The sequence below is a fragment of the Desulfospira joergensenii DSM 10085 genome, from assembly GCF_000420085.1.
In the GTDB taxonomy this organism is placed as follows: domain Bacteria; phylum Desulfobacterota; class Desulfobacteria; order Desulfobacterales; family Desulfobacteraceae; genus Desulfospira; species Desulfospira joergensenii.
Genome location: NZ_ATUG01000002.1, coordinates 457880 through 515550 on the forward strand (window position 1 = coordinate 457880; position 57671 = coordinate 515550).

Consider the following 57671-nt stretch of genomic DNA (forward strand, 5'->3'; position numbering starts at 1 on the left):
GGCAGGAAGATGATCTCGCCGCTCTGTCTGAAAACCGTGGAAGGCGACCCTGAAAATCCCTTTAACGGGCATCGGGCCTTTTTCCTGTCCCGGCTGACCCTGGCCCAGGACCGGCCCATCCTGGTGGAGGACATCTTTCTGGATGCCGAGCTTTTTTTAGGCCTGGATAAAATCGATCTCAGGGACAAATCCCTGTCCCGGGTGGTGATGGACCATTATTACCTCAAACCTGAAAACGGGGTCCAGACCTTTAAGGTGGAGGCCCTGTCCGGAACCCGGGCCAAGCTTCTGGGCCTGACCCGAAAAGATCCGGTCCTGGTGGTCAAGCGGGAGATCAATTTCCCGGATGCGCCGGGGGCGGTTTATTCGGTCCTTTTCTGCCGGACCGATACCTTTGCCTTTTCCCAGACCATTCCCGGGGAGGTGTCCTGATGGGACAAGCCCCTGGTCTGCAAGATCAATCCTTTTTTCCTTTAACAGGAGAGTATAGATGAAAAACCGAGGATATTACGGCGATTTTGGCGGGGCATTTCTGCCTGAAATCCTGGTCGCCACCTTTGACCAGCTGGAACAGGCCTTTGAAACGGCCAAGAAAGATCCGTTTTTCTGGGAGAGTTATACCCGTCTCATGGCCTCCTATTCGGGCCGGCCCACCCCCTTGACCTTTGCCGAAAACCTGACCTCCCACTTCAAGGGGGCTCGGATCTATATCAAACGGGAAGATTTGAACCACACCGGGGCCCACAAGGCCAACAACGTCATGGGCCAGGGCCTGCTGGTAAAGAAGATGGGAAAAAAACGGGTCATCGCAGAAACCGGGGCCGGCCAGCACGGGGTGGCCACGGCCACCATGGCCGCCAAATTCGGATTTGACTGCACCATCTACATGGGGGAAAAGGACGTGATGCGCCAGCGGCCCAATGTGTTCTGGATGGAGCAGCTGGGCGCCGAGGTGGTTCCCGTGGTAGACGGAACCAGGATATTAAAGGACGCCATCAACGAGGCCTTCCGGGACTGGGTCACCAATATGGACTCCACCCACTATGTCTTTGGCACGGCCTGCGGCCCCCATCCCTACCCCGAGATGGTGACCTGGTTCCAGTCCATTTTGGGAAAAGAGGCCAGGAATCAGATCATGGAAGTCGAGGGGAAGCTGCCCAAACGGGTCTATGCCTGTGTCGGGGGCGGGTCCAATGCCATGGGCCTGTTCTCGGGGTTCCTGGACGACCCCGTGGAGCTGGTGGGGGTGGAAGCCGGTGGAAAGGGCCTGTCGTCCGGGCTCCACGCCTCAAGACTCTGCTCGGAAGATGCCAGCCCGGGAATCGCCCAGGGGTATAAGACCTATTTCCTCCAGGATGGGGACGGACAGATGAAGGAGACCCATTCCATATCTGCGGGGCTGGACTATGTGGGGGTTTCCCCCATCCTCTCCCGGATGTACGACCAGGGAAAGGCCCGGTTTGAGTCGGCCACGGACATTGAAGTGGTGGAGGCCCTGAAGCTGACCATGGTCAGGGAAGGTATTATCCCGGCCCTGGAATCGGCCCACGCCTTTGCCCAGGCGTTCAAGGAAGCGCCGCAATTGTCGGAACAGGACATCATCATCATCAACCAGTCCGGCCGCGGGGACAAGGATATCTTCACGGTGGCCGATGCATTTGACGATCCCAAATGGAAAGAATTCATCATTAAAAAGGCAGGAGAATACTCCCATGCTTGAAGCCTATATCCGAGAAAAACAAAAGACCAAAGAGATCCTTTTGATGACCCACATTGTCATGGGGTATCCATCCTTTGAAGACTCCTATACCATTGTGAAGGAGATGGTGGAGGCCGGCGTGGACCTAATGGAACTCCAGATTCCCTTTTCCGAGCCCATGGCCGACGGGCCGGTCATCCTCCGGGCCAACCAGGTCGCCATTGAAAAGGGCTCCACAGTTAAAAAATGCCTTGAATTCGCCCAAAAGGTGGCCCGGGATTTCCCCATTCCCTTTTTGTTCATGAGCTATGCCAATATCCTTTACCGGGACGGGTTTGACTCCTTTGCCGGGAAAATGGCCGATATCAACCTCAAGGGGGCCATCGTGCCGGACCTGCCCCCGGAAGAGAGCAGGGAGTATCTCCGGGCCATGAAAGCCCACAGCCTGAGCCCCATTTATATCTTCTCCCCTGAGACCAGTGATGAGAGAATGACCTATATCGATTCGGTCTCTTCCGGATTCATTTACTGCCTGGCCAGAAAAGGGGTAACCGGAAAAGAGACCCAGTTTTCCGATGATCTGGCCGCCTATCTCGGGCGGTGCCGCAAGGCCACCTCCTTGCCCCTGGCCGTGGGCTTCGGGGTCAAGGATAAGGCGGACATCCAATACCTTACGGGCAAGACCGACATCGCCGTGATCGGCTCCCAGACCATCCGGATCGTGGAGCAGAAAGGAGCCGGGGCCACCGGGGAGTTTATCCGGAGCCTGTTATAATCCTTTGTCCCAGGTTCTTTTGCTTTTACCGATCTTTTTGTGCACGTTCTGCCAGGTGTCGGTTTTTAAAAAGGACTCTTCGTACCGGTCCGTCATCTCGGCAAACATGTCATAGGGCAGGGTAAATGAGATCTCGTCTGTCTTGAAGAACTTTCGGGCAGACGGGTCCCATCCCCCGAGAACAGCCTTTTGCCGGCCCTGGGCCAGGTAGTGCATGGGCCAGGCCACCAGGCCGCCGCAGGCCGCGCTCCAGGGGGAGGCCACCACTTCCGGATCATTGGTCACAAAGGTGGCCAGCTGGTGAAGGCCGCACAGGGCCTCGGGCCGGGAGAAAAAACTGATCAGGACCGGGGTTTCGTCTTCCCTGAAAAGGCTTAGGGGCTTGAACACGCAATAGCTTTTGGGGGCCGGTTCCGGATCCACCTGCTCAAATATCTGCCGCAGATGATCCGGAGAATCACAGTAGAACTCCCCCTTCATCCGGCCCGGGATGCCCGTGGACACGTAATGGATAATGGTCTCGGCCTGGGGCTTGTTAAACCCCATCCAGAAGGCGCCCCCGGGACATCCGAAATGGCTGGCCGAGAACCAGGCCAGGCTCTTCTTTTTCCGGGCCAGCCAGATCTTGCCCATGACGCATGAAAATTGGGAAAATATCTCGGCCCAGTCCACCCCATCGGCCTTTTCCTTTTCCCGGGTGGGCAGATCCGCCGGATCCGGAGTATACCCCTGATCCGGCTGTTCATCGGTGAAAAACATGCCCATGGGCTCTTCATCCATTCCCAGGATCTCCAGCAGTCCGGGCAGGGTTGCGAGGATGTCTTTGTCCATAAAATCCTCCTTATTCAAATATTTTTTCGTCCGCTGCACCGGCCTCTGCCGCATCCGATTCCATATCCCGGATCTGGCCGGTTTTTTTATTTTTCCAGTACTCCTTATACCATTCATTGGCAATGATCATGGACATGACCTCGTTGGTCCCGGTCCAGATGGATGCAAGACGCAGATCCCTGAAGATCCGTTCCACCGGGTAGATATTGGTGTAGCCGATGCCGCCCATGACCTGCATGGTATTGTGAACCGCCTTCTGGCAGGATTCCGTGACAAATTTCTTGGACTGGGATACCAGGCGGCGGATCTGTTTGTCATCGATCTTTTCATCCACAGCCCGGGCCGTGGTATAAATCATGGCCCGGGAGGCATCCAAAAGGGTGACCGCCTCGGCCACCTGGAAGGAGACCCCCTGGAAAGCGGCCACGGGCCGGCCGAAGGCCTTTCTCTTTGAGGTATATCCCGTGGCCACATCCACGGCAGGCACGGCCGCACCAATGGTCATGGCTGCAGTGCCCAGGCGTTCCGGGATCATCATGGTATTAAAGACATCCACCCCCCGGTTGAGTGTTCCCAGAAGATTCTCCCTGGGAACCTTTACGTCCCTGAACACCATCCGGGCCGCTCCACCGCCCCGGCAGCCCATGAGGCCGTAGAGATACTCGGTTTTTACCCCTTGGGTCCGGTCCACGATAAAACAGGAGATCCCGTCCCGGGGATCGGCATCCGGATCGGTCCGGGCATAGACCAGGAAGAAATCCGCGCCTTCTCCTCCGACGATGAACCGCTTCTGGCCGTTGAGGATAAAATGATCTCCCTTGTCCCGGGCCAGGGTCGAGGTGCCAAAGAAGTCAGACCCGCCCCGGGGCTCGGTCAGGCATTCCGCTGCAAAGATCTCTCCTTTAAGCAGGGGTTTTACGTACTTCTCCTTCTGGGCGTCATTGCCGTGGAGGATGATGGCGTCGCAGACCAGTTCCGCCCCCACCCCGAAGGTGCAGGCAAAGATATACCCCAGGACCCCGATCTCCTCCATGACCATGCAGGTGGAGACCCAGTCCAGATTCCTTCCCCCCCATTTTTCAGGATACCGGCATCCCATGAGGTTTCGTTTGCCCGCCTCCTGGAGAAACTCCTTTGGAAACCGGATCTTGTCCTCATCCATGTCCAGGATCATCTTTCTTGGAATGGAATTGACAAAATCCCGGGCCTCCTGGCGTAATTTTTTTTGTTCTTCGTTCAGCAGAAAATCAAACATGTGAAAATCCTTATTTATTCTTATCTGTTATGCCCCATTATAGTGATCTTTGGAAATAAAAAACAGAAAAATTCGCTTGATAATAAACGAATGAACATTTAATATACTCCCATGAGAATCAAAGATGATAATAAGAAAAAGGCCCTGTTTAAGGCAACCATTAAACTGGTCAATGAAATTGGTTTTTCCGCCGCTTCCGTATCCAAGATCGCAAAAGAGGCCGAGGTCTCCCCGGCCACCCTGTACACCTATTACAAAAACAAGGAAGATCTGCTGGTCTCCACCTATCTGGAGATCAAACAGGACATGAGCCGTGCCGCTCTTGAAGGTTTTGACGATTCCCTTCCCCTCCGGGACATCCTGGAAAAAACCTGGCTGAAGCTTTTCCGGTTCATTTCAGACCATCCGGACTATTACCGGTTCAGTGAACAGTTTGCCAGCTCTCCCTTTTCAGAACGGGTGGATCAGGAAAAAGTGGAGTATTATTTCGTTCCACTGATTCGGGCCCTGGAAAAGGGGATAAGACAGAAGATCATCAAAGATGTGGACCGTCATTTTTTAGGAGCCTTTATGTTTCATCCCATCTCATACCTGGCCAACCATAGGGTATGCAGAGGATTTGATCTGGACGATCACGATCTGGAAACTGCATTTTCCATGGCCTGGGATGCCGTTAAATTTTAAAAATTGTTTATAAACGAATGTTCATTTATAAACAATCATTCAATGGAAAAATTAAATGAAACAGAGATGATATTCCCGGCCCGGAATGCCGGAGGAACTAAAATGGGAGAGATAGAAGACAGATTTAAAATGCTCATGATTACCGATACAGGGACAGATACCGGTGCATTGATAACCGAAACCTTTATGCAAAACGGGTGGACCGTTGTGGCGACCATGGAATCCCAAGAAGGCCGGGAGTCTTCAAGCCGGCCCTCACGAAACCGGTAAACATCATTGATGTCAGCGCCCGGGACGAGCTCAGGGCATCCATTCTAATCGGGATCCATCAATCGGTCAATGCCGTGATCCTCTCCAAAAGAGAGGATCTTTGACTGAAATAAAGAATAAAATAAATTGGGGGCCGGGAAATTTTTTCAATTGTTCATATGGGGTTTGGGGATTATATCTTTAGGAGGTATTTTGTGTTTTAACTGCTCTTCACAGGGGAAGCTTACGGATGAAAAATTCTTGTCAAGGATGGTGAGATCCCCTGGGTTCGATCCTGTTAAAAATGAATTCATCAATTCCCGGCCTGGTATCTCAGAACAACTTATGGAAAACACGAGGAACTTTGGATTGATCCGGGACTGGTTTGCAAAAGGGGGATATCGGAGACCTGAAACCCGCCTGTCCGAGGTGATTCCGGATATGACCTGCTTCATGGAACCTTCCGGCCATGCCAGGGTCATCTGGTTCGGCCACTCAACTCTCCTGTTGAGGATGTCCAAAAAAAACATCCTGATCGATCCCATGTTTTCCAACGCAGCATCCCCGGTGGGATTCATGGTCAAACGGTTTCAAAAGCCGGTCCTGCCCCTGTCCGGCCTGCCCGGCATCGACCATATTCTGATCTCCCACGATCATTATGACCATCTGGATAAGGACTCCATCAAATTTTTCAGGGATCAAAAAACCCAATTCACGGTTCCCCTGGGCCTGGGTTCCCATCTGGTGAGGTGGGGCATTGCTCCGGGGAGAATCACCGAACTGGACTGGTGGGAAAGCGTCTCAAAAGGAGAGATTGAATTCATCGCCGCGCCGGCCCGGCATTTTTCCGGCAGAAGCCTCACCCGGAGAAATAAGACCCTCTGGGCCTCCTGGATCATCCGGGACAGATCACAGAGCCTCTATTTTTCCGGGGATTCCGGGTATGACACTCATTTTACTGAAATCGGGGAAAAATACGGCCCCTTTGACTTGGCCTTCATGGAAAACGGCCAGTACAATGTGCACTGGAAACAGGTCCATATGATGCCCCGGGAAACCGCCCAGGCCTGCGTGGATGTAAAGGCCAAAAGACTTTTCCCCATTCACTGGGGAATGTTTGTGCTGTCCATGCATGCCTGGTATGAACCGGCCGAAGAAATTACCAGGGAAGCTGAACTCAGGGAGATTGATCTGATAACCCCGAAGCTGGGTGAGCCGGTCACCATTGATAATACGCTTAAAACGGATTCCTGGTGGCAGGGATTGAAGTGATCCGGTCGGGCCGGACGCAGCCCGCACCTGGATTCACGGCGGCACAGTCGCCGTGAATGCGAAGGCGATCAGAACCCTTTTGTGCCCGATTCCGGCGTCGGGTTAGGGTGTTCACAATAAACTGAAAGGTTCCTCTCCTGAGATCTCTGGTCATGAGCAAAGGCAATTGAAAAAAGAATCAATTCAGGGAGTAAGGCAGATCGTCTCAAAGTCCATGTGCGGTTTCAGGGTTTTTGTTCCGCCGCCTTCGGAAACAATCCTCTCCACGGCAGAGGCATCTCTGACCCGGACGCCGGCAATATGGGTCACCGGTGTGTCCGAGAAAACCTCGGGCCGCATAAAGGAAGATGGACCCAGAATCACGGCAGACCGGATATTCCCAAGACCGGAGAGAAGTTCATCCATGGTGTTGGCGACCAGGGATGTCGCTGTGATCAGGGCAACATCACAGACGGCAAGCAGGGAAGGTCCTTGATCAGGAGGCAGGGTGCCGGGTTTGTCACGGTTCAGTTCCAGGATATCCAGGCGGCATCCAATCCGCTTAAGCCGGGGAATCAGGGGGCCGAAAAACCCGGCCATGACCACATGCTCGGTCGGCTGAATATCGATAAGTTCAAGAATTTCATTGGAAACGGTTTTTGGACGGGGCGCCCCCGAAGCAAGGGCATTGGCCGTGGCAAGGCCGATTGTCCGGGAAAGTGGATCATCGGCAGCATCCAGGTAATTGAGAAGCTCTTTTGCCGGTCTTCCGGCAAGCGTTCCGGCTTTCGTCTGATGGCAGCACCCTTTGGAGAGTCGGTGACCTGTCCATGCAATCCCCGTGTGGCCGTTATCCAGCCTCACACTGGTATACACAAGCCCGATGCGCACATCCGCCGCAAAGAGACCTTTTGAAACCGGGGTCATCAAGTCGATTATCTTATGCTGAATAGGTTTATTCATGGATGGTCCTTGAAGTGGTTTTTATAAACTAACGGCCAACCGAGCGGTTTGAAAGCCTCTGGGCCGGCAGTTCAGCTTAACTGGATATTATCTTTTTTTTATCATTGTTTTCTCAGATAAGGTTGAATTCAGGGCCGCCGAGCAAACAAGAGACTCGCCTCTTGCGGTCTGCTGCAACGACGCGTTATGTCAAGAATTGCCTTTACATAAGATGTTTTTCATAAGTGTGGTAAATACCTATACGGGCTGAAATAAAAACAATATTACACAATACGATAAAAGCATAAAGAAGCCTAGACGGATTTGCCTCAAGGATGTAAATTAATCCTGAAATTAGATTTCCCAGTATCAGCCAAATCCAAAATCTTGAGCGCAAAGGAAAGGGGCCATAAAATTTATTCAATTTACTGGAAACCTTATTCGGGTTCATAAAACAAGCGGAATGATAAGGTCCTAAAATTTTAGAAGAAATGAGCAGATCTTTTTTATATTCGATTGGTTTTCCGCATTCGGTACAATAAATTTTTTTTATACTTCGCATGAGTTTTTAAAAAGCTTTAAATTGACTTGTGATTTTGGGCATAACATAGATGATGTATTTGCGGAAGTTTCCATTTTTTAATCTTTATCCCAGAAGCCATATGCAAAACCCATTGAAAAGTCAAGGGATTCTGCTGATATTGATTATATGTAAGGAGAGTGTGCGCCTATATTTCAAGAGGCGGGATTCCTGGATTGTTCAGCATGCAAAAGCAGGCAGGGTATTTATCAACCGGCCGGGGCAGACTACGGCTCCGCAGAGTGAAGAATTCTAAGAGCCTCTAAATTCCATTGCGCTGGAGGGGAAAAACTCACTTCGTTCAAACAATTTCCCCTCTTAACCGCTTCATTCCATTAAGAGGCTCTACAGAATCCCACTCCATGTCTCCGCCGCAGCCCGCCCCGGCCTCCCCGGCGAATAATCGTTTTTATATCATTTGAATCCCAATGAGGCGGTTTTTCTCGACCGGGTTTGTTATGGAATTTTCACCTGTTGAAGGAAAGGCCGAATTTTTGCAATAAGCTGGTCAGGCTGTTCTTCAATCACCAGATGCCCTGCATCTGGGATGGGGTGGAATAACGAGCCTGGGATCATTTCGTGCAAGGTTTCACCTTTATCGATCGGTATCCAGGGGTCTTCACGTCCCCAAAGTATCAAAACAGGCCTGTGAATCTGATTATACAGGGGTTGCACTTCGTCCGTGTAGCTTGAGTTTGCCTGGGCAATTTGTCGGTAAAAAGCCTCTTTCCCGCCGGGCTCTGTCCAGGGAAGGAGAATCCTATCAAGGGTCTTGTCTTCTATCGGCGCAAAGGCCGCTGTTTTCACGTAGGCGCGAACGATTGCCTCATGAATATAATCCGGAACGCCTGCAAAGGCGGCTTCATGCTCATTAACATGTTGAAAAAAGGGTGAACCCCAGGGGGAAATGGCAACCGGGTCAATGAGAACAATTCTATCAAAATTGCGATTATTGATAAGGTGGGTCCGGAGAACCGTTGTTCCCCCGAAATCGTGTCCAATAATGGCGGGGCTTTCCAGCCCCCAGTGATCTATAAGCTGATCCAGCACCTGGTTTTGAACGGCCAGGGATACATCCCCAGGAGATTTATCCGACTGACCGTAGCCAATGAGATCATAATAATAAACAGAAAAGTCTTTTGATAACGATTTTTTAAGATGGCGTAAGTTGAATGAAGACCAGGGTGTGCCGTGGACAAGAATCACCGGAGGGCCTTCTCCTGATACTCCGTATCTTACAATACGTCCTTCGAAATCGTAGGACTCGGGTAATTTCCATTCGGTCATTAAATCCTCCTGTTCCCGGATCAGCAATTGTACAGGCCCGGATATCATTCATATACCATAGGATCAGATTTTGAATTGTCACTTTTTCACATTTTTAGACCGGACCCTTTTTTCTCTATTCTATTCTTTTAATTCCAGGCATTTTTCCTGAATATGATCCGGAAGAAGGCAACCTTTCCTTTTGATCCGGTCAAGATGAACCCCCAGCAATTCCGAAGTCGCTACTTCTTTTTCCGTTTCCGCATTGTACATGATATGCAGAAAACGGATGGTTTTCTCTGTGGTCTCCAATATCCTGGATCGGATCAGAAGCAGTTCCCCGGCAAGGACTTCTGATTTATACTTTGTTGTCTGTTCTATGGCGGCCATTCCCCTGTTTTTTTCCCGGATGTAGGTGCTTGTGATCCCGATGGCTGAGAACAGGTGCCATGTGGCTTCGTCAAATTTTGCCGTATACCACTGAACATTCATATGATCCATATGGTCTAATTGGTTTGGATATACAACGCCTCTATAGGTTTCAATCATGGGCGGCTCCCGGATTTATCCCCAGCAGGTTGATGGGCGGCCATTGATATGATCCCAAATCTCTCAGACAGCCCCTTTGAACGATATCCTTTTAAAATACTAAGGTTATCCAGTCAAAGCCATATCAGCATTAAAAAACATTGTAAAGCCGTTGACCGCCCTATTTATTTCACGGGGGTATTTTCCGGGTTGCCCGTCTGGAAGAGGGGGGCTGGGTTAGATCCTGTTTTTATAAAAAGAGCAGAACCGGGTAACGCCCTCCTGGATATCATCAAGGCTGGTGCAGAATGAAAACCGGATGAATTTATCTGAATCTTTGCCAAAGGTCAGGCCCGGAGCGACAGCCACTTTCTTTTCCCGGAGCAGTGCCTTGGCAAATTCATAGGATTCGAGACCGGATTCGGCCACATTGACCAGCAGGTAAAATGCCCCCCTGGGCCTGGAAAATTCAAATCCTTCCCTTGTGAGGATATCCAGCATGAGATCCCGCCGCTGGCCATAAGCCTTTGCCATTTGATCCACACAGTCCTGGGGGCCGTTCAAAGCAGCCTCGGCTGCTTTCTGGGAAATGGCCGATGCGCAGGAAACGTAGGGCTCCAGCAGCTTGTTCATCTGGGAAACGATCTTTTTGGGGGCGCAGTAATACCCCACCCGCCATCCGGTCATGGCATAGGATTTAGACATGCCGAAAATAGAGATCACGTGATCGTCCGGGTCAAATAAAAGAGGGGAGACATGCTCACCGTCAAACACGATCTTGTCATAGACCTCATCGGAAATGATATAGATGTCGTGCTTTTTGGCAAAGGCCACAAGGTCTTGGATGGTCTCCCGGGAATAGACACTTCCGGTGGGGTTGGACGGGGTGTTGATAACAATAACCCGTGTTTTTTTTGTGACCAGGGGCTCAAGATCCTCGACTTTCGGCTCGAAATTGTTTTTCTCCTTCAGGGGATAGATAACCGGAACCCGGTCCGTGGACACCACCTGCATATAGTAGTTGGGCCAGCCCGGATCGGATAAAAGTACCTCATCCCCTGCATTGGTGCATGCCGTGACTGCCTGAACCAGCGCAAATACGGAGCCGGGGCTGATGCCGATCTGCTCCAGGTCAGGATTGAGCCCGTCCCGGACAAGCCGGTTAAGAACGGCCTTTCGCAGGGACTTGAGACCGCTGTTGGCGGTATATTTGGTAAACCCGTCCCGGATGGCTTTGCATCCGGCATCCATAATATGTTCCGGGGTCTGAAAACTGGGCTCCCCCAGTTCCATGTGAATGACATTGTCCATTTCAGCGGCAAGATCCATGATGACACGGATGCCGGAACGGGGCATCCTGTCCAGGGATTGGTTCAATGCTCTCATAAAACGATCCTTCTTATATAAAAAAAATTATTTGGTTAATATTCCAGGCTATCTCTGGTCCCGCCCTTTTGCCCCGAGGGCAAGGGCCTGGATTTCGTCCAGGGAGGCCCTGAGAAAGTCTCCGGGGATGGAATGTTTAAGGGCCGAGGCTGCCGCGGCAAAGGTGATGGTCTCCAGACTGTCCCCTGTCCGATTCAATCCATGGAACAGACCGGCCGTGAGGGCATCCCCCCCGCCGATGCGGTCCACAATGTTCTCGATGTCAAAAATCGGTGACACCCACATGTCGTTCCCGGTGGCCAGGACCGCGGCAATGGCCTGGTGGTCAGCGGAGAAGGTTCTCCGGACCGTGGTTGCGATGCGCTTCACTCCGGGCCAGGTTTGGAAAACTTCATCCACCAGTTGCCGGTAATTTTCAGGGTTTTCTGTGATGTCGGATTCATTGACCCTGCGGGTCAGGCCGAGACAGGACTGGTAGTGGCCTTCATTGGCTATCAGGACATCCACATATTCCATCATCTTTCGGTAGACCTCCACATGGGGGTGTCCGTACTGCCAGAGGGCCGCCCTGAAGTTCAGGTCGCAGGACACGGTCAGTCCCATATGCCTGGCTGTTTTCATGGCCTCCAGGGTGAGTTGCATGGCCGTTTCGGAGATGGCCGGGGTAATGCCGGAGGTGTGAAACCAGTCCCGGTCGGCAAACAATTCCTTCCAGTCAAAGGTGCCGGGTTCGGCCCCGGCCATACAGGAATCGGCACGGTCATAGATCACCCTGGCCGGCCGGTGATTGGATCCGGCCTCCACAAAATAGAGGCCCAGCCTGCCGGGAACCATGGATATCCTTGAGGTATCGACCCCGTGCCTGCGAAGCTCGGAAATTACATTCCTGCCCAGATCATTTTCCGGCAGAACCGTGATAAAGGATGCGTCTTCGCCCAGACAGGAGAGACCCACGGCAACATTGGCCTCTGCCCCTGCCATACTGGTTTCCAGCATGGGGGACTGGAAAAGCCGCTCATGGCCCGGGGACTTGAGTCTCAGCATGATTTCACCGAGCATTGCATATCTTGTCATGGTATCCTCCTTGGGGGCCTTATTTTTCTATCAGTTGAATCCTAAAACCGCCTGGCCTGCCCGCCAGGACCACAGAGGTTTCATCTTTGGATTCTAGTTCAACCAGCTCGGTATCGGCTTGAATGGACTGGTTTTTGAGCCACATGGCCCCGCGCTTGATGTTGTTGCAGGCAATGCGGATTTTGCCAGAAAGATTGCTGTCCCCGTCTTCCAGGGCGCGCAGCGCTGTCAGGCCTGACCGGGGAAGTGTAAACACCCGGGACAGGGTGTCCAGAAGGTCGGCATCCTGATTTTTGCCGCAAACATTAAGTTCCAGCCCGGAAAATTCAAATCCATGGAGCAGGGCCATGGCTTCCCGGGCATTTTGTGTGATCCGGGAAAAATCGCCTTCCCGGATGATCTCATTTTTGGCAATCCAGGTTCCGCCGACGGCCAGTACTTCGCCGCACCGCACGTAGTCGGAGATGTTTTCAGGGGTGATTCCGCCCAGGGGCAGGAACCGGATCCGGTTTTTGAAGGGGGCGGCCATGGACTTGAGGCCGTCGATGCCTCCGCTGAACTGTGCCGGAAAAAATTTGAGTACGGACAGGCCGGCTTCAATGGCCAGTTCGATTCCGGAAGGACTGTCGATTCCGGGGATGATCAGTATGCCAGCATCGAGACAATACCGGACAATCCTGGGATTGTACCCCGGGGACACCATGTATCCTGCACCTGCGTCCCGGGCCTGTTCGACCTGATCCGGGGTAAGCACGGTTCCGGCCCCGACCATCATCTCTGGAAAGGCCTTGCGTACTGCGTGGATGGCATCACATGCGCAGGGAGTGCGCAGGGTGATTTCCATGGCGGCAATACCGCCTTTTCTCAGGGCTTCTGCCACGGGTACAGCATCTTCAAGCCTATCAATTTCTACAACGGGGAAAATTCCTGCAGCCTCAATGGCATTTAAAATATCCTGCATTCAAACTCCTTGTTTTTCATATAAATCAATCATATGCAATCTGTGTCATGAATCTTTTTGTCCGCTCGTGCTTTGGATTTTTAATGAGCTCTTCGGGATGATTCTCTTCCACGATATGGCCTTCGTCCATGAAGATCATCCTGTCGGCGGCATGCCGGGCAAAGTTCATCTCATGGGTCACCACCAGCATGGTCATATTGGACCGGGACAGGTCCTTGAGAATATCAATGACCCCTCCTGTGAGTTCCGGGTCCAGGGCAGATGTGGGCTCATCAAACAGCATAACTTTGGGCTCCATGGCCAGTGCCCTGGCAATGGCGGCCCGCTGCTGCTGCCCGCCGGACAGCCTGCCCGGATAGACATCCACCTTCTCCTCAATCCCCACCTTGGCCAGCAAAGATTTTGCAAGCTCCTTGGACGGCTCCAGATCCATGTGGCGGACCTTGGTCAGGGGAATGGTGATGTTTTCAAGAATGGTGAGATGGGGAAAGAGGTTGAAACTCTGGAAGACCATCCCGATCCTGCGGCGGAGATCAATCATATCCGTTTGCGGGTCCTGGACCTCTGTCCCGTCCACGAAGATCCGGCCGGATTCGATTTTTTCCAGGCCGTTGAGGCAGCGCAGAAGGGTGGATTTTCCCGAACCGCTCGGTCCTGCAAAGACAACGGTTTCTCCGATATTGACATCAAAACTGATTCCCTTGAGTACTTCGAGGGAACCGAACTTCTTATGAAGGTTGTTCACGGAAATAATAGGCATGGTTTTTCCTTGGATTCTACTTGTCCTTTTCAATGATCCGTTGTTCAAGATGGGCCGCAAGCCGGAGGACCGGGTAACATAAAACAATGTAAAATACCGATAATACGGCAAAGGTCACTAAAGGTTCCATGTTGGACTGCATCTGCACCCGGGCCACCCGGGTCAGTTCGATCAGGGCGATGATGGAGACAACCGAGGTGTCTTTGATATGCAGGACCGCCTGCCCGGCCAGGGGAGGCAGGGTCAGCTGCATGGCCTGGGGGACGATCACGTACCGCATCCGCTGCCAGGTGGTCATGGCCAATGCCTTGGAGGCCTCGTGCTGAACCTTTGGTATGGATACCAGGGCCCCGCGGACGATTTCCGAAACATAGGCCCCGGTATGAAGGGTCAGGGCCAGGATGGCCGTGGTCATGGCAGACATCCGCATTCCGAAAAAAGGCATCACGTAAAAGAGAAAAAAGAGGATCATGAGAAAGGGCAGACCGCGCATGCAGTCCACATATATTTTTAGCACCTGGGAGAGAATCAGGGTTTTAAAAAAGCGGATCACCCCAACTAAACTGCCGAAAACAGCAGCGCATGCAAAGCCGGCAAGGGCAAGGGTGATGGTTACGGGCAGTCCTTTTTTCGCCAGCAGCAGGGTCAGGTTTCCCACCATATTGAACATATCCATTTACCACCTCCTCATCTTGTTCTCCATAAAGGAGGAACCGTAGATCAGGGTCAGAATAATCACAAGATAGAGGACCATGGCCGGAAGAAAGGCCTCAAGGGGCCGGAATGTGGTGGCCTGGGTTACGGCGGCGGCCTTGGTCAGATCAATGAGCCCCATGACCGAAACAAGGGCTGAATCTTTGACCAGGTAGGATCCCTGGCCCACCAGGGGCGGGAGGATGTTCCGGAAGGCCTGGGGCAGGATAACGTACCTCATTTTCTGGCCGTAGGACATGGCCAGGGAGTCGGCCGCCTCGTACTGGGTCTGGTGAATGGACTCGATCCCGGCTCTTATGATCTCACCGGCATAGGCTCCGGAGTTCAGGGTCAGGGCAAACACACCCACCAGAAACGCCGGGAGAATGATACCGAATTCCGGCAGCCCGAAGAACAGAAAGTAGATTTGAACCAGAAGGGGTGTGGAGCGGATAAATTCCACATATAGCCCCATGGCCCGTTTCAGCCATGTCCTGTGGGACAACCGGGCCAGGGCCACGGCCACACCCCATATAATGGCACAGCACATGCTGACCACTGAAATCAGGATCGTGTTTTCCAGGCCGATCAGAATATCCGGAAGGTATTCGATCATGATATTGTAATTAAAATTGTAATCCATTTTTTCAGGCCGGATAAAGTTTTATTATTTTTCAGGCGGGTGAGATCACCCGCCCGATATTTTTTCAATCAACGCAAGACAGGATCAGGGGTGCAGGTTCCAGTCGGGTTCCCAGTCCTTGCCCAGCCATTTCTTGTAGATCTCATCGTATTCTCCGGTTCTCATGATGGTGGCAAAGTAGAGGTCAAGCCAGTTTTTCATCCGGTAGGATTCAAAGTCCGGGCGGGCCGCATAGGCGTAGGCATCCGGCTGCATATTGCCTGTAAGGACCTTTGCTCCAGGGATCTTTTTGGCAAATCCCATGACGATGAGTTCATCATTCAAAACAGCATCCACACGGCCGTCTTTCAGGGCCTTGAGCTGGTCTCCGTCGAGTTCATAGGTAACCAGCTTGGCCTTGGGCAGTTTGGCCTTGGCAACGGCGGCTCCTATGGCGCCGGCAATGGCACAGACTTTCACCCCAGGCTTGTTGAGATCTTCCCAGTTGACAAATTGTTTGTCTTTGGCAACGGCAAATGTCCCGGTCATAAGCCAGGGATGGGCAAAGACAACCTTGGTGGCCCGTTCCATTGTGGCAGACATGCGGGCGCCGATAATATCAATCCTGCCGGACAGGAGCGCAGGGATCAATCCGCCCCAGGCCATGTCTGCAACCTCAACCTCGACTCCCATGTATTCGCCCAGCTTGTTCATCAGGTCGATCTCCAGACCTTCGGGTTCCCCCTTGTCATTGCGGTAGGCAAAGGGAGGGGCTGCCAGGGTGGTGCCGATAACAATCTTACCCTCTTTTTTAATCTTTTCAAGAAGATCCTGCCCTGCTCCTGCCGTAACGGCCGTGCAAAGGATCAATGCCATCATCAACGCCATTGTTTTCCATACTTTAAACATCAAATTCTCCTTATCAATTATGGGTTCGTCGGACAAAAGCACCTTGTCCGAAAAATAAAAGCAAAATCGATGAAAATTCATACGATTTTGCTGTGTAATGCCCGTTTTACCTTGTCCAGCCTGGAGAAACCGGTTTTCCCGAGAAGGCGCATGGCCACCCCCACAAACAGAACATCCAGAACGGCAAGCTGCATGAGACGCCCCACCATGGGGGCAAGTCTCAGGGCCACTTCCCTGGAAGAGACGCAAAGGGGAATGTCGCAGTGAGAGGCCAGGGGCGAAGCCTTTTTCCCCAGGATGCCCAGGACTTTTGCACCCGAAGCCCGGGCGATTTCAGCAGATTCAATAATATCTTTTGTGGCGCCTGAGTGGGAAATTACCACCACCACGGCAGACTCATCCAATTGGGTGGCACTCATCACCTGCATGTGGGAATCCGCATAGGCCACGCAGGGAACGCCGAGGCGGAAGAATTTATGATGGGCGTCGTGGGCGACAACCCCGGACCCGCCCATGCCGTAGAATTCCCACCGCTTTGCCCCGGCCAAGATGTTTACGGCTTTGTCCAGAAGAGCCCTGTCCATGCCTCGATCCATATTGCTTACAGCTTCGGATACCGAGCCCATGATATTGGTAAAAATGGTTTCAATGGAATCCGACGGGGTGATATCTTCGAGAATGGCATCCATGACCGGTTTGGATGCGGCCAGCTTCAGTTTGAGTTCGGAAACCCCCTTGAGACCGATTTTTTTACAAAACCGGATCACCGTGGGATCGCTCACCCCGGCCCGCTTTGAGACATCGGTAATGGACGCGTTCATGACAAAATCAGGGCTGGCAAAGACAAGATCGGCCACCTTCTGTTCCGACTTGCGCATACCGTCTCTTTGGATACGAATTTCTTTAAAGATATCCATTTGCTGTGGTTTCCCCCTTTTCAGATGAACAAGAAAAAAATTATTCAAATTTATGTAGAATTACAACATAATATTTTTATTCAGGTCAAGCTTTAAATTAAAAATTTATTAAAAATATTATAACTATCTAAAATAAATAATTTTATAAGAAATAAATATTTTTGTATTTTTTCTACAAAAAGAAAATGTTTTTTGATCTAGGATGGAATTTCAGTCTTGAGTCATAGGAGAGGGAGTTGTTTAAAGATTTTACAAAGAAGAGTTCGGTCTGAAGCAGCTCCGCCTTTGTTTTCATAAATTTTTATGCACTGTTGGGGTTAAATCTGGACCGGAATATAGGCAGGCAGTTTTTTGGCAGGCAAGGATTAATATGAAATTTCCTGTTCCGTTTCCGTGATGCACTCGTCTAAAATGTCAATGGCCCGGCTCATCTCTTCCGGGGTGATGGTCAGTGCCGGCCTTAAGGTGATGATGTTCCCCTCAATGGTCTTAAAGGCAAGCCCCTTTTCCATGGCCTTGTACATGATAATTTCGGCCTCCTCTACGGCCCGTTCTTTGGTAAATGGATCTTTGACAAGATCAATGCCCATGTGAAGGCCCAGGCCGGCAATGTTTCCGATCAAATCATGCTTTTCCTTTAATTCTTCCAGGCGTTCCAGGGCAAGCTTTCCGATTCTTGCGGCATTATCAGCCAGATTTTGATCCTCTATGCACCTGATTTCAGCCAGGGCCGCGGCCGCGCACAGGCTGTTCTTTTCATGGGTGTAATGGCCGACGGACAGGTGGGAGAGCCGGTCATAATCGGACCGGGTAATCATTCCTGCAAAGGGAAGAAGCCCCCCGCCCAGGGATTTTCCCAGCACCAGAATATCCGGGGTGATGAAGTGCTCGCAGGCAAACATTTTACCGGTTCTGCCGAAGCCTTCGATGATTTCATCAAAGATGAGCAGGGCCCCGTACTGGCGGCAGAGTTCCCTGATCTCTTCCCAATAGGCCCGGGAGGGGACCACCGGGGTGGCGGATATGGGCTCGCCGATGACGGCGGCGATCCCGGGCTGCCTTTCGAATATGGTTTTTACCTGGTTCAGGCAGGCTTCATCCACCGGGTCCGGGGAATCAAATCCCCAGGGGTTGCGGTAATAATTGGGGAATTCAACATGCATGGCCCCGGGCATCATCGGGCCCATACCGGTTTTGAACAGGGCTTCCCCTCCGATGCTGGCTGCGGCAAATCCGGCACCGTGGAATGAATCCCAGAAAGAGATGGTTTTAAAGTTCCCGGTGATCTGTTTGGCCAGGGTGAGGGCCATTTCAACGGCCTCTGAACCGCCCGGGCAGAACAGGGATTTCTCAAGGCCGTCCGGGGTGATGTGTGCCAGTTTTTGGGCCAGGTCCACGGCAGGTTTATTGGTATACCGCCGGGGGCAGAAGCTTAAACCCCGGTCAAGCTGGTCCTTGACCGCTTGGACGATTTTGGGATGGTTAAATCCGGCGTTGTGGACCCCGTTGCCGTGCATGTCCATGTAGCGCCTGCCGTCCATGTCCTCGATATAGATTCCCGAGGCCCCGGCCAGGACATTCAGGACCGGAGTGGACAGGTTCTGGTGCAAAAAGTATTGTTTGTCCCTCTCAAAGACATCCCTGGCCCTGTCCGAGAGGTTCCGGGCCCAGTATCTTTCCCGGTTTTTTGTGGTGTTAACGTCGCCCTGCTCCATATCGAACCGAGTGGGCGGGCCCTGGGTTCCGGCTGTCATGGTCTGGTTCTCCACAAATTGGGGTTTTGATTGAACGGTTTTTTTCGGTTTATTTCCAATAAACAGAGGACTTTACAGCCTTTACCAGCCTCTCCATGTCCGGCGGGTGGATATCCCCGATGTTTCCGATTCTGAAGGTATCTGTCTGGGTCACCTTGCCCGGATAGATGACAAAGCCCTTGTCTTTGAGGCGGGTATAAAATTCCATAAACTCATACTCCGGATGATCCGGACTCAGGAATGCCGTGATGATGGGCGACTGGAATTCATCCTCCAGCAGGGGAATAAAACCCATTTCCCGCATATGGGTGATGAGATATCGATTGTTGAAAGAATATCTCTGGAACCGCTCGTCCACCCCTCCTTCCTGGTCCAGCTCTTCAAGGGCCTGGGCAAAGGCCCGGACCACATGGGTGGGGGAGGTAAACCTCCATTTTCCCCTGCCAGCCTCCATGGTATGCCATTGGTCATAGAGATCCAGACTCAGGGATCTTGCATTGCCTTCTGTCTGCTCCAGCAGGGATTGCCGGGCAATGACAAAGCCGAATCCGGGCACACCCTGGATGCATTTATTGGCACTGGAAATCAGAAAGTCGATGTTCAGCCCGGCCATATCCATGGGCACGCCGCCAAAGCTGCTCATGGCATCCACAATAAAGACCTTGTTGAACCGGTGGACAATTTCGGAGATTGTATCAACGGGGTTGAGCATGCCGGTGGTGGTTTCGCAGTGGACCACGGCCACATGGCTGATCTTTGGGTCCATTTCCAGCCTTTTTTCAAGCTGCTCCGGATCCGGCGGTTCCAGGTCCCCGCTGTCAAGGAGGGTATAATCGATATTCTGGCGTCGGGCAATCAGAGAGATCCGTCTTCCATAGGCCCCGTTGGCCAGCACCAGGAGTTTCCCGTTTTTAGGGATGGCCGTGGTCAGGCAGGCTTCAACAGAGAAGGTGCCGCTTCCCTGCATGAGAACCGCCGTGTATCCGGGGCCTTTTGCGGCAAGGCGGACCAGGGTGTTTCTGATCTTTTCAACGATCCGGTTATAGTCGGCATCCCAGGTGCACCAGTCCCTGAGCATGGCCGCCTTGACCCCCGGGGTCGTGGTCAGGGGACCCGGGGTTAAAAGGAGATAGGGATTTTCAGGTAAAAAAGCTTGATCCATAAAGGTCCTCGTTTATTCACAGGTTTCGGATAAGGCCAGGGCAAGGATGTAAAAGGCCTTGTCCAGGTCGGTTTCGTCAATGGTCAGGGGAGGGGTCAGGGTGAGGAAATTGCCCTTGGAAACCTTGAAGCTCAACCCCAGATCCAGACAGCGGTACATGATCCTGTCCGCCGCCTCCGGGGCGGGTTCCTTGGTCTTTCGGTCTTTGACAAGCTCGGCACCGAACATCAGGCCCTGGCCCCGGATGTCTCCAATGATCTCATATTGGGATTTAAGGTGTTCAAGACGTTCAATGGCCTGCCTGCCAAGGGTCTTGCTTCGCTCCAAAAGGCCTCGGGTTTCGATAATCCCCAGGGTGGCCAGGGCTGCGGCACAGGCCACGGGATTTTTTTCATGGGTATAGTGGCCCAGGGCCCGGTCCGGGGCCAGGTCCAGGTCTGAACGGGCGATGAGGGCGGAAAAGGGCATGATGCCGCCGCCCAGGCCTTTGCCGATGACCACCATGTCCGGGATGACCCCATAGTTTTCAAAGGCAAACAGGGTCCCGGTTCTTCCCAGGCAGACCGCTGTTTCGTCAAAGATCAGCAGGGTAGAGTGCCGGTCGCAGGATTTCCTGACGGCCTTCCAGAATCCGGGAGGCGGGGGATTGATGCAGGTGCAGCGGACCGGTTCGGCAATGACCGCTGCCACGTCCTGTTCCCGGTCCAGAACATAGTCGATGTACCGGGCGCATTTGAGGCTGCACCGGCTGCAGTCGCCGGAATCTTCAAACAGGCAGCGGTAGGGTTCCGGCGGGGGGACATGTTCGGTCCCCGGCATGAGGGGGCCCATGTTTTTCCTGAACAGGGATTCCCCTCCGATGGAGATGGCGTCCAGGGAGGCCCCGTGAAAGGAATCCCACATGGAAAGGGTCTTGTGGCGGCCGGTGGCCACCCGGGCAAGTTTCAGGGCCATGCCGACGGAGGATGTGGCGCCCGGTGCAAACAGAATCTTTCCAAGATCTCCCGGCGCCAGTTCGGCCAGCTTTTCCGCCAGTTCAACGGCCCTCTCGTTGGTGTAGCGGCGGGTGCAGAAGGAGAGCTCGCCCAATTGTTCAATGATGGCCCGGATCACATGGAGGTTGGCAAAGCCGACCTGGTGGACGCTGTTCCCGTGGAAATCGAGGAATTTTTTCCCCGAGATATCGGTCAGGAAACTGCCCTCGCATCCGCCCAGGACATCAATGCAGGGAGAGGACAGGGATTGGTGCAGGAAAACCCGGGCATCCCTGTCCAGCAGATCCCGGGTTGGGTCGTCCAGGCCCCGGATCCACCCGGCCCGGTTGGACGAGAGGTTGGAATCCCCTTCGGACAGGTCAATTTCGGATAGACCCATGGGTTCTGTGCGGTTCATTTTCTATCCCTTCAGGGGAAGTTCCCCGGATTTGAGTTTTAAATCGATCTCTTCCAGGACCGGAAGGATATCGGCGGTCCTCTCCAGAATATAATGGGCGCCGGCCTGTTTGAACCGGGCCTCGATTTTTACCAGGCGCCGGTTCAGCTCGGCCGGTTCCAGGGCCCGGGTCTCTTCCCGGGTAAGGCCCAGTTCATTTCCGGTCCGGGTGATGCCCACGGTCCACATGCCGGCATTCTGGCCTTCCTCAATATCGGTGAGGGTATCCCCGATTTTAACCATGGCTTCCATGGGATAGGTTTCCAGGCGGATGGCATTGGCATAACACATCCAGGGATAGGGCCGTCCGGCCGGCACATCAGAGGAGCAGACAATGGCGTCCGGGTGATATCCCTTTTCTTTGGCCAGGGGAACCAGGACATCCATCATCTCTTTCACATAACCGGTGCTGGAACCGATTTTAAGGCCCATCTTTCTCATCTCCTCCACCACGGGGACAACCCCGTCAATGGGATCACTGTGATGGGAAAGGGTTTGAACCATCATGACAGCGGTCTGTTCGTAAAGCTCTTCGATATCGGCTTCCTCAGGCCCCTGTCCGTATCTTTTTTTCCAGGCTTCCGCCACCCGGGGCAGACCGCACATGCCCTGGATATGATCTTTCTTGGCAAGCCCCATGAATTTTCTGGCTTCTTCATGGGACACTTCGATATCCTTTTGGGCAAAGACATCCACAAAGACTGCGGCCGGGCCGATGCAGCCGTAGTCGACGGCAGTCCCTGCCCAGTCCAGGACAACAGCCTGAACCGGCCCCGTGTATTTTTTGTTTCGGATAAAAATATCCATGTTCTCTCCTGTTCTGTTTTTAGATTGACGGGTTAGAAAATGATCCCCAATCCAAGGTTTGGATTATTTTTTTGTCCAGGCCAGACTTTTTCCCTTGAGTTTTGCCGTAACCAGGGAAAAGACCAGCCGGACAAGGATATTGGTCAGGACAACAAGCATGGACATGGCGCATGCCGGGGCAATGTCACCTGCATCGTCCATATTGGCAATGGCCACCGAGGCCAGGGGAATATCTGCGGAATAGAGGAAGATCACCGCTGACACCGTTGCCATGGAGTTAACAAAATAGTATATGGCGATTTCAAGGACAGCCGGCAGGCAGGCCGGTACGCTCACCCTGAAAAAGGTTTTGTAAAACGGGACGGCCATGGACTCGGATACCTGTTCAAATTCAATATCCAATTGCTTTAAGGCGGTGGTGGCGCTCAGAAAACTGACCGTATAAAAATGGACGATATTGGAGAGCACCAGGATCCCCATGGTGGCATATAAAAAATTAAAGGGGTTGGGAACCGTGATGCCCAGAATCTCCCATCCCCTGGCATTGAAAAAAAAGATATAGGACAGCCCGATCACAAGACCGGGAAGGGCCAGGGGCAGGATGGAAAGAAAATAGGCGGTCTGGCGGACCGGTTTCATGATCCTGATTTTTTCGATGAGATAGGCCGATGAAAAGGTGATCACCGTGCCGAAAACCGCGGAATAAAAACTCATTCGAATGCTGTTGAAAAAGGCGGCATATCCGCCGCCGCCGGTTCCGGAAAAATGATAGTGCCACAATCCCAGGTCGAGTTTGTAGGGCCAGACCTTGACCAGGGAGGCAAAAAGCGCCGTGGCGTAAAAGGAAAGGATCAAAAAGATCATCCCGGAGCAGAAGGCCAGGGCAAGGGTATCAAAAAGTTTTTTGGGCTCCGGCACCAGGGGAACCGACTTGGCCGCGATCATGGCTGCCTGACGTCCCTGGATCATCCGGTCGGCAATAAAGGCGATCAGGGTGGGAATCAAGAGGACCACGGAAACCACCGCACCCATGACAAAATTCTGTTGGCCGATTACCTGTTTATAGATGTCCGTGGCCAGGATATTAAAATTGCCCCCAACCACCTTGGGGGCCCCGAAATCGGTAAAGGCCAGGATAAAGCAGACAAAGACAGCGCTTAAGAGGCCGTACTTGATGCTGGGCAGGGTGACCGTGAAAAAGATTCTCAGGGATCCCGCTCCCAGGGACCGGGCCGCTTCGTACAATCGGGCGTCGGTGATGCTCAGGGCAATGGTCAGGATGAGCATGGCCTGGGGAAAGGTGTACATCACCTCTGAAATGACAATTCCCACGGGCCCGTACAAGGGGATCTTCAAGCCCGGGATCAGCCCGAAAAACCCCTTTGAGATCAGCCCTTTTCTGCCGAACAGATAGATCAGGGCAATCCCGTTGAGCAGGGTCGGGGCAAACAGGGGCATCATGGCGATTCCCTTGAACAACCCTTTGCCCGGCATACAGGAACGGGTCAGGGCATAGGCAAATCCAAAGCCGAGACTTACCGATATCAGGGTGGTGAAAACAGCCACAAGGATGCTGTTGGAGATGGAATTTGACAGGCTCGGGGATGAAAAGTACTCCATGTAGTTGGCCAGCCCCACAAAGACACCGTCCGCATTGGTCAGACTCTTCATCAGCAGGGTGCCTACGGGCAGGATGACCACCCCGGTCATCCAGAGGCAGACCAGGATCATCAGCACCCGTTTCAGGGTGGTTTCGCCGGTGAGCAGATCCCTCAGTGAAAAGGCAGGACGCCCGGGAAGGGCAAGAGTCTCACCCATGAATTCTCTCCCCCGGGGAGGCCTCATAGACCAGCAGCCGCTCCGGCGGCAGGGAAATAGTTACCGGCATATCCTGCTGTAAGGAAAATCGCCGGATCTGTTCCGTGGGCAGGTCCGCCGTAATCACGGGAATCTTGCCCCCGGTGGACAGGCGGAGGTTCAGCCGGAAAAGAGATCCCCGGTACTCCATGGTTTCAATCCGGCCGGGAAACAGGTTCTGTCCCTGTTTTTCAGAGGAATCGATCATCACATCCTCGGGACGGATGGCCAGGGTGGCCTGATCCCCGTTTAAAAGCCTTGCCGTCCCGTTTTCGTTGGCCACATAAAAGGAACGGCCGCAGATGTCGTACATCCCCGGCTCCATTTTTCTGGCCTTTCCCATGAAGTTCATGGAGCCGATAAAGGAAGCCACAAAAGGGGTGGCCGGCTGTTCGTAGATCTGATGGGGGCTGCCTTTCTGGACCAGTTTTCCTTCATTCATGACCAGGATCCGGTCGGCCATGGTCAAGGCCTCTTCCTGGTCATGGGTGACCATGATGGTTGTCACTCCCAGGTGCTGCTGCAGCCGCCGGATTTCAGATCTCAGCTTGATCCGGACCTTTGCATCCAAGGCGGACAGGGGCTCGTCCAGGAGCAGGAGATCAGGAGACAGGGCCATGGCCCTGGCCAGGGCGACCCGCTGCTGCTGGCCCCCCGAGAGCTGGGCCGGATATTTTTGTCCCATGCCGGCGAGACCCACCAGGTCCATGAGATCCTCAACCTTCTGGGTAATCTCCTGCCGGGAAGCCTGGCCTTTTAATCCATAGGCGATATTCTTGGCGGCATTCAGGTTGGGAAAAAGGGCATAGGACTGGAAGACAATTCCCACGTTCCGTTTGGATACTCCCAGGGAAGATACATCTGTGTTGTTGATAAAGACGTTTCCGGAATCCTGGATCTCAAGACCGGCAACCACCCGGAGAGCCGTTGTCTTTCCACACCCGCTGGGCCCCAGGATGGAGAGGAACTCCCCCTGACGGGCTGAAAATGAAACCGATTTCAAGGCATCCACCTGTCCGAATCGTTTGGATACCTCTTTGAGTTGTAAAAAGATGTTGTTTTCCATGAATCTGCCCCTGAAGCTATCGCGCTCTGTGGTTTGATATGGCCGGATCAAAAAATAGGTTTTGATCCGGCCATATGCTGTTCTATTGATCCGCCTTATTTGGCGTCGCTTTTCCCGTCATACCGGGAGGACCATTCCTTGAGGATCCTCATCCTGTTTTTGGCGGCCCACTGAAAATCATTTTCAATGAGCTGGGCTTCGGGATTCTTGGGAAACCCGTCGGGGATGGGGGCGCCTGTAGCGTAGGCGGTCACCGGGTACACCTTGGCATATTCCTTCATCACCGGTCCGCTGATGGCCCAGTCCAAAAAGGTTTTGGCGGCCGGTTTGATGCTTGATTTTTTGATCAGGCAGTTGGCCTCCACATCCCAGCCGGATCCCTCCTGGGGAAATACGGTCAGGACAGGTTCTCCCTTCTGCTTCTGCATAAATCCGCGATAGGCAAAGGAGATCCCGATGGGAAGCTCGCCGGCCCCGGCAGTCTTACAGGGTTTGGACCCGGAGTGGGTGTATCTGGCAATATTTTCATGGAGTTTATCCAGATATGCCCAGCCCTCTTTTTCCCCTTTCATCTGGAGGATGGCTGAAACGGTGAGAAACCCGGTCCCGGATGATGCGGGATTGGGCATGACCAGGTGACCCTTGTAAACCGGGTTTAAGAGATCGTCAAAATTCCGGGGAATGGGGAGTTTCAGGTCTTCGATTTCATAGGTGTTCACACAAAAACCGGTCATCCAGGCTTTGATCCCAACCCAATGGGGGACCTTATGAAAGTCTTTCATCTTGGGAACCACCCGGTCAATGTCTTTGGGTGCATAGGGTTCCACCATGCCGGCCTGGTCACAGAGCATCAGGCTGGTGGCGGCTGTTCCCCAGACCAGGTCGGCCCTGGGGTTGTCCTTTTCGGCCAGAAGCTTGGCCGTGACAATGCCTGTGGAATCCCGGACGATTTTTACATGGATGTCCGGATGGCTTTTTTCAAATAAAGCCAGGTATCTGGGGATTTCATCATCCTCCAGGGCTGTGTAGACCAGAAGGTCCTCTGCGTGGACGGTGCTGAAAATCAGACACAGGGCCACCGAAAAAAGGGTGGCAAGTTTAATCAGATGTTTCATGTTTTTTCTCCTTTTTGATCTGTTTTAAAATACGATTTTTTTCACTCTCTTTGGCCGCAATTTCCAGGAAGGCGGATACCACCTTCAATTCCCGGTATTCCGGCTGACATACAAAATATTGATTGGCTGTGAATCTAGCCCCTTTTAAGGCAATCTTTGCCAGCCGGTGATCCGGACCGAATTCATCTTCCAGGGCAATCCCGAATCCGATCCCTGCGGCAACCGTCTCTTTCATGGTCTCCCAGTTGTCCAGTTCCAGCACGATATTGGGATTGATCCCCTTTTCATCCAGCTTTTTGTTGAAAATCTGCCGGGTCATGGATTCATTGTGCAGGGCCACCATCTTTACATTGTCCAGACGAGTGATATCGATGTGAGACAGGCCGGCCCAGGCATGGCTTTGGGCGACAAACAGCAGGATCTTCTGCTCACTGAACTTGAGGTTGAAAAGATGGGGATCCGGCTGGGTATCTGTAATTTCGGCTATATCCATCCGGCAGGCTTTGACTTCTTCCTTAAGACGGGCGGAATGGCCGATGCTGGCCTTGACGCTGACCCCCGGGTAGTCTTCAATAAACCTCGGCAGCAATCGTTTGACAAAATAATGGCAGCTCAAGCCTATATGGAGTTTGCCTGAAAAGAGTTCAGCGGTTTCCCTGATCCGGGTATCCATCTCATTGAGCAGGCCCAGGACCTTGCGCCCTGTGGTCACAAGCTCCAACCCCAGTTCGCTGAGCATGATCTTTTTGCCTCTCCTGTAATAGATGTTGATGCCGTAGCGCTTTTGAAGCTCTCTCAATTGAATGGAGACTGCCGGCTGGCTGATCCCCAGCAGAACCGCTGCCTTTGAAAAGTTATTCTCCTTGGCAACCGCATCAAGAACCCTGATCTGGGGTATGGTAATTTGCTCCATTGATTGATTTTCCCGGTCTGTTTTATTGAAGAGGAATTTAAAGAAACCGGGTTAGATTGTGATTAGCCTTGAATTATTGTTTCATTAATAGATTTTATAAAAACCTAGTGCATCCAAATTTTTGATTATACTTAAAAATGAGTGCGGCCAGTTCCCTGTAACTTCATGTTGCAGATGAAAACGCAAATGTAACCCCTAGTGACATTGGCTTGATTCAACGGGAAGTTCAATGAAAGCCTGAAAGACAATCCCTGTTATTTCATGGGGTTATGAACGGGCCGGCTCCGGGGTCATGGCACAGCGTTTGCACTGCATCAAACCGGGAATTCAAAAAAACAGGCAATGGTGGTGATGTATTGAATGTAACGATCTTAAACAAAGGAGAACAAAAATGGTTGAACCAATCCTTATGGCAATCAGTCTTATGTGGTTTCCGGTGGGGCTGCTCCTCCTGGGCAAAGGGGAGCCCAAGGGAACAGGAGCCCTGGTACTCATGGTGGGTACCCTCGTGCTCATCTCGGCCGTTATTCAGGCCGCTGTTTTCAAAGACCCCTACCTTGCCGCGCTGCTCTTTGCCTACGGCCTTTTCTATTGTATCGTAGGCTACTCTCTGTTTGCCGGGCTGCCCAATATGCAGGCCGCGGGCAATGCAAGTTTTACCCTCATACCCATAACCCTTGTCTATATGATCCTCGCATTGACCGGAGGGCCTGTTCTGGAGGGGGGCAAACAGCTCGTCGGCAAGAGTGACTTCCTGGCCCTGGCCTGTGCAGGATACGCGGTTCTCTACATTATGGTCTGGCTGAATGCATATGAAAAACTTTCTTCAAAAACCCTGGGGCTGTCGCTGCTGGTGTGGACGGTCGTGGGGCTCTGGGTTCCCTCTTTCTGGTTATTGACCGCCGGTAAACTGCCCTTTTAGGGAAGAGTATCACCGGCGGTTCGTCCGGTTTTTGTCTTCGCATCAACCTTGTTGGAAGTCTTCAGGAACCGGAGCCGGTGCTCAAAAGCTTTTCAATCCAATTGCATCGGGTGGTTTGGTTCGGCACTCATAGGATGCCGTTTCCTCTCCCTTCAAACCAACACTCCAGCCCACCCGGTGCAAACACCCATTTCTTTACAAAGGGGACCTTCAGATCCCTTGAATTCTTAAAAGAATCTTTTCTTATCTCTCCATTGCACGGCAAATAAAATTTTAAAAAACCGAACTCCTGGTTCAGGACTTGTCTTTTGTTTTTAAGCCGCCCCCTGGCTGAATTTTTACGATTTATAGTAAAATTACGATAATCAGACACTTCGCTGTCTATGCGAGCCCGGCTCTTTTTATTATAACATACTGATATATTGGCTTTTTATTTATATGAATTGGAGTGGTCCAGGTTTTGCTCTTATGGAAGAAGTTGCGTGTGAGCAAGTTGCCTTTATTAATCAATACCGCGGACAGATCGCCTGCCGCCGGTACCAGCATTGCAGAGGAGCATTATTTATATGGAGCCCCAGAAGAAAAACCTGAAAAAATCCGTAATCAACTTATACGGGTTGCCCTCATTCGGATTTCAGCTATTTGTGAACATGGAGATTTTTTTCTTTGCCGCATTTTTGACCGATTATGCAAAAATCCCAGTGGCCATGGCCGGTACAGTGCTCATGGTTACCAGTATCTTTGACATTATCTGGGTGCCCACGGCCGGGGTGATCCTGGAAAAAAGCAGTATGAAATGGGGCAGGTACAGATCCTGGCTCCTCATCGGCCCCCCCCTGGCCGCTTTTTTCTTTACCCTGCAGTTCACCAAGATCAGTGACCCCGTCATGAACGCCATTCTGATTTCCATCGGGTTTATTGTCTCCCACCTGATCTGGAACATCTTCTATGCCGGCCACATTGCCATGAACAACTCCATGACCACGGTTCGGGAAGACCGGATTTCCATGGCCTCCAACCGGGGGATGTTCAATGCCCTGGGCTCCATCGGCTTCTCCATGGTGGGTGCCAAGTCCATCCAGATGCTCGGCGGCGGCAACCAGGCCTTGGGCTGCACCCTTACGGTAATTGCTTCCGGCATTGTCATGGTCCTCTGCTACTGGGCCCTGTTCGCCATCACCAAAGATTATGCCTACCACCCCAAAGCCAACGCCGCTGCTGAATCCAAGGACAAGATGAGCATTGGTGAAATGCTCAAGCAGATCATTGTCAATCCGCCCCTGATCGGACTGATGCTGGCGGAACTGGGTCGTTATCTGGGCCGGTTCGTCATCTTCGGCCTTGCCTTTTACTACTTTAAATACGTGGTCAACAATCTGGCCGTGATTGCCGTATTCTTTACCGGGCTCAACGTGGTCTGCTTCTTCGGCGCCATGGCCACGGCCCCCATTGCCAAAAAATTCGGGGAGAGAAATACCTATATCCTTTCCTTGAGTCTTTTCATTGCCGGTCTTCTGGCCGTATGGCTGCTGCCCATGAACCACACCTCCTTTATGATCGTCATGTTCCTGGCTTACCTGGGATACGGCATGCCCGATGCCCTGGGCGTGGCCATGTACTCAGCCACCGTGGACTACGGAGAGTGGAAAACCGGCAAGAACGCCAGGGGATTTATCATGTCCCTGATCAGCTTTCCCATCAAAACGGCCATTTTCGTCAGAAGCATCGTCATCACCAGCGTTCTGGTTTCCGCCGGGTACGTTGCCGATATGGCCGCCACCCCGGAACTGATTTCCGGTATCAAAAACGGGATCGCCCTGGTGCCTGCCCTGTTCATCGGTGCCGGGCTCCTGATCGTCCTTGTGCTTTACCGCATCACCCCGGAAAAGCACAGGGAAATGCAGGCCGAGATTGCCGCACGGAAATAAAAGGATATCCAAGGGAGGTTCAGGCAACCTCCCTTACTGACACAGGTAGCCGGGTCATAATGGTATGGCCTGCCTCATAACCGGATCCCAAAGATCCCAACAGTCAATCCGCACAAAAAGGAGAAGAGATGAATTGTTTTAAGACTTGTTTTTCAAAGATGTCCAAAAAAGGACTTCTGGCCGGCGCAGCCCTGGCAATCTGTCTTGGGCTGGCAGCAGGACCGGCCTCGGCTGTTGAGTTTGATGTGAAAAACACCAAGGTGAACCTGGGTGGATACATTAAACTCTACGGCATGTATGATATTGACGGAAACGTAAACGACAGCATTCCCAACGGCATGGGAGACGAGGTCAATGCTTATGGCGTTCCCCTGGACGGCGATCCCCATTCCGATGAGAGCCGGTTCAGCATGACTGCCAGGGAGAGCCGTCTGTTTTTGAAGACATCCACGCCCACGGATATCGGTATCGTCTCCACCTATCTGGAAGGGGACTATAACTCAGATTCTGATTACTCCAGCGACACCTGGTCCAACAGCCGTCAGTTCCGCCTGCGCCATGCCGCCGGTACCCTGACCTTTGGTGACAACAGTGTCCTGTTCGGCCAGACCTGGTCCACCTTCATGGACTTTGCCGGTGCCGTTCCCGTCATGGATCTTGCCGGCGACCCGGGCCAGCCCTTTGTGCGCCAGCCCCAGGTCCGGTTCACCCACAACTTTGGAAAGGGTCATTACATTGCCCTGGCTGCTGAAAACCCGGACCGCGGGTTTACCATGGGAGGCCTCCTGTTCCAAAATGCGGTAACCGAATCCACAGAAACCATGCCCGACTTCATCGCCAAATACTTCTGGAGCAAGAACAACTTTCATCTCTCCCCCAAGGTACTGGTCAGACGGTTTGAACTGAACGACAAAGATACCATGGCCTATGCCTTCTCGCTGACCTCTCACCTGGGATTCGGCAAAGGCCATAAGATCTATGCCGGCCTGACCTGGGGGGACGGCATCGGAAGGTATGCCGGGCTGGGACTGAACTCCGGTGCAGGCATCGCCGATACCGGAGACATTGAAACCGTTGAGTACAGAAGCATCAACACCGGCGTCACCTTTGCCTTACGGGATGACCTGGCATGGACCCTGGGCTGCGGATACTCTGAAAACGACGAAGATGCCTATAAGGAAGGCGTTTTGAGCGGACGGGCCAATAAGGACGCCTTTGCCTGGCACACCATGATGGTCTGGAAAGCCTCCTCTTCCATTGAATGCGCCCTTGGTTTCACCAGCATGCAGCAGGAAGTCATGGACGGCCGGGAAGGCGATATGATGAAAGTGCAAAGTTATGTGAAGTTTTCCTTCTAGCCGGGTCCGAACCAGACCTTGTTAAAGATACCCTCCTGCTGCCGATGGGCAGCAGGAGGCATCCAGTTTCCGGCAGAATCGGCCCAAAACCGAATGGAGAAAGATATGAAAGACCCCAGAGATTATCTTGATCATGAAAAAATGAGTTTCCTGCAGATCATCGTGGTGTTGATTACCGTTTTATTGAACGCCATCGACGGTTTTGACGTCCTGTCCATCAGCTTTGCCGCCCCGGGGATTGCCAGGGAATGGGGAACCACTCCGGCTGCCCTGGGCGTGGTCATGTCCATGGAACTCATCGGCATGGCCATCGGCTCTTTTTTCCTTGGAGGCGTGGCAGACCGGCTGGGCCGGCGGCCCACCATCCTGGGATGCCTGGCCGCCATGACCATCGGCATGCTCCTGGTCACCACGGCCACCGATGCCATTCAACTTTCCATCTGGCGGGTCATCGTGGGGCTGGGCATCGGCGGTATCCTGGCCTGCATCAACGCGGTGGTAGCCGAATTTTCCAGCATTAAACGCAGGGGCATGTGCATCTCCATTATGGTCATCGGTTATCCCCTGGGCGGCACCTTTGGAGGTCTGGTGGCTTCCAACCTGCTTGCGACCCACGACTGGCGTTCCATTTTTTATTTCGGAGCCGCCCTGACCGGCCTGCTTTTGCCGGCCGTATACTTCTTTGTGCCCGAATCCGTCCACTGGCTGACCCGGACCCAGCCCAAGGGCGCCCTTGAAAAAATCAATGCGGCCCTGACCCGGATGAAATTTCCTTCCATCCCGGGCTTGCCGACCATCATTGGTCAGGAAACCAAAAAGTCCATCACAGATATCTTTTCCCGGTCCATGGCCGGGGTCACCCTGCTGCTGACCCTTGTCTACTTCCTCCATATCACCACCTTCTACTTTATCCTGAAATGGTCTCCCAAAATTGTGGCGGATATGGGCTTTTCGCCTTCCCTGGCCGGGCAGGTCCTGGTCTGTGTCAGCATCGGCGGCGCCGTGGGCGGAGCGATTTTCGGCTGGCTGACCACCCGGATCGAATTAAAGAAACTGACCATTATCATCCTGGTTTTGAGTTCCATTTTTGTGGCTGTTTTCGGCAGAACATCTGCCGATCTTAGCCAGATCAAACTGCTGGCAGCCTTTGCCGGCTTTTTCGGAAATGCCGGAATATCCGGCCTTTATTCCATTCTGGCCATTGCCTTCCCCACGGATCTTCGGGCCACAGGCACAGGTTTTGTCATTGGTATAGGCCGGGCCGGGGCCGTGTGTTCCCCGATTCTGGCAGGATTCCTGCTGCAGTCGGGTGCGATCCTGCCTACCGTGGCCCTGGTCATGGGCTTAGGATCCCTGCTGGCCGGTCTGATTCTGATATGTCTGCCGACCCGTTCGGAAACGGTAAAGGAAGCCTGATTCAACTATTGTTCAACCCATAAAAGAAAGTGAAGTGAAAATGATTATTATCGGAGAAAAAATTAACGGTGCCATCCCCTCCGTGGCAGAGGCCATTGCAAAAAAAGATGCAGATTTCATCAGGGATCTTGCCAAAACCCAGGCAGATGCCGGGGCTCATTTCATTGACGTCTGCGCCTCCACAGATGTGGACGTGGAGCTGGAAACCATGAAGTGGCTCATCGATCTTGTCCAGGAAGTTACAGATACGCCCATTGCCGTGGACAGCCCCAGCGCCGATATCTGCGCCCAGGCCATCCCGTTCTGCAATAGACCCGGCCTTGTCAATTCCATTTCCCTGGAAGGGAATAAGATCGACACGGTCTTCCCGGTCATTGCCGACACTGAATGGGAGTGCGCTGCGCTGCTCTGTGATGACACGGGCATTCCCAAAAGCGGAGAAAAACGCCTGGAGGTGTTTGCCGGTATCATGGAACGGGCCGAGGAGTATAAAATAGATCCTTCCCGCCTCCATGTGGATCCCCTGGTTGAAATGCTGTGCACATCCGAAGACGGAATCAATACCGTTCTTTCGGTAATTAAAAAAATCAAGGAGCAGTATCCGTCCATCCATGTCACCGGCGGGGCCAGCAATATCTCCTTCAATCTGCCGGCCCGGAAATTTGTCAACCAGGCGTTTCTGATTCTTGCCATGGGTGCGGGAATGGACAGTGCCATCATCAATCCCCTGCACAAACATATGATGGGATTGATTTCCGCCACCGAAGCCCTCCTGGGAATGGACGAGTACTGCATTGAATATATTAACGGATACAGAAAGGGCCTCTACGGTCCTGTAAAATAAACCCAAACAAAGGAATTCAACCATGTCAAAGATAGAAGATGTAAAGGTAAACGTTGAAACCGGTAAAACCAAACTCATCGCCGGGGTGGTACAGGAAGCCCTGGATGCGGGGGATTCTCCCCAGGATATTCTCCAGGCCATGATCGCTGCCATGGGGGTGGTGGGTGACAAATTTTCCGCCGGAACCATTTTTGTACCTGAAATGCTCATCGCTGCCAAGGCCATGTCCAAGGGCGTGGATGTGCTCAAGCCCCATATGACCGGGGAAGGGTCCTCGTCCCTGGGCACCTGCGTGATCGGAACCGTACAGGGCGACCTCCACGACATCGGCAAAAACCTGGTGGGCATGATGGTGGAAAGCGCCGGGTTCACCATTGTCGACCTGGGCGTGGACGTGCCGGCAGACAAATTCATCAATGCCATCAAAGAGAATGACAACGTCACCCTGGTGGCCTGCTCCGGCCTTCTTTCCACGACCATGCCGGCACTCAAGCAGACCGTGGTAGACATCAAGGCCAGCGGATTGACCGGCTTCAAGGTGATCGTGGGCGGTGCCCCGGTGACCCAGGAGATGGCAGATGAGATCGGCGCGGACGGCTATGCTGCAGATGCAGGCGGGGCCGCCATCAAGGCCAAAGCGCTGGTAACGGCAGCATAATCCCAAAGGAGGAACCATGTTAACCAAACGTCAGAACCTGATGGAAACCATCAAGGGCGGAAACCCGGACCGGTTTGTCAATCAGTACGAATTTTTGAATATCATCCTGGAAGCGCCCCTGCGGACACGCCCCCAGCGGGGAGAGACCATTACCAACGAGTGGGGAATCACCTACAGCTGGCCCGAAGACCAGCTGGGCCCCTTCCCGGTCCATGACAACGGAAAAATGGTGCTCACGGACATCACCAAATGGAAGGAACAGGTTACGTTTCCTTCGGTGATCTTCCCGGAAGAACACTGGGAGGCGGCGGTCAAGCATGCCGAATCCGTTGACCGGAACGATCAGTTTGTAACGATCTTTTTTGCCTCGGGCACCTTTGAGATGACCCATATGCTCATGGGCATGGAAAATGCCATGATGAACCTCTACGAAGAGCCGGAACTGATGAAGGAACTGATTGACGGCCTGGTCGACTACGAGATCGAATATGCCAAGCAGGCCATCAAGTATCTGAAGCCCGATGCCCTGTTCCACCATGACGACTGGGGCAGCCAGATCTCCTCTTTCATGTCCCCGGACATGTTCAGGGAATTTTACCTGGAACCCTACAAAAAAGCGTACGGATTCTGGAAGGATAACGGCGTGGAACTCATTGTCCACCACAGCGACTCCTATGCCGCCAACCTGGTTCCCCACATGATCGAGATGGGCATTGACATCTGGCAGGGGGTGATGACCACTAACAATACCCCGGAACTGATCAAGAAGTACGGCGGAAAGATCTCCTTCATGGGAGAGCTGGATTCCGGCCCCCTGGATCACCCGGACTGGGATGCCAAGGTCATTGCCGAGCACGTGGAAAAGGCCTGCAAAAGCTGCGGAAAACAGTATTTTATTCCCTGTTTGACCCAGGGACTGCACTTCAGCTCCTTCCCCGGTGTGTACGATGCAGCCACCGAGGCCATCAACCAAATGAGCAAAAAAATGTTCTAATCCTTGAAACATAAGCTGCGGCGCTGCAGGATTTCTGCGGCGCCGCGCTCCCCCACAAACACAATCCATCTGAACAATTCCCGGAAACCCATCCTTTTTGAATCCCACTGCGAGGGCTGAAGCGGCCGTATGTCTGTCATTGAGGGCAGCTATGGTCTCCTGGTATTGTTCCGATATGTTAGATTAAAGGAAACACTAGTGACGTTAACTCTTAAACAAAAATTCATCATCCCGACACTGATCCTCATTGTCCTGGGAATGGCGGGAACCACGCTGATCTCCTACATGAAATCCAGAAACGTCATGCAGGCCAATATCACGGAGCAGATCAACGGGATCGCCGAATCCACCGCAGTGACTATGGATACATGGGTAGCGGACCGGGTCCGGGATGTCGATACCTGGAGTACCTTTGAGGACCTGAAAACCGCTATGACCGACTCCTTCAGAGGCAAAGCGGCCCGGAAGAATATATCAGACCTCTTTTCCGGCTGGAAAAGCAGCTATGACTATTACGAGGATATCGGTTTGGTCGACTCCACAGGAACGGTGATTGCTGCTGGAACCGAGGCAATTATCGGAAAAATCAACATCAGTGACCGGGAATACTTTAAACGGGCCGTGAAGGGAGAGGCAAACACCTCGTCCGTTCTCATCAGCAAGACCACCGGGAACCATGTCTTTGTCATCGCTGCCCAGGTGAAGCGCAAGGGAGAAACCCCTCCGGGAGTCCTGTTCGCCGTTGTCAAAATCGATTCGTTCAGCCGCCGGTACACGGACACGGTCAAGATAGGGGAGCACGGGATGGCCTGCATCCTGAATCCTCAGGGAAAGGTGATTGCCCATCCGGACAAATCCAAAATCGGAAAAATTGATCTCAAAGATCTCGGATACGCCATGGACATGCTGAAAAACGGTTCAGGCATCCTCAGCGGATCATCCCAGGGAGAAGACACCATTGCCGCATTTAAACGGACCGGACAGATGGAGGCGATCATCATGGTCCAGGCCCAGGAAGGGGAAGTGTTTGCTCCGGTGGCCAGAATCGCGAGGTTCAGTTCTTTTCTGGCCCTGGCAGTGACCGTGGCAGCCGGTCTGATTATCTATTTCATTGCCGGAACCGTTGCACGGCCCATCAACCGGGTCGTAGATGGCCTGAAAGATGCGGCCGAAGGAGAGGGGGATCTGACCAAACGCCTGGAAATCACCTCTTCCGATGAAGTGGGTATGCTGGGGAAATGGTTTAACCTCTTTGTGGAACGGATGCAGATCATCATCCGGGACGTGGCAGGAAACTCCAAGGATCTGACCACATCCTCAACCACCCTGTTCACGGTCTCCATGGAGATGCGGCAGGAGGCAGAGGATGCTTCGGCCAAAACCCGTTCCGTGGCGGCTTCGGCCAAACAGATGAGCAACAACATGGAAGCGGTTGCCTCTGCCATGGAACAGGCCAGTGAGAATATCCAGATGGTGTCTACCACGGCCGAGGAACTGACAACCACCATAGACGAGATTGCCGTCAGCAGTGACAAGGGACGGACCATTGCCGGCGAGGCGGTTGAGGGAACCGATGCCGCCTCCCTAAAGGTCAAGGAACTGGGCCAGGCCGCCTCTCAAATCGACAAGGTGGTGGAGACCATTACCGACATTTCCGAACAGGTCAACCTTTTGGCCCTCAACGCCACCATTGAGGCAGCCAGGGCCGGTGAGTTCGGCAAAGGGTTTGCCGTTGTGGCCAATGAGATCAAAGAACTGGCCCGGCAGACCTCCGAAGCCACAGGAGAAATCAAAACCAAGGTACTGGGGATCCAGGAGTCTACCGAGGATACCATCTCCCGGATCGGAAAGATCAGCGGCACGGTAAAAGATCTGAACGAGATCGTCACGACCATTGCAGCGGCCGTGGAAGAGCAGTCCATTGCCACAAGGGAGATTGCCCGGAATGTTTCCCAGGCAGCAGAGGGAATCAACAATACGGCTGAAAATGTCTCCCAGAGCAGTCAGGCCGCTTCCCATATCTGCGAAGAAATTGGTGAAATTGATGTCTCATCGGACAAGATCTCCCAAAGCAGCACCCAGGTGAACACCAGTGCAGAGGAGTTGTCCAAACTGGCCGGTTCCCTGGATGGAATGGTGAAAAAATTTATTATATAGCCCGTTTCCAGGCGCACCCTGTCCGAATATGGTCCCACGGAACGGAAAGATGCGTGGGAAAAGGGTGAGTGCCTAAGGTATTGGGTTCTGACCAAAGAAATAAACAATCAATAAGAGGAGAAAAGAGTATGGCAAAAAAATGGATGTCCGCCCTGGTATTGGCGGGCCTGATTCTGGTTGGTGCATGGCCCTGCCAGGCCCAGGAAAAAGTAACTCCCCAGGAGGTCTATGACCTGATCCTCAAGGCGGTTCCCGTCATAGAGCAATTGGGAGAGGAGGGGCTGGCAGCCTTTAACGATCCCAACGGCGAGTTTTCGTTAAAAGACACCTATGTTATTGTGATCGACTGCGCCAAAATGGTCATGGCAGCCCATCCCAACAAAAAACTCATCGGCATGGATCTGAGTAACAGTTTGGACAAGAATCCGGATCCGGCAAAACGGAAAAATCCCAATGTGGAATGCTGCACGGTTGCCAACAACCCCAATGGAGGATGGACCGAATACTACTGGGAAAAACTGGGGGAAGACCAGCCCAAACGTAAAATCGGGTTTACCCTCAAGGTTACCGGCACAAACTATATCCTGGTTGCCGGCATCTACGACGACACCACCTCCATCGACGAGCTCAACGCCCAGCTAAAGTAGCCTGGAGGATGTGAGGTCTGTATTTCTAATAAAATCAATGATGTAAGGAGAAAACAAATGAAAAAAATGGGTATTATGGCTCTGGCGGCCCTGGTTCTGGGATGGGGATCCTCCTGCTTTGCAGAGGAATCTGCCACCCCCCAGGAGGTGTTCGACCTGATCCTCAAGGCAGTTCCCGTTGTGGAGCAACTGGGCGAAGAGGGCCTGGCCGCCTTTAACGATCCCAATGGAGAATTTGTCTACAAGGACACCTATGTTCTGGCTGTGGACTGTGCCAAAATGGTCATGGCAGCCCATCCCAATGAAAAACTGGTGGGCAAAAACCTCAAGGGATTCATGGACAAAAATCCGGATCCTGCCAAGCGCAAAGAACCCAACGTGGAAATGTGCGAGGCCGGGAAACAACCCAACGGCGGGTGGACTGAATTTTACTGGGTGAAGCTGGGAGATGACCAGCCGCTCCGGAAAATCAACTTTTCCATTCAGGTTCCGGGAACTGAATATACCCTGATCGCCGGCATCTATGACGAACATACCTCCCTGGAGGAACTGAACGCGCAGCTCAAGTAGGCGCACCGGTCAACGGGATAAAACGCAGGAGAGGAATCCCATGGATTTCTCTCCTGCCCTTTACACACCCTTTTCTCCGTTGGAGGAGTTCATCCGAAAGGTATCCCTTTCAATTCCCAACCGTTTCATCTTTGAATACAGGGTGGTGGGCTTGAGCTCTAGAAGTTCTGCAGCCCCGCCCTTTCCCGAAACCTTTCCCCGGCACCGGTCCAGGGCCTTTAAAATATGGCGGGCCTCCATCTCTCTGAGAGAAATGATCTTTCCGGAATCCTCCCCCATTCCTGCGGACAGGCATTCGTCAAGGGGAGGAATGACCAGACGTCCCTTTCTGCTGAGCAGAACCGCCCGTTCGATCACATGGCGCAGTTCCCGGATATTTCCGGGCCAGTGATAGTTCATCAGAGCATCCATGTCATTCTTGGATATCCTGTCAAACTGTTTTTTGAATTTCTTGGCAAACATCTCCATGAAGTACCGGGCCAGTCCCGGGATGTCTTCCGCCCTTTCCCGCAGGGCCGGAACCCTTATGGGAAAGACATTGAGCCGGTAGTAAAAATCAGACCGGAAAAGCTTCTGCTCCACCAGATCTTCAATGTCCCGGTTGCTTGCCGCAATCAGGCGGAAACGGGTTTTCAGGGTGTGGGCCCCGCCCACCCGTTCAAACTCCTTGGTTTCCAGGACCCGGAGCATCTTGGCCTGGATATCCGGGGAAAAGGCGTCAATATCGTCCAGGAAAAGGGTTCCCCTGCTGGCCAGTTCAAACCGGCCCTTCCGGGTCTGGGAAGCCCCGGTAAAGGCTCCCTTCTCATGGCCGAAAAGCTCGCTGGCAATGAGCTCAGGACTCAAGGAGACCACGTTGACCGCGATAAAGGGGCCGGAGGAGCGGTTGCTGTGCTGATGAATGGCCTGGGCAACCATATCCTTTCCCACCCCGGTTTCACCGGTGATCATGACGGTGCTGTCCGATTTGGCCACCTTGCTGATCAGGTTGAGCATTTTTTTAAAGGGTTCGGAACGTCCGATCATCTGGGATTTGAACAGGCCGGGCTCAAAGCTTTCCCTATAGAAATGGGTTTCCGCCTCCAGTTCGCTCTTTAAATCAATGATCTCTTCATAGGCTTCCATGTTTTCAAGGGCTACGGCAGCCTGGTTGCTGATGATCCTGAGCAGGGAAATCTCATCCTCTGGCAACTGAAGCCGGGTCGGCCCCCGGTCCATGAAGATCACCCCCAGGACCCGGGTTTTCATCCGGATGGGAAAACACCCGGTCCACCCCATGGAACTGTATTTGCCCACCTCTGACGGCTGGCAGACCTCGGCCTTTTTAACGATTTCCGTTCCCGAGCCAAAAACCTCCTCAATAAGGCTCATCTGGCCGGCAAAGGCCCGGGGAGAAATCTCCGACGGTGCCAGGTTCCGGCTGGCCACCATTTCCAGATCCTGATCCTGCCGGAGGAATATGGCCCCCCGTTCCGCACCGGCAATACGCATGGCCTGCCGGATAATCCTTCCCAAAAGTTCGTTCCGGTTCCGGGTAGAGCTTAGCGCATCACCCACCTCCAGCAGGGATTCCACCCACAGCGCATTTTTGGAACTCCGGTCCAGGTAGGGTTTCAAATCCTTGGGAAAAAGATCCGGATTGACCTTGGAAAATACTTCCCAGGCCCTTTTGAGCAACTTCTCCGCAACCGGGATCTTTTTTTCCTCGATCCTAACCCGGGCCATTAAGACCAGAGCGTGAGAAAGCTCGATCCGGGCCCCGGACTGGGTCAACAATGAAATGCTTTTTTTCAGATCCGCCTCGACGCTCTCGCTGCTCCCCTTTCCCCGAAAGGCTTTCAATGCCCTAAACCGGTAGGCCACCCCCTGCATATAGATATCCGGCCAGTTCATGAGCCGGTTGATGTCGTACTCAAAATTCCACTCCGGATGGACCATGCCCATCTCTTCCAGGCCAAGCATGATTTCGATGTTGTCCGGCCCCCGGTGATGAGGGGTTCCCAGGGCCTTGGAATTCTGCCAGGCCAGATCCTGATACTTGAAGGCATTTTCGTAATCCCCCCGGCAATAGGCAAAATAGGCCCGCTTCCCGTTTCCCGGCCACAGGATATAGTTGTCCAGGCGCTCTTCAGGGGTTTCAAAGATCTCTTTAAGGAAGACCTCCCCCTCATCAATCCTGCCGGCATCGGACAGCACAATGACAATGACCAGGGTCGCGTACCGCTCCAACTCCTGGGCCTTCATCTCCCTTGCTTTTTTACGGACGCCCCGGATCAGGCCGATTCCCCTGGCCGTCTCACCGGCCACCCCATAGGTCCACCCCAGCTTGATATAGCTTTTCAGGGTTTCCACGTCCGAGGGCAGCTCCTCGTGACTGCCGATCACGGACTCGTAGCGGTCAATGGCCTTGTCGATATGTCCCTGCCAGAAAAAAAGCTCGGAATTGACCATGGCCACCTGAAGCTTGACTTCAGCGGGAAAATCATATTCGGAGAGCATCTGCCAGGCAGCCTCCAGAAACTTGGCTGCTTCCTCGTTTTTGACGGTTTTCATATAGGACTTGGCCATGAGAACCCGCAACCGGATCTCCCGTACAGGGTCGTCTACAGATTCACTCAGTCTCAAGGCCCGGTTCAGGAAGGTTCTCTGGATATGGGGGGACAGAGCATAGTCTTTGCATATGCAGAGTCCGATGGCCGCATCAATGTAATTTTTCTGATCTTCATATTCAAGGTAGTTCATTTGGGTGGTTGAGATACTTTCCAGGGCCATCCGGTAGTAAAGGGCCGCATCCACGGACAGGTTCAGATCCAGGCAATAGTGGCCCGCCTTTACCATCTCCTTGAAGTGTTTTACCGGCAGGCCCGAGATATGATAGACATGGGCAAGGCTGAGCCATTTCCTGGCATTGTCCGGCATATGTTCACAGATTCCGGAAATGGCCTGGTTTGCGGTTTCTGATAGAATGGATTCCGGGATTTCTCTGAGCCGGTCCCGGCTGGCTTTAAAATCCGGCAGATAATAGTATCCCGCTCCCTTTTCCATATATCTTGACAAATGTCCCGACTGGACCAGGGCCTCTAGGGCCTGGAGAATTTTGACCGGGGGACGGCCCGTGACGGTACAGAGGATATCCAGGGAAATGGGCGGGGGCAGAAATGTGATGAGCAGGTGAATTTCCCGGGTATTCTGATCCAATGATTGACTCTCAACTTTTTCCATGGCTGTCCAAGACTCCTGAACGGGAAATTTCATTCTCCCGGCGGCCGGATTGGGAAGGGTCGATTAATTCCTTTCCTTATCGTCTTCTAAAAGGTCTCTGTTTTCCTATTTAATTAAAGTCTAATATATACCATGATATTGTGGATCTGTCTCCTTTTGACTTCCCAAAACATGTTTTCGGATCTTGACAAAAAGGGATAACGAGATTATGTTGCAATGTCAACTGTTGTTATTGCAAATATTGCCTGGGCGGGTTCAAATTATGGAAACAAAAACAGACAAACACCAAACTTCCTTTGGCTATCGCTTTGCCATGCTTCACAGGCTGCAGATGGCCCTGTGCCGCAAAGAGATCCTGAACCAGGGGATCCAGGCAAGCCAGCTTCCCTTCATCGTCAGCCTGGTCCGTGAAGAAAAGCCGGTCACCCAGGATTACCTGTCCGGTTGTCTGGCCATTGACAAGGGCACCACGGCCAGGGCCATCTGCCAGCTGGAAAAAAACGGCTATGTGATCCGCAGGAGCAATCCTGAAAACAGGCGTCAGAACCTTGTCACTGCAACAGAAAAGGCCCATGCAGCTGCAGATAAATTGCTTGCCGCCCTCACCCGGGCAGGCGATATCTTTGTCCGGGGATTCACCGACGAGGAAAAAAAACTGGTCCTGGACCTCATGGACCGGATGTTGTTGAATGCCCGGGAAGCCCATCTTAATTAACCAGAAATTTAGAACAATAAACGAGAATGAAACAAAAAAGTATACCCGGAAAGGGCACGCTGGTTATTCTGGCTTTTATCAGCGCCTTTCCCCCGTTGTCCACCGATCTTTACCTGCCGGCCCTGCCCCAGATGGCTCAGCTTTTTGAAACCAGTCCGGCCCGGATAAACCTTACATTGAGCCTGTTTATCGTTTTTTTTGGCATCGGTATCCTCATTTGGGGGCCTTTGAGCGACAAACACGGACGAAAGCCCATTCTTTACAGCGGACTGATCATCTATATCCTCTCGAGCGTTTTATGTGCATTTGCAGACAGCTATATCCAGCTGATTGTCTTCCGGATCTTCCAGGCCTTTGGAGGAGGGGCAGCCACGGCAGTGGCAACGGCCATTGTCAAAGACCTCTATACCGGGGAAAAACGGGCCCATGTCCTGGCCGTGATCATGGCCATGGTCATCACCGCACCGGTGGTGGCCCCCATACTGGGGTCTCTGCTGTTGAAAATCGCCTCATGGCGGGCCATCTTCATCACCCTGGCCGGGTTTGGTTTCATTTCCCTGGTCATCACCCTCTCCATGGAGGAACCCCTTGTAACCCCCTACGATGGATCAACTCTCCGTTCCATCGGACGCCTTTTTGTTGTGCTTAAAAACCCGGGTTTTTCATGGCTTCTCTGTATTCTGTCCTCGGTCACCATGCCGCTCATGGCATTTATTGCCGCATCTTCCTACATCTATATCCAGGGCTTCGGACTCAGCGAGCAGGCCTTCAGCCTGTTCTTTGCAGCCAATGCCTGTGGTGCCATGGTCGGCCCCATCCTGTACATCAGAATATCCAAATTGTGGCCTGCAAACACCATCATCAGCACCTGTTTTATGGTGCTGACCGTCAGCGGCATACTGGTCAGTATCCTGGGATCGTTTTCCCCATTTGTCTTTGCCCTCACCATGATTCCCTCCACCATGTCCATTACCGCCATGAGGCCGCCCAGCGCCAACCTTATGCTTGAACAGCAGGAGGGCGACACCGGGTCGGCCTCGTCCCTGATTAACTTTACCGGCTTTATCATGGGCAGCATCGGGATGCTCCTGATTTCCCTGGATACCAGCCACCTTATAATGTTCATCGGTATCATGCAGGCGGTAATCGGCTTCCTTGGATATATGTTCTGGATGTCGATAAAGAACAGAGCATGGATCATTCAAAGCCGGTGAGAGAAATTGATCGCTAAACCCTAAATCGGTCGGAACGGCCGCTTTTTATCGGAGGAAAATTGTCTGCTTCCTTGGAAAAATTCAAGACCTTAATCGTTAAAAGCAGCACCACTCCCCTTTCCAGGGGAGAACTCTGGCTCGGCACAGAGATTTTTCACCATGCCGGCTTAAAAGATACCCTGGAAGATCATATCCGGATGGCGGACCGGCTCCAGCATTCCATGGTCTGTCTGCCGGTTTCCCATGATCCGTCAGATAAACCTGCTTTGGGATACCGGTATTTCCCGTGCCGGGATGTCCAGACCGCCGTTGATCTATATGAGGGTCCGGTTCTTGCCGTGGTTGACGGCCCGTTTCAGGAATTGGTCAACAAAATGGGATTGCTGGGGCTGATGACGGACTGGATCTCTAAACGGAAAGAGATCTTTGAGGCCTATCAGGCGGAATCGGAAAAAAGCCTGGGCCTGGTATCCCGGGTATTGGATGCCTCGGCGGCGGCTGTGGTGGTTGCCGATGATTTTGCATCGGATAAGGGCCCCTTTGTCAGTCCCTCGGATATTGATGCCCTGTGCAGCCCTTTTTACGCCCGAGCCGTTGAAGAGTCCGGGAAGAGAGGCACTCCCGTCTTCCTTCATTCCTGCGGGAACCTGACCTCCCTTATCCCCCTCATCCAATCCTGGCATATCCATGGGTTTGCCGCCATCCAAAGCAGGATCAACGACCTGGAAAACCTGTACCGGCAGTTTGATTCCCGGATCATGATCATGGCCGGAATTGAGACTGAAATGCTGGAATCGGATTCTCTTCCGCCAAAGGAGAAGACACGGCTGGAACAGATCCTTACGGGCCTGGGACCGGCCGGGGACCTGATTCTGGGTTCCAGCTGCGGTCTATACAACGGTGAGTATCTCAACCGTGTTGAAAAAATCTATGACCTTGCGGATCGTTTCTGCGACGGTTAAATTGCCATTGACCTCAAAGCGGTCTCCTAGGTTCAAACCGGAAAGATGGAATCCATCTTTCCGGTTTGAAAGTCCTCGCGGATATCAGCCCGGTTTCGTTACCGCTCATGTTCCTTTGACAATCGGATTGAAATCAAATCCAATGTGCTTGATTCTTTTTTCTTGTTCATTGAAGTTCTGCAATCCCGATGCTATCCTTTGAAATAATTTCGGATTTGGAGATCTATGATGACCCAAAAGGCCACATATGAGCAATTGGAACAGCAGGTCGAGGATCTAACACGTCAAGTTGCCGCCCTTGAGCAGAATGAAGTCTCTTTAAAGGAATCGGCCAAACGCTACCGGACCCTGCTTGACTTTGCCCCGTATCCGGTTGCCACGTTTACGCTAAAGGGCGGCATCTCCTATCTCAATCCTTCTTTTACCAAGGTTTTCGGGTGGACCCTGGAGGATATCAAAGAGGGTCGGGCCAGGTTTGTTCCCCCGGAGCTCGGGCCCGAGACCTCGGAAAAACTCAAGGAACTTTTTGAACAAAGAACCCTGACCCGCTACGTAACCCGGCGGATGACCAAGGATGGCCGGCTCCTGGATGTCATTGCAAGGGGGGCTGTTTTTTCCGAATCAGAGATGGGGGTGCCCGGAGAACTGGTCATTTTCAGGGACATCACCCGGGAGAAACGGATTGCCCGGAACAATGAGGCCCTGCTTCGGATCAGCACGGCCCTGCCGGAATACCCGGATCTTGAAGAGCTTCTCGACTATATCACTTCTGAAATCAAACGGCTGCTGTCCACCCAGGGAGCCCTTGTCATCCTCCTGGATGAAGAAAGAAAGGAATTCTTTTTCCCGGGGGTAGCCGATGATGACAAGGCAACCAAAAAAAGGGTAAAGGAGATCCGGCTGCCCGTTGACAGCCTGGCTTCCGCAGAGGTTGTCAAAACCGGAAAACCGCTGATCGTAAACGATGCCTACAAAGATTCGGCCCGCTATGTCGAAAGAGATCATGAGTTCGGATATTCCTTTGACAACTATGTGCTGGTTCCCATCCAGAGCCATGACCGGATCATCGGTGTACTGGCGGCATTCAATAAATCCCAGGGATTGTTTGAAGATTCGGATATGGAGCTGCTGGGGATGATCGCCGGAACCGTGGGACTTTCCATTGAAAATGCCCGGTTTTCCGATGAATTGAAACAATCCCATAAAGAACTCCAAAGCCTGGACCGGGCAAAAACCAAGGCAATCAATCATCTCTCCCATGAGCTCAGGACCCCGGTTTCCGTTTTCAGCGGTACATTGCAGATCCTTGAAAAAAAACTGCAGACCCTTCCGGACGACTCCTGGAAGCGATCCATGGACAGGGCCCAGAGAAACGTGGAACGGATCAAGGACCTCCAGGAAAAAGTCCGTGACATCATCCTGGGAGAAGAATCTGAAACCCGTCAGCGGCTCTCCTTTCTTGTGGACGAGTGTGCAGATCTGCTTGAGGATATCATCGAGACCCAAACGGGCCGGACAGAGCTTCTGGACAAGGTCCGGACCCGGATCAGGGATATGTTTGAAACCAAAAACGCAGAACCCCGGGAGATTTTTCTGGATGAGTTTATCCGGCACGGCCTTGAAAAGATGGGGCCTGAATTCGCCCATCGGAACCTTCAGATTGAACAATTTCTGGAAACGCCCCCCCCTGTAATGATTCCGGCAGAACCCCTGGAAAAGGTCTTTTCCGGCCTGATCAAAAATGCCGTTGAAAATACCCCGGATCAGGGGAAGATCCAGGTGACGGTCTTTAACCGGGAACCCGGGCCCGGTTTTTCGGTCAGGGACTATGGGGTGGGAATCCTCGGAGATGACCAGGCAAGGATATTTAAGGGGTTTTTCACCACGCAGGGAACAGCCGCCTATTCTTCAAAAAAACCCTTTGACTTCAATGCCGGCGGAAGGGGGGCGGATCTGCTGAGGATGAAGATATTTTCTGAAAAATATCATTTTTCCATCCATGCCTCTTCAAAAAGATGCGGATTTATCCCCGGCAGGGATGACATCTGCCCGGGAAATATCGATGACTGCTCTTTCTGCAGGGAAAAAAGCGATTGCTATCAATCCGGTGGGTCTGTTTTTACGGTGGAGTTTCAATTAAAGCGGTGAGGGACTTTGGAAGAAGATTTTCAACAATGGGCTGACCGGGCGGTAATTTATTCCTTTCTAAGCAGCCCTAAGGAGACAGGAAAGATAAGATGAGGGATAGACGGATCATTTTAACCATCAGCCTGTGGCTGACCATTTTCATGGGATATTCCGGGCCTTCTTTTGCAGCGGCATGTTCTTATCCCGATCTTTTTGAGGAGATCACCAGGGTCGTGGAGAAAGATTTTTATGATCCTGTCCGGATTCAACGGGATTTTGCGGCCATCAAGAACAAGTACCTTTGCCGGCTCGGGCAGATCTCCGGCAAAAAGGAATTTGCCGGCCTTGTCAATGCCATGCTGGGTGAACTCAAGGCCTCCCATACCTATTATCTGACAAGAGAGGATTACGAATACTATCACCTGGCCGCCCTGTTTTCGAATATCCCGGAGGTCGGGGCCCTGTTCCGGGAAAAGGAGGTGAGATATCCGACCATCGGTGTCATCACCCAAACCTTTCAAAAACGGGTGCATGTGGTTTCTGTCCTTGCCGGAAGCATTGCCGAGAAAGCCGGATTGTTAAAAGGGGACGAGATTTTATCCGTCAACAAAGCTCCCTATACCCCGATTGCTTGCCTGAGTCCGCTGGTGGGAATGGAGGTCCCCTTTGTAATCAGGCGAAAGGAAAAGGGCGAGCCATTCAAAATCATGATGAAACCGGCTCTGGTCGATCCCAAACAGGAGATGCTGGATGCGGAAAAAGCCAGCATCCGGATGATCAAACAGGGGGGAAAGCAGATTGGCTATATCCATATCTACTCCTATGCAGGGGAAGAGTATCACCGGGAATTGCTCAATGCCCTTGTCTGGGGGAGCTTAAAAAAGGCAGATGGGCTGATCATTGATCTGCGGTACGGTCTGGGAGGGGCCTGGCCCTATTATCTCAATCTCTTTAACCGGAAGATCCCGGTCCTTGAAATGATTGACAGAGAGGGAAAGAAAAGCATTGTCGATTCCCAGTGGAGAAAACCGGCCGTTTACCTGGTCAACGGTTTCAGCCGGAGTGGAAAGGAAATGCTGGCTTTTGGCGCTAAAAAGTACGGGCTGGCCACAGTGATCGGAGAAAAGACCCCTGGGCATACCCTTGGGGGGCGGCTTTTCCCTTTATCCAATAAAGATCTGCTCTTTCTTGCCGTGCAGAGCTGCCGGATCGACGGGGTCAACCTGGAAGGGACCGGGGTTGAGCCGGATATCAAAGTCCGCCTGGAGGTCCCCTATTGTTCCGGGCAGGATACTCAGCTTAAAAAGGCTATTGAGCATCTTATGGATGAATTGTCAAAGGAGAGCCATTCCGTCAGGTGAAGACGATAGCAGGCAGGATCTTTTATCTTTTGGCCGGAAGCTGGAAATTTGAAAATAAAGGAAAAAGACCATGTTGAAAAGGATTCAAGCGGGTGATCTGATGGTCGCCTATTTTGAGAGCGGCCCGTCAGAGGGGACACCGGTATTTTTACTTCACGGCTTTCCCTATGATGTGCACGCCTATGACCAGGTGGCACCTCTCCTGGTTTCAGAGGGGTACCGTGTGATCGTACCCTATCTGCGCGGTTACGGTCCAACCCGATTCCTGTCACCGGACACGCTGCGTTCGGGCCAGCAGGCCGTGCTGGGCCACGACCTGCTCTCATTGATGGATGCCTTAGGGATCAGGAAAGCCGTTCTTGCCGGTTTTGACTGGGGGGGAAGGGCGGCCTGCATATCGGCGGCTCTCTGGCCTGAACGCGTGCACGGCCTTGTCTCCGTGGGAGGGTATAATATCCAGGATATTCCGGATTCCGTAAATCCCGTGGAACCGGAAGACGAATACCGCTACTGGTATCAATACTATTTCCATGGCGAGAGGGGACGGGCAGGTCTGGATCAAAACCGCCGTGAATTTTGCAGGCTCCTCTGGCGGCTCTGGTCACCGGCCTGGGAGTTTACAGACGAAGAGTATAACCGCTCGGCCGCCTCCTTTGACAATCCGGATTTTGTTGATGTGGTCATTCATTCCTACCGGCATCGCTTCGGACAGGTTCCCGGGGATCCGGCCGTGGAAGAAACAGAAACCCTTTTGACCAAACAGCCCAAAATATCGGTCCCTTCGGTGGTTCTTGACGGAGACAATGACGGGGTTGCCCCTTCGGGCGGCTCGATTCATCACCGTCCTTTTTTCACGGGAGAATATGAGCACCGGGTTATTCCCGGTGTCGGCCATAATCCGCCCCAGGAAGCCCCCCATGACTTTGCAGCAGCCGTATTGGCATTCATTTGAAAGGGCCTATCTTTCCGGAGCGATGGCGTGGGCAATGGCCAGGATCGGGTTTGAGAACTTATTATCCGGGCAGTTACCCGTAAGGGAACTGCCCGGTAAGGATTATTTCCCTCAAATTTTTTTGGCTTTTTTACAACCCTTTCATCGTTGGAAAAGCCACTTTGTCTGCAACAAATTTTATGGTTATGTTCTTTTCGGTATCTCCCCAGATACAATTTTTGGCTCCAAGGGCTGAATCGCACTTGTCCGGCTCCCCAAGAATTTTTTGAACCTGTTCATAATCCATGCCGATTTTTATGGTATCGTAATTTTCCCGGGTCAGTTTGCTGCACCCGGTAAAAGCGATAATCATTAGAAATGTGACAAGGATAATTTTAATTCTGTCCCTCATTTTGACCCCTTCTGGTTGGAAAGTTATTGTGGAAAAAGCCTATTGCACCTTTGAATGCAAGTCAATTGAAAAAGCCGGAGTCGATAATTTTTCACCCCATTCCAGGCCGGAAAATCAAAAAAATCAAAAGCTGTCAGCTTTTCCAGATATCCTCCGGCAGTCCGGTAAGGCAATTGAACTTTCGTCCCAAAAGAAATAGGTAGTCGGACAAGCGGTTGAGGTAGACCAGGATGTACTTCATATGCCTGGGAGATCGCCCGACTTTCAGTTCAATGGACAGGCCGACAACCTTTCTTTCCGCCCGGCGGCAGACGGCCCGGGCAAAATTGCTCCAGGCGGCACACGGATGGCCTCCATAAACCAGAAATCCGTTCAAAGGGGGCAATCCTACTTCCATGGAATCAATGGCCGTCTCCATGAACCGGATGTCGGTATCGTCGATTTTCTCCAGCCGTTCAAGTATGGGGGCATCCCGCCAGGCAGAAAGATAGGCACCGATCTTGAGCATATCCGACTGAATCCGGCTGATCTGACGGGTTGATTCAACGGCGTCGTCTGCCAGGCTTGATTTCAGCACTCCCAGGGTGGCGTTCAATTCATCAATATCTCCAAAGGCATCAATCCGTTCGTGATTCTTAGGGACTCTCTCGTCGCTCAAGAGCCCTGTGGTTCCGTCATCTCCTCTTCCCGTGTAGATACTCAATCCCCTCTCCTTTCAATATCATTCAGCGTCCTTATCCTGCCAGACAGCAAACGCATATTTTTTCTAGACCATTTTCATCTGCTCATATTCAATGACCAATTCATATTCGGAACTCTCCGACACCCGGGCTATGGTAAATCCCAGCTTTTTCCCCAGCTTCAGCATCTGGGTGTTTTCTGCCAGGACCAGGCCCATGACCCGTTTGATTCCTTTATCCCAGGCCGCCCTTAGACAGGCCTTTAAAAGGGAGGACCCGATTCCCCGGCCCTGCCAATGATCGCTGATGGCCATGGCAAATTCGGCCTGGGTGCCGTCCGGATATAAGATAATCCGGCATACGCCTACCATCTCCTGGGCCGGCCCATCGCCCATCAATGCCACCAGGGCAATTTCGCGGTCATAATCAATCTGGGTCAGTTTGATCAGCATCTGCCTGGACAATTTTTTCTGCGGCGAAAAAAACCGCATATAAATACTTCGAGGGGACAGGGAACAGAAATGATCCAGGAGAAGATCCGCATCACTGGGCCGGATAGGCCGGATAAAGAAGTCGTGCCCGTCCACGGTGGTCTCCTGTTTTTCATATTGTCGGGGATAGGAACTGATGATCAGGTGCATGGGGGAGGCGACATCGGCAGGGGCAATCAGGACCCTTGCATCCACTGCCGTGAGAGTTCCGTCTTTGACCACCAGGGGGTTGATATCGATAGCCTTAATTTCCGGAAAATCCGTTACAAGCCTTGCTGTCCGGATCAAGATTTCCTCGATCCGGGTCCTGTCGACCGGCTGGATATTCCGGAATCCTTTCAGCACGGTTGAAATTTTTGTTTTTTCGATCATCTGCCTTGCCAGGGATTGATTCAGCGGGGGAAGACCCATGGCCGAATCCCTGAAAATTTCGGTCAGAATCCCTCCCATGCCGAAAAGGATTACAGGACCGAAATGATCATCCTTTTTTGCTCCGATAATCAGCTCATAGTCCGGGGTCGGCTGCATGGTTTGAACCGTCACCCCCTTTATATCGGCATCCGGAAAACTTTTTTTTGCATCTCCCAGGATCTGCCGGTATGCGGTTTTCACCTCTTCAGGGGTTTTAAGATCAAGGGCCACACCTTTGCAGTCGGATTTGTGCAGGATATCCCTGGAACAGATTTTCAGAACAACCGGAAATCCGGTCTGCCAGGAAAGTTCTATGGCCGTTTTTTCGGAATCTGCAATTTTTGTCTGGTTTGCAGGGATCCCATAAGCCAGGAGAAGAGATTTGGCCTCTGCTTCGGCCAGGCTCCTTTCTCCTTTCTTTCGCGCTTGGCCCAGGATCCGGTCGGCATGCTCCCGGTCTATCTTCAGCCTGACATCGGCCCTCACAGGAATTTCACTAAGCATTTCCAGGTTCCGGCCATATTGATAGAGATCTTTAAACACCTTTACCGCACGTTCGGCCGAATCATAGGTAGCAACACCGCTCTGATTAAATATTTGCCTGGCCTTTATCACATTATCTCCCCCGATCCAGGCGGTCAGAACAGGACACGGAGCCGTTTTCAAGTGGTCTGCCAGGGCTTTTGCCAGTCCCAGGGTATCCATGGTTCCGGCCGGTGAACAGATCAGCAGAACGCCATCTGCCTCAGGGGCCGATGTGCAGATTTTAACCGCCTCCATATATGCCCCTGGATCGGTGGACCCCAGCACATCTACGGGGTTTCCCCGGCTCCAGTTTTGGGGCAGAATCTTGTCCAGCCGTGCAAGGGTTTCAGGGGTGAATTCTACCGGTTCCATTCCATGGGAGGCCAGGGCATCTGCGGCCATCACCCCCGGTCCTCCGGCATTGGTTACAATTGCGAGGCCGGGGCCCGAGGGGTGCGGCTGTTTTGCCAGAAATTCCGAGCAGTCGAACAGCTCTTCAAATTCATTGACCCGCAAAATTCCCGCCCGCTGGAATGCGGCGTCATAGATCCCGTCCACACCGGCCAGGGCACCGGTGTGGGATGCGGCTGCCCTGGCCCCGGCCGCTGATCTTCCGGATTTAAGAACGATGATCGGTTTGAGCCTCGAAGCGGCCCGGGCAGCGCTCATGAAATTACGGATATTGGTGATGCTCTCCATGTACATGACAATACTGCTTACATGGTCCAGGGACCCGAAATAATCGATCATGTCGGCAAAATCCACATCCAGCATGGAACCCAGACTGATAAAATGGCTGAACCCGAAGTTTTCCCGGTGGGCCAGATCCAGCACAGAGGTGCAGACCGCACCGCTCTGGGATAAAAACGCAACCTTCCCGGGCAGGGGAGAGATATGGGCAAAACTGGCGTTCAAGTTTCTGGAGGTATTCATAATGCCAAGACAGTTCGGCCCGATCACCCTTAGATTGTGGGGCCGGGCCTTTTCCATTATCCGTCTCTCCATGTCCCGGCCTTTTTCCCCTGTCTCCTTTCCGCCCGATGAGATGATCACCACACCTGCGAGACCGGCATTGCCGCATGCATCCACAATCTCCGGGATATGGGTCATGGGTGTGGCGATAACCGCCATATCCATTGCTTCCCCAATATCCCGGATATCGGAAAAGGCAGGAATGCCCATGACCTGTTTATATTTGGGGTTTACCGGAAAGATTTTTCCTTTAAACCCCGTTTCAAATAGGTTTTTCATGATGGAATACCCGATAGAACCATTTCTCTCCCCGGCACCGATTACGGCCACGGATTCCGGGTTAAAAAGTCTGTGCAGATTCATGGTTGTCACGTTTTTACCTCCCCGCTTTTTTTCATCCTGATTCAGGGTATTCCCCACACGTTCATTTTCCTGGCAGCGGATATGACTTGCCGGGGAACACGGCCCATGTCAAATCCTTCATCCTTGGATAGTCCTTTCCTGCCAGGGACAAGGGCACTGTGGTTTTTTTTTAGGAAATCTTCTCCCGCTCCCTGACGCTGGCAACCGGAACGGGAGAATGGCGGAACACTTTCTCTGCAGAGCTTCCGAACAGGAATCTTTCCAGGTTGCTCCTGCCTTTATTGGCCATGACCACCAGATCGATCCCCTCTGTTTCTATTGCGTTCAAAATGCACTCATAGGGAATGCCGGTATCGATCTTGATGCTCATCCGCGATTTCTCGTCAAAGAAATGTTCCTTGATCATCAGTTTTATTTTTCCGCTTCTTTCTTCTTTAATCCGGTTTATATATTCCTGGGAGGTCATCCCGCTTGGAAAACATCCTGGAAAATGTCCCGCTGCCATCTCAATCCCCCGAAGATCGCTCTGATTAATGACGTTAAATACCAGGATCTGCGTCTGTCTTCCCTTTGCGAATTCCAGGGCATACTCCATGGTCAATAAGGAATAGGGGGAAAAATCCACGCAGGCCAGAATCTTATCCAATTTTCTATCCATTTCCATTCTCCTTTTTCATTATCCGTCTATTTTTATCATCCAGGGCCCGGTTCATTTTGCGCCCCTGGTCTATGGTTGATTTTTGAGCAGGATCCCAGGCCGGATTCTTTATTCGTCAACCGTAATCAAATTGTTATATGTTCCAAATGAGTTGATCCGGTTATGATGGTTCGATGTCTTTTCCCACCAGTGGCCGTCAACCAGATACTTGTACTCATAGGTACCCGGTGGAAGCATCAATATGCCCTCCCAGGTACCCAGTTTCCCTTTTTTCAAACTGTGTTTTTTCCCGTTCCATTCATTAAAATCTCCCAGAAGAATGACCTCGCTTGCCTGGGGAGCGTTTAAAAAAAATTCAACTTTTCTTTTTTTTTGTTCAATTTTTTCTCCGGACATTTTTTTCTCCTTTTTATGGGTTTTACCTGGGGTAAGAACGATTTTACCCTGTGCCTTGTATCAGCAAATGGCGTGCCATTTTTATTTATAATTCTGAATCCTTATCCAACAGGCCTGTCCGGCGATGAAAGGATGTTTGCCCTGTCTTGTAAAAACGGATTATTCATCAATTGTTTTCCAACCTGTAAAAGAGATTGACACCTTGGGGCAGGGGTCTCTTTCCCGGAGGCAGGCCCGGTGTTTAAGATCTTGTTTCGGGCAAAAAAAGAGCCACCCAAAAGAGCATCAGATCAGCTCCGGGCGGCTCGACAGACAATGGATTTGGGTCTCTTATTTCCTTTTGAATTTGTTCTTATCCCTGACACCCAGGACAGGGACAGGAGAATGACGGAATACTTTTTCTGCGGAACTGCCGAAAAGAACCCTTGACAGGTCGGTTCTGCCCTTATTTGCCATCACAACAAGGTCCGCTTCTTCTGTTTCAATGGCTTTCAGAATAGCGTCATAGGGCTTTCCCGCCTCAATCTTGATGTCAATCCTGGATTTTTCATCTGAAAAAAGATCTTTTATCAGGTTCTCCATGGCCGCTTTTTTTTCCTCCCTGAGAGACTCAATATACTTCTCATCACTGGCATCGTAGGGCAGGTAGTTGGCAGAGGAATCGATTCCTTCCAAAGGATTTTTTTCTCTATTTTCCTTTTCAGCAGCTTCGGAAGGCAGAAAATTGGTAATTTTCTCAACCCCTTTGAGCGCCCGCAGATTGATGACATGGAAAGCCACAATCTGCCGGTCTGTGTCCTTTGCAAAGTCCATTGCATACTCAAGTGTCATCGATGAATATTCCGAAAAATCAACGCAGGCCAATATTTTTTTTATTCTGCTCATCAAACTTCTCCTTTATCTAAAAACATTATGGATTGAAAAATGGGGAACTCTTTATTGAGCATATCTCCGGCACATGCCTGATACCGGATATTGAAAGCAAGGGATATGCCAGCAGAATCAGGAAAACAGAGTTCATGGGAGAGGTCTGCCAATTGCGGTCATGGGTCGGCCGGGAACTGTAAGAAAGAGTTCATGGAACCCTGTCCTTGGGGGTTGAGGTATCCATAAGGTTTACACTCTGAAAAAAAAACCGACATGTTCTTCATGCCCGGGCGGGCGGGCCCAGAGTTTTGGTTTGATAATCCTCGTTTCATTCCAATTGGTTAAATAAAAAATCATGCCCAGGCCGGTATCGGTATCATAGTTGCTATCTGCATTGTCAGAATGTGAATTGCCTATTGCGCAGGAGAAAGAGGATGAAAGCGGAAAAAACAGATCCGGGCCAGGCGGTGAACCGGAGCCGGCTGAAAAAATCCATTTTGATTACCATGATTATCGTCCCCCTGATTCCCCTTACCCTGGCCATGGGTGTTGGCTTTACGCATTTTGCCACCGCCCTTGAGGAGAAGACCCTCTCCAGCCTGGAACGGATCGTGGGGGATCACCGTGAAATGATCCAGTCTTTTCTGACAGAGCGCCGGGCAGATCTTCGATTGATCATGGACAGTTATGATTTTAAAGAATTGACCCGGTCCGGGACCGTCGACCAGGTGTTTGACCATTTAAAAAAAAGGTCCCCTGCCTTTGTGGATCTGGGGATCTTTGATTCCAAGGGGAATCATTTGAGATATTCCGGAAAATACCGGCTCAAGGGAAAAACCTATAGGGATGAGTCCTGGTTTAAACGGGTGATGGAGGACGGGTCCTATGTCAGCGATATTTTCCTGGGATACCGCCTGGTTCCCCATTTTATAATTGCCGTGCGCCGGGGAGCAGGGGAGAGGGCATGGGTGATGAGGGCAACCATTGATACCCTTTTTTTTGAGCGGCTGGTTTCCGGGGTGAGAATGGGAAAAACCGGAGAAGCCTATATCCTCAACAAGACCGGCATCACCCAGAGCAAGAGGCGGTCGGGAAGCCTCCGGATCCTGGATAGGGATCCTGAGTTTAAATCCATCCCCCTTCCTGAAACAGGTATCAAGACCTTTATCCGGTCAGATGCGTCGAAAAACAAGTACTTATATGCCGCCACCTGGATGAAAAACCGGGACTGGCTCCTGGTGGTCCGCCAGGAAAAAAGAGATGCCTTTGCATCCCTTTACCGGGCAGCTGTCCTGAACCTTGTCATCATGGCCGTTGGCGGGATGGTGATCCTGGCCATGGCCTTTTATACCACCCGGCGGATTCTGAACAACATTGACCGGCTGGGCATGGAAAAAAAAAGCCTGGGCAATCAACTGATCCGGGCCGTCAAACTGGCTGAAATCGGGGAAATGGCCACGGGATTTGCCCATGAGATCAATAATCCTTTGCAGATCATCAAGGCGGAACACTCCCTCATTCAATCCTTGCTATTGGATCTGCCGTCTCCCGGGAAAATCCCAAAAGAACCGGTTTCGGATGAGGGATGGCCTCAAACCATGGCTGAAATGGAGGAAAGCCTGGACCAGATTAAAGTCCAGGTCGACCGGTGTTCGGCCATTACCCACTCCATTCTGAAATTCGGCCGGAAAAATGAGATCAAACCCGAGCGGCTCAATCCCGGCGAAATCATACCCGACATTCTCCACCTCATTGAAAACAAGGCCCGGGTCAACGGCATTGATTTGGTTGAAAACATCCCGAAGAATCTTCCGGGATTCATGGGTGACCCTTCCCAGTTCCAGCAGGTCATGCTCAACCTCTTCAACAATGCCATGGATGCCATTGCCCAGAAACACGGTTCCTCCGGGGGGATCCTGGAGGTTGAGGCCCGGGTGAACCATGAAGGCCGGCTGGAAATCACGATCACAGACAACGGGACCGGCATCAGCTCTGAGAATATTGACAAGGTCTTTTCTCCTTTTTTCACCACAAAGCCCGTGGGCAAGGGGACCGGCCTGGGCCTGAGTGTCTGCTACGGAATTATAGAGAGTTTTGGAGGAACCATGAATCTAACAAGCCGGGACAACGCCGGTGCAAGTTTTTGTATTGAACTGCCGGTCAACCCCGTAAACAGCAAGGAGGTAAATCATGGAAAAAATGAAAATCATGCTGGTGGATGACGAAGAGCGGTATCTTCAGACGACCCGGAAACTAATTGAAAAAACGGGAATTGAGACCCTGACCGCCTTGAACGGAAACCAGGCCCTTGAAATTCTGGAAACCCGGACCGTTCATGTGGTGATTTTAGATGTCAAAATGCCGGGTATGGACGGGAATGAAA

General features: G+C 52.2%; 52 protein-coding genes (2 of these 52 running past the window's edge). 24 read left to right on the forward strand and 28 right to left on the reverse strand.

The window, feature by feature from the left end; all coding sequences use genetic code 11:
• The 3 genes in view from F608_RS0114440 to trpA are tightly spaced (at most 58 nt apart) and all read left to right on the forward strand, a layout consistent with a single transcriptional unit that may run on beyond the window.
• Positions 1-432 carry the 3' portion of a GntR family transcriptional regulator gene (locus tag F608_RS0114440; protein ID WP_022666359.1) on the forward strand. Its footprint begins 297 nt before the window's first position, so only the last 432 of its 729 coding nucleotides appear in the window; its start codon lies beyond the left edge, outside the window; it ends in the stop codon at positions 430-432.
• Positions 433-490: 58 nt separating this feature from the next.
• The gene (gene trpB, locus F608_RS0114445; RefSeq protein ID WP_022666360.1) at positions 491-1720 is read left to right on the forward strand and encodes a tryptophan synthase subunit beta; all 1230 of its coding nucleotides are present in this window, start codon (positions 491-493) and stop codon (positions 1718-1720) included.
• The gene (gene trpA / locus F608_RS0114450; RefSeq protein WP_022666361.1) at positions 1713-2474 is read left to right on the forward strand and encodes a tryptophan synthase subunit alpha; all 762 of its coding nucleotides are present in this window, start codon (positions 1713-1715) and stop codon (positions 2472-2474) included. The genes trpB and trpA overlap by 8 nt, the downstream gene beginning before the upstream one ends.
• On the opposite strand, the gene F608_RS0114455 is transcribed toward trpA, so the two are convergent.
• On the reverse strand, positions 2469-3305 hold the full coding sequence (locus F608_RS0114455; RefSeq protein ID WP_022666362.1) for a DUF169 domain-containing protein: 837 nt from the start codon (positions 3303-3305) through the stop codon (positions 2469-2471). The genes trpA and F608_RS0114455 overlap by 6 nt on opposite strands.
• Before the next feature lie 10 nt (positions 3306-3315).
• On the reverse strand, positions 3316-4560 hold the full coding sequence (locus tag F608_RS0114460; protein WP_022666363.1) for an acyl-CoA dehydrogenase family protein: 1245 nt from the start codon (positions 4558-4560) through the stop codon (positions 3316-3318).
• A 111-nt stretch (positions 4561-4671) separates the two neighbouring features.
• On the opposite strand from F608_RS0114460, the gene F608_RS0114465 reads away from it, so the two are divergent.
• The 3 genes from F608_RS0114465 to F608_RS0114475 all read left to right on the forward strand — a co-directional run bounded on the left by F608_RS0114465 (position 4672) and on the right by F608_RS0114475 (position 6765).
• Positions 4672-5244: a TetR/AcrR family transcriptional regulator gene (locus F608_RS0114465; protein WP_022666364.1), complete on the forward strand. Its 573-nt coding sequence runs from the start codon at positions 4672-4674 to the stop codon at positions 5242-5244.
• A gap of 102 nt (positions 5245-5346) precedes the next feature.
• Positions 5347-5514, forward strand: coding sequence for a hypothetical protein (locus tag F608_RS0114470; RefSeq protein ID WP_153307511.1), 168 nt, complete (start codon positions 5347-5349; stop codon positions 5512-5514).
• A gap of 324 nt (positions 5515-5838) precedes the next feature.
• Complete coding sequence (locus F608_RS0114475; protein WP_208599540.1) at positions 5839-6765, forward strand: MBL fold metallo-hydrolase; 927 nt, start codon at positions 5839-5841, stop codon at positions 6763-6765.
• Positions 6766-6948: 183 nt separating this feature from the next.
• Here F608_RS0114475 and F608_RS0114480 read toward each other — a convergent pair whose 3' ends face one another.
• The 19 genes from F608_RS0114480 to F608_RS0114575 all read right to left on the reverse strand — a co-directional run bounded on the left by F608_RS0114480 (position 6949) and on the right by F608_RS0114575 (position 27487).
• A complete protein-coding gene (locus F608_RS0114480) occupies positions 6949-7707 on the reverse strand; it encodes a DUF364 domain-containing protein (protein WP_022666367.1) in 759 nt (252 codons plus the stop codon).
• A 1015-nt stretch (positions 7708-8722) separates the two neighbouring features.
• Positions 8723-9553, reverse strand: a complete 831-nt coding sequence (locus tag F608_RS0114490) for an alpha/beta fold hydrolase (RefSeq protein ID WP_022666368.1) — start codon at positions 9551-9553, stop codon at positions 8723-8725.
• A 120-nt stretch (positions 9554-9673) separates the two neighbouring features.
• On the reverse strand, positions 9674-10081 hold the full coding sequence (locus tag F608_RS0114495; protein WP_022666369.1) for an acyl-CoA thioesterase: 408 nt from the start codon (positions 10079-10081) through the stop codon (positions 9674-9676).
• A 216-nt stretch (positions 10082-10297) separates the two neighbouring features.
• Positions 10298-11446 (reverse strand): pyridoxal phosphate-dependent aminotransferase, encoded by a 1149-nt coding sequence (locus F608_RS0114500; protein WP_022666370.1) that lies wholly within the window; start codon positions 11444-11446, stop codon positions 10298-10300.
• A 48-nt stretch (positions 11447-11494) separates the two neighbouring features.
• Entirely contained in the window at positions 11495-12520 is a 1026-nt protein-coding gene (locus F608_RS0114505; RefSeq protein ID WP_022666371.1) for a sugar kinase, read from the reverse strand.
• A gap of 19 nt (positions 12521-12539) precedes the next feature.
• On the reverse strand, positions 12540-13481 hold the full coding sequence (gene eda, locus F608_RS32020) for a bifunctional 4-hydroxy-2-oxoglutarate aldolase/2-dehydro-3-deoxy-phosphogluconate aldolase (protein WP_022666372.1): 942 nt from the start codon (positions 13479-13481) through the stop codon (positions 12540-12542).
• 25 nt (positions 13482-13506) lie between these two features.
• On the reverse strand, positions 13507-14241 hold the full coding sequence (locus tag F608_RS0114515) for an amino acid ABC transporter ATP-binding protein (RefSeq protein ID WP_022666373.1): 735 nt from the start codon (positions 14239-14241) through the stop codon (positions 13507-13509).
• Positions 14242-14257: 16 nt separating this feature from the next.
• Positions 14258-14917, reverse strand: a complete 660-nt coding sequence (locus F608_RS0114520) for an amino acid ABC transporter permease (protein ID WP_027362774.1) — start codon at positions 14915-14917, stop codon at positions 14258-14260.
• Positions 14918-15577, reverse strand: coding sequence for an amino acid ABC transporter permease (locus F608_RS0114525; protein ID WP_027362775.1), 660 nt, complete (start codon positions 15575-15577; stop codon positions 14918-14920).
• A gap of 84 nt (positions 15578-15661) precedes the next feature.
• Positions 15662-16465: a substrate-binding periplasmic protein gene (locus F608_RS0114530; protein ID WP_022666374.1), complete on the reverse strand. Its 804-nt coding sequence runs from the start codon at positions 16463-16465 to the stop codon at positions 15662-15664.
• Between the two features lie 77 nt (positions 16466-16542).
• Complete coding sequence (locus tag F608_RS0114535; protein ID WP_022666375.1) at positions 16543-17382, reverse strand: MurR/RpiR family transcriptional regulator; 840 nt, start codon at positions 17380-17382, stop codon at positions 16543-16545.
• A gap of 365 nt (positions 17383-17747) precedes the next feature.
• The gene (gene pbfA / locus F608_RS32025) at positions 17748-19136 is read right to left on the reverse strand and encodes a (R)-1-hydroxy-2-aminoethylphosphonate ammonia-lyase (protein WP_022666376.1); all 1389 of its coding nucleotides are present in this window, start codon (positions 19134-19136) and stop codon (positions 17748-17750) included.
• A 49-nt stretch (positions 19137-19185) separates the two neighbouring features.
• On the reverse strand, positions 19186-20298 hold the full coding sequence (gene phnW / locus F608_RS0114545) for a 2-aminoethylphosphonate--pyruvate transaminase (protein ID WP_022666377.1): 1113 nt from the start codon (positions 20296-20298) through the stop codon (positions 19186-19188).
• Between the two features lie 12 nt (positions 20299-20310).
• Positions 20311-21690 carry a (R)-1-hydroxy-2-aminoethylphosphonate ammonia-lyase gene (gene pbfA / locus F608_RS0114550; RefSeq protein WP_022666378.1) on the reverse strand — a complete coding sequence of 460 codons (1380 nt, stop codon included), beginning with the start codon at positions 21688-21690 and terminating at the stop codon, positions 20311-20313.
• Positions 21691-21693: 3 nt separating this feature from the next.
• On the reverse strand, positions 21694-22536 hold the full coding sequence (gene phnX / locus F608_RS0114555) for a phosphonoacetaldehyde hydrolase (RefSeq protein ID WP_022666379.1): 843 nt from the start codon (positions 22534-22536) through the stop codon (positions 21694-21696).
• A gap of 63 nt (positions 22537-22599) precedes the next feature.
• Complete coding sequence (locus F608_RS0114560; protein ID WP_051148578.1) at positions 22600-24354, reverse strand: putative 2-aminoethylphosphonate ABC transporter permease subunit; 1755 nt, start codon at positions 24352-24354, stop codon at positions 22600-22602.
• On the reverse strand, positions 24347-25459 hold the full coding sequence (locus F608_RS0114565; protein ID WP_022666381.1) for an ABC transporter ATP-binding protein: 1113 nt from the start codon (positions 25457-25459) through the stop codon (positions 24347-24349). Before F608_RS0114565 ends, F608_RS0114560 begins: the two co-directional genes overlap by 8 nt.
• 95 nt (positions 25460-25554) lie before the next feature.
• Positions 25555-26574: a putative 2-aminoethylphosphonate ABC transporter substrate-binding protein gene (locus F608_RS0114570; RefSeq protein WP_022666382.1), complete on the reverse strand. Its 1020-nt coding sequence runs from the start codon at positions 26572-26574 to the stop codon at positions 25555-25557.
• Positions 26558-27487 carry a LysR family transcriptional regulator gene (locus tag F608_RS0114575; RefSeq protein ID WP_022666383.1) on the reverse strand — a complete coding sequence of 310 codons (930 nt, stop codon included), beginning with the start codon at positions 27485-27487 and terminating at the stop codon, positions 26558-26560. The genes F608_RS0114570 and F608_RS0114575 overlap by 17 nt, the downstream gene beginning before the upstream one ends.
• A 391-nt stretch (positions 27488-27878) precedes the next feature.
• Here F608_RS0114575 and F608_RS0114580 point away from each other — a divergent pair, with 391 nt between their 5' ends.
• The 10 genes from F608_RS0114580 (at position 27879) to F608_RS34875 (ending at position 38981) form a co-directional block, all read left to right on the forward strand.
• Positions 27879-28409, forward strand: coding sequence for an AmiS/UreI family transporter (locus F608_RS0114580; RefSeq protein ID WP_022666384.1), 531 nt, complete (start codon positions 27879-27881; stop codon positions 28407-28409).
• A gap of 566 nt (positions 28410-28975) precedes the next feature.
• Complete coding sequence (locus F608_RS0114585; protein WP_022666385.1) at positions 28976-30337, forward strand: MFS transporter; 1362 nt, start codon at positions 28976-28978, stop codon at positions 30335-30337.
• 128 nt (positions 30338-30465) lie between these two features.
• Entirely contained in the window at positions 30466-31695 is a 1230-nt protein-coding gene (locus F608_RS34865) for a DcaP family trimeric outer membrane transporter (RefSeq protein ID WP_022666386.1), read from the forward strand.
• A 105-nt stretch (positions 31696-31800) separates the two neighbouring features.
• A complete protein-coding gene (locus tag F608_RS0114595; RefSeq protein WP_022666387.1) occupies positions 31801-33111 on the forward strand; it encodes an MFS transporter in 1311 nt (436 codons plus the stop codon).
• Between the two features lie 40 nt (positions 33112-33151).
• Positions 33152-33955 (forward strand): methyltetrahydrofolate cobalamin methyltransferase, encoded by an 804-nt coding sequence (locus F608_RS0114600; RefSeq protein WP_027362781.1) that lies wholly within the window; start codon positions 33152-33154, stop codon positions 33953-33955.
• Positions 33956-33977: 22 nt separating this feature from the next.
• A complete protein-coding gene (locus tag F608_RS0114605) occupies positions 33978-34613 on the forward strand; it encodes a cobalamin-dependent protein (RefSeq protein ID WP_022666389.1) in 636 nt (211 codons plus the stop codon).
• A 16-nt stretch (positions 34614-34629) separates the two neighbouring features.
• Positions 34630-35607 carry a uroporphyrinogen decarboxylase family protein gene (locus tag F608_RS0114610; RefSeq protein WP_022666390.1) on the forward strand — a complete coding sequence of 326 codons (978 nt, stop codon included), beginning with the start codon at positions 34630-34632 and terminating at the stop codon, positions 35605-35607.
• Between the two features lie 198 nt (positions 35608-35805).
• Positions 35806-37764 carry a methyl-accepting chemotaxis protein gene (locus tag F608_RS34870; RefSeq protein ID WP_022666392.1) on the forward strand — a complete coding sequence of 653 codons (1959 nt, stop codon included), beginning with the start codon at positions 35806-35808 and terminating at the stop codon, positions 37762-37764.
• 128 nt (positions 37765-37892) lie between these two features.
• Positions 37893-38411, forward strand: a complete 519-nt coding sequence (locus tag F608_RS0114625; protein WP_022666393.1) for a cache domain-containing protein — start codon at positions 37893-37895, stop codon at positions 38409-38411.
• A 57-nt stretch (positions 38412-38468) separates the two neighbouring features.
• Positions 38469-38981: a cache domain-containing protein gene (locus F608_RS34875; protein ID WP_022666394.1), complete on the forward strand. Its 513-nt coding sequence runs from the start codon at positions 38469-38471 to the stop codon at positions 38979-38981.
• Positions 38982-39041: 60 nt separating this feature from the next.
• On the opposite strand, the gene F608_RS34880 is transcribed toward F608_RS34875, so the two are convergent.
• A complete protein-coding gene (locus tag F608_RS34880) occupies positions 39042-42203 on the reverse strand; it encodes a sigma 54-interacting transcriptional regulator (RefSeq protein WP_161626864.1) in 3162 nt (1053 codons plus the stop codon).
• A gap of 262 nt (positions 42204-42465) precedes the next feature.
• On the opposite strand from F608_RS34880, the gene F608_RS32050 reads away from it, so the two are divergent.
• The 6 genes from F608_RS32050 (at position 42466) to F608_RS0114665 (ending at position 49534) form a co-directional block, all read left to right on the forward strand.
• On the forward strand, positions 42466-42918 hold the full coding sequence (locus F608_RS32050; RefSeq protein WP_022666396.1) for a MarR family winged helix-turn-helix transcriptional regulator: 453 nt from the start codon (positions 42466-42468) through the stop codon (positions 42916-42918).
• A 26-nt stretch (positions 42919-42944) separates the two neighbouring features.
• Complete coding sequence (locus F608_RS0114645) at positions 42945-44132, forward strand: Bcr/CflA family efflux MFS transporter (RefSeq protein WP_022666397.1); 1188 nt, start codon at positions 42945-42947, stop codon at positions 44130-44132.
• 59 nt (positions 44133-44191) lie between these two features.
• Positions 44192-45094, forward strand: a complete 903-nt coding sequence (locus F608_RS0114650) for a uroporphyrinogen decarboxylase family protein (RefSeq protein ID WP_022666398.1) — start codon at positions 44192-44194, stop codon at positions 45092-45094.
• Between the two features lie 225 nt (positions 45095-45319).
• Entirely contained in the window at positions 45320-47242 is a 1923-nt protein-coding gene (locus F608_RS32055) for a GAF domain-containing sensor histidine kinase (protein WP_084681163.1), read from the forward strand.
• Positions 47243-47331: 89 nt separating this feature from the next.
• Positions 47332-48582: a S41 family peptidase gene (locus tag F608_RS0114660; protein ID WP_022666400.1), complete on the forward strand. Its 1251-nt coding sequence runs from the start codon at positions 47332-47334 to the stop codon at positions 48580-48582.
• 70 nt (positions 48583-48652) lie between these two features.
• Entirely contained in the window at positions 48653-49534 is an 882-nt protein-coding gene (locus tag F608_RS0114665) for an alpha/beta fold hydrolase (RefSeq protein ID WP_022666401.1), read from the forward strand.
• 130 nt (positions 49535-49664) lie between these two features.
• On the opposite strand, the gene F608_RS0114670 is transcribed toward F608_RS0114665, so the two are convergent.
• The 6 genes from F608_RS0114670 to F608_RS0114695 form a co-directional block, all read right to left on the reverse strand.
• Complete coding sequence (locus F608_RS0114670) at positions 49665-49925, reverse strand: DUF3862 domain-containing protein (RefSeq protein WP_022666402.1); 261 nt, start codon at positions 49923-49925, stop codon at positions 49665-49667.
• A 133-nt stretch (positions 49926-50058) separates the two neighbouring features.
• Positions 50059-50628, reverse strand: a complete 570-nt coding sequence (locus tag F608_RS0114675) for a cob(I)yrinic acid a,c-diamide adenosyltransferase (RefSeq protein WP_022666403.1) — start codon at positions 50626-50628, stop codon at positions 50059-50061.
• 63 nt (positions 50629-50691) lie between these two features.
• A complete protein-coding gene (locus F608_RS0114680) occupies positions 50692-53367 on the reverse strand; it encodes a bifunctional acetate--CoA ligase family protein/GNAT family N-acetyltransferase (protein WP_033398677.1) in 2676 nt (891 codons plus the stop codon).
• A 169-nt stretch (positions 53368-53536) separates the two neighbouring features.
• Positions 53537-54025 (reverse strand): universal stress protein, encoded by a 489-nt coding sequence (locus tag F608_RS0114685; RefSeq protein WP_022666405.1) that lies wholly within the window; start codon positions 54023-54025, stop codon positions 53537-53539.
• A 108-nt stretch (positions 54026-54133) separates the two neighbouring features.
• Positions 54134-54421: a glycogen-binding domain-containing protein gene (locus F608_RS0114690; RefSeq protein WP_022666406.1), complete on the reverse strand. Its 288-nt coding sequence runs from the start codon at positions 54419-54421 to the stop codon at positions 54134-54136.
• Positions 54422-54751: 330 nt separating this feature from the next.
• Entirely contained in the window at positions 54752-55306 is a 555-nt protein-coding gene (locus F608_RS0114695; RefSeq protein ID WP_022666407.1) for a universal stress protein, read from the reverse strand.
• Positions 55307-55722: 416 nt separating this feature from the next.
• On the opposite strand from F608_RS0114695, the gene F608_RS0114705 reads away from it, so the two are divergent.
• Together F608_RS0114705 and F608_RS0114710 are read left to right on the forward strand one after the other, a co-directional pair.
• On the forward strand, positions 55723-57510 hold the full coding sequence (locus tag F608_RS0114705) for a sensor histidine kinase (protein WP_022666409.1): 1788 nt from the start codon (positions 55723-55725) through the stop codon (positions 57508-57510).
• A protein-coding gene (locus tag F608_RS0114710) for a response regulator (protein WP_022666410.1) crosses the window boundary here: on the forward strand, positions 57479-57671 show its beginning. Its footprint extends 260 nt past the window's final position; only the first 193 of its 453 coding nucleotides appear in the window; the start codon lies at positions 57479-57481; the stop codon falls past the right edge of the window. The genes F608_RS0114705 and F608_RS0114710 overlap by 32 nt, the downstream gene beginning before the upstream one ends.

What these genes read in the sequence shown, in the direction of transcription:
- trpB (WP_022666360.1), top strand. Translation starts at nt 491, where the DNA reads ATGAAAAACCGAGGATATTACGGCGATTTTGGCGGGGCATTTCTGCCT.
- trpA (WP_022666361.1), top strand. Translation starts at nt 1,713, where the DNA reads ATGCTTGAAGCCTATATCCGAGAAAAACAAAAGACCAAAGAGATCCTT.
- F608_RS0114455 (WP_022666362.1), bottom strand. Translation starts at nt 3,305, where the DNA reads ATGGACAAAGACATCCTCGCAACCCTGCCCGGACTGCTGGAGATCCTG.
- F608_RS0114460 (WP_022666363.1), bottom strand. Translation starts at nt 4,560, where the DNA reads ATGTTTGATTTTCTGCTGAACGAAGAACAAAAAAAATTACGCCAGGAG.
- F608_RS0114465 (WP_022666364.1), top strand. Translation starts at nt 4,672, where the DNA reads ATGAGAATCAAAGATGATAATAAGAAAAAGGCCCTGTTTAAGGCAACC.
- F608_RS0114470 (WP_153307511.1), top strand. Translation starts at nt 5,347, where the DNA reads ATGGGAGAGATAGAAGACAGATTTAAAATGCTCATGATTACCGATACA.
- F608_RS0114475 (WP_208599540.1), top strand. Translation starts at nt 5,839, where the DNA reads ATGGAAAACACGAGGAACTTTGGATTGATCCGGGACTGGTTTGCAAAA.
- F608_RS0114480 (WP_022666367.1), bottom strand. Translation starts at nt 7,707, where the DNA reads ATGAATAAACCTATTCAGCATAAGATAATCGACTTGATGACCCCGGTT.
- F608_RS0114490 (WP_022666368.1), bottom strand. Translation starts at nt 9,553, where the DNA reads ATGACCGAATGGAAATTACCCGAGTCCTACGATTTCGAAGGACGTATT.
- F608_RS0114495 (WP_022666369.1), bottom strand. Translation starts at nt 10,081, where the DNA reads ATGATTGAAACCTATAGAGGCGTTGTATATCCAAACCAATTAGACCAT.
- F608_RS0114500 (WP_022666370.1), bottom strand. Translation starts at nt 11,446, where the DNA reads ATGAGAGCATTGAACCAATCCCTGGACAGGATGCCCCGTTCCGGCATC.
- F608_RS0114505 (WP_022666371.1), bottom strand. Translation starts at nt 12,520, where the DNA reads ATGACAAGATATGCAATGCTCGGTGAAATCATGCTGAGACTCAAGTCC.
- eda (WP_022666372.1), bottom strand. Translation starts at nt 13,481, where the DNA reads ATGCAGGATATTTTAAATGCCATTGAGGCTGCAGGAATTTTCCCCGTT.
- F608_RS0114515 (WP_022666373.1), bottom strand. Translation starts at nt 14,241, where the DNA reads ATGCCTATTATTTCCGTGAACAACCTTCATAAGAAGTTCGGTTCCCTC.
- F608_RS0114520 (WP_027362774.1), bottom strand. Translation starts at nt 14,917, where the DNA reads ATGGATATGTTCAATATGGTGGGAAACCTGACCCTGCTGCTGGCGAAA.
- F608_RS0114525 (WP_027362775.1), bottom strand. Translation starts at nt 15,577, where the DNA reads ATGGATTACAATTTTAATTACAATATCATGATCGAATACCTTCCGGAT.
- F608_RS0114530 (WP_022666374.1), bottom strand. Translation starts at nt 16,465, where the DNA reads ATGTTTAAAGTATGGAAAACAATGGCGTTGATGATGGCATTGATCCTT.
- F608_RS0114535 (WP_022666375.1), bottom strand. Translation starts at nt 17,382, where the DNA reads ATGGATATCTTTAAAGAAATTCGTATCCAAAGAGACGGTATGCGCAAG.
- pbfA (WP_022666376.1), bottom strand. Translation starts at nt 19,136, where the DNA reads ATGACAGCCGGAACCCAGGGCCCGCCCACTCGGTTCGATATGGAGCAG.
- phnW (WP_022666377.1), bottom strand. Translation starts at nt 20,298, where the DNA reads ATGGATCAAGCTTTTTTACCTGAAAATCCCTATCTCCTTTTAACCCCG.
- pbfA (WP_022666378.1), bottom strand. Translation starts at nt 21,690, where the DNA reads ATGAACCGCACAGAACCCATGGGTCTATCCGAAATTGACCTGTCCGAA.
- phnX (WP_022666379.1), bottom strand. Translation starts at nt 22,536, where the DNA reads ATGGATATTTTTATCCGAAACAAAAAATACACGGGGCCGGTTCAGGCT.
- F608_RS0114560 (WP_051148578.1), bottom strand. Translation starts at nt 24,354, where the DNA reads ATGGGTGAGACTCTTGCCCTTCCCGGGCGTCCTGCCTTTTCACTGAGG.
- F608_RS0114565 (WP_022666381.1), bottom strand. Translation starts at nt 25,459, where the DNA reads ATGGAAAACAACATCTTTTTACAACTCAAAGAGGTATCCAAACGATTC.
- F608_RS0114570 (WP_022666382.1), bottom strand. Translation starts at nt 26,574, where the DNA reads ATGAAACATCTGATTAAACTTGCCACCCTTTTTTCGGTGGCCCTGTGT.
- F608_RS0114575 (WP_022666383.1), bottom strand. Translation starts at nt 27,487, where the DNA reads ATGGAGCAAATTACCATACCCCAGATCAGGGTTCTTGATGCGGTTGCC.
- F608_RS0114580 (WP_022666384.1), top strand. Translation starts at nt 27,879, where the DNA reads ATGGTTGAACCAATCCTTATGGCAATCAGTCTTATGTGGTTTCCGGTG.
- F608_RS0114585 (WP_022666385.1), top strand. Translation starts at nt 28,976, where the DNA reads ATGGAGCCCCAGAAGAAAAACCTGAAAAAATCCGTAATCAACTTATAC.
- F608_RS34865 (WP_022666386.1), top strand. Translation starts at nt 30,466, where the DNA reads ATGAATTGTTTTAAGACTTGTTTTTCAAAGATGTCCAAAAAAGGACTT.
- F608_RS0114595 (WP_022666387.1), top strand. Translation starts at nt 31,801, where the DNA reads ATGAAAGACCCCAGAGATTATCTTGATCATGAAAAAATGAGTTTCCTG.
- F608_RS0114600 (WP_027362781.1), top strand. Translation starts at nt 33,152, where the DNA reads ATGATTATTATCGGAGAAAAAATTAACGGTGCCATCCCCTCCGTGGCA.
- F608_RS0114605 (WP_022666389.1), top strand. Translation starts at nt 33,978, where the DNA reads ATGTCAAAGATAGAAGATGTAAAGGTAAACGTTGAAACCGGTAAAACC.
- F608_RS0114610 (WP_022666390.1), top strand. Translation starts at nt 34,630, where the DNA reads ATGTTAACCAAACGTCAGAACCTGATGGAAACCATCAAGGGCGGAAAC.
- F608_RS0114625 (WP_022666393.1), top strand. Translation starts at nt 37,893, where the DNA reads ATGGCAAAAAAATGGATGTCCGCCCTGGTATTGGCGGGCCTGATTCTG.
- F608_RS34875 (WP_022666394.1), top strand. Translation starts at nt 38,469, where the DNA reads ATGAAAAAAATGGGTATTATGGCTCTGGCGGCCCTGGTTCTGGGATGG.
- F608_RS34880 (WP_161626864.1), bottom strand. Translation starts at nt 42,203, where the DNA reads ATGGAAAAAGTTGAGAGTCAATCATTGGATCAGAATACCCGGGAAATT.
- F608_RS32050 (WP_022666396.1), top strand. Translation starts at nt 42,466, where the DNA reads ATGGAAACAAAAACAGACAAACACCAAACTTCCTTTGGCTATCGCTTT.
- F608_RS0114645 (WP_022666397.1), top strand. Translation starts at nt 42,945, where the DNA reads ATGAAACAAAAAAGTATACCCGGAAAGGGCACGCTGGTTATTCTGGCT.
- F608_RS32055 (WP_084681163.1), top strand. Translation starts at nt 45,320, where the DNA reads ATGATGACCCAAAAGGCCACATATGAGCAATTGGAACAGCAGGTCGAG.
- F608_RS0114660 (WP_022666400.1), top strand. Translation starts at nt 47,332, where the DNA reads ATGAGGGATAGACGGATCATTTTAACCATCAGCCTGTGGCTGACCATT.
- F608_RS0114665 (WP_022666401.1), top strand. Translation starts at nt 48,653, where the DNA reads ATGTTGAAAAGGATTCAAGCGGGTGATCTGATGGTCGCCTATTTTGAG.
- F608_RS0114670 (WP_022666402.1), bottom strand. Translation starts at nt 49,925, where the DNA reads ATGAGGGACAGAATTAAAATTATCCTTGTCACATTTCTAATGATTATC.
- F608_RS0114680 (WP_033398677.1), bottom strand. Translation starts at nt 53,367, where the DNA reads ATGAATCTGCACAGACTTTTTAACCCGGAATCCGTGGCCGTAATCGGT.
- F608_RS0114685 (WP_022666405.1), bottom strand. Translation starts at nt 54,025, where the DNA reads ATGGATAGAAAATTGGATAAGATTCTGGCCTGCGTGGATTTTTCCCCC.
- F608_RS0114690 (WP_022666406.1), bottom strand. Translation starts at nt 54,421, where the DNA reads ATGTCCGGAGAAAAAATTGAACAAAAAAAAAGAAAAGTTGAATTTTTT.
- F608_RS0114695 (WP_022666407.1), bottom strand. Translation starts at nt 55,306, where the DNA reads ATGAGCAGAATAAAAAAAATATTGGCCTGCGTTGATTTTTCGGAATAT.
- F608_RS0114705 (WP_022666409.1), top strand. Translation starts at nt 55,723, where the DNA reads ATGAAAGCGGAAAAAACAGATCCGGGCCAGGCGGTGAACCGGAGCCGG.